30 protein-coding genes and 5 pseudogenes (1 of these 35 running past the window's edge) are annotated in these 57,671 nt (G+C 71.5%); 24 read left to right on the forward strand and 11 right to left on the reverse strand.

The genetic code is table 11. The annotated features are described in order from the left end of the window. Positions 1 to 957: 957 nt before the first annotated feature. The 9 genes from ACZ7GZ_RS29625 (at position 958) to ACZ7GZ_RS29665 (ending at position 26,990) form a co-directional block, all read left to right on the forward strand. On the forward strand, positions 958 to 2,685 hold the full coding sequence (locus ACZ7GZ_RS29625) for a fatty acyl-AMP ligase (RefSeq protein ID WP_471028840.1): 1,728 nt from the start codon (positions 958 to 960) through the stop codon (positions 2,683 to 2,685). A 167-nt stretch (positions 2,686 to 2,852) separates the two neighbouring features. After that, positions 2,853 to 16,742 (forward strand): SDR family NAD(P)-dependent oxidoreductase, encoded by a 13,890-nt coding sequence (locus ACZ7GZ_RS29630; protein ID WP_471028841.1) that lies wholly within the window; start codon positions 2,853 to 2,855, stop codon positions 16,740 to 16,742. Positions 16,743 to 16,853: 111 nt separating this feature from the next. After that, positions 16,854 to 19,469 (forward strand): thioester reductase domain-containing protein, encoded by a 2,616-nt coding sequence (locus ACZ7GZ_RS29635; RefSeq protein WP_471028843.1) that lies wholly within the window; start codon positions 16,854 to 16,856, stop codon positions 19,467 to 19,469. Beyond that, complete coding sequence (locus tag ACZ7GZ_RS29640; RefSeq protein ID WP_471028844.1) at positions 19,466 to 20,605, forward strand: alpha/beta hydrolase; 1,140 nt, start codon at positions 19,466 to 19,468, stop codon at positions 20,603 to 20,605. Before ACZ7GZ_RS29635 ends, ACZ7GZ_RS29640 begins: the two co-directional genes overlap by 4 nt. Before the next feature lie 1,191 nt (positions 20,606 to 21,796). Next, positions 21,797 to 22,528 (forward strand): DUF7873 family protein, encoded by a 732-nt coding sequence (locus ACZ7GZ_RS29645; RefSeq protein WP_471028845.1) that lies wholly within the window; start codon positions 21,797 to 21,799, stop codon positions 22,526 to 22,528. A gap of 571 nt (positions 22,529 to 23,099) precedes the next feature. Continuing rightward, a complete protein-coding gene (locus ACZ7GZ_RS29650; RefSeq protein ID WP_471028846.1) occupies positions 23,100 to 23,504 on the forward strand; it encodes a hypothetical protein in 405 nt (134 codons plus the stop codon). A 4-nt stretch (positions 23,505 to 23,508) separates the two neighbouring features. Next, positions 23,509 to 24,633: a hypothetical protein gene (locus tag ACZ7GZ_RS29655; protein WP_471028848.1), complete on the forward strand. Its 1,125-nt coding sequence runs from the start codon at positions 23,509 to 23,511 to the stop codon at positions 24,631 to 24,633. Between the two features lie 93 nt (positions 24,634 to 24,726). Beyond that, positions 24,727 to 25,251, forward strand: a complete 525-nt coding sequence (locus tag ACZ7GZ_RS29660) for a hypothetical protein (protein WP_471028850.1) — start codon at positions 24,727 to 24,729, stop codon at positions 25,249 to 25,251. A gap of 479 nt (positions 25,252 to 25,730) precedes the next feature. After that, positions 25,731 to 26,990 carry a protein kinase domain-containing protein gene (locus ACZ7GZ_RS29665; protein WP_471028852.1) on the forward strand — a complete coding sequence of 420 codons (1,260 nt, stop codon included), beginning with the start codon at positions 25,731 to 25,733 and terminating at the stop codon, positions 26,988 to 26,990. A 277-nt stretch (positions 26,991 to 27,267) separates the two neighbouring features. On the opposite strand, the gene ACZ7GZ_RS29670 is transcribed toward ACZ7GZ_RS29665, so the two are convergent. Together ACZ7GZ_RS29670 and ACZ7GZ_RS29675 are read right to left on the reverse strand one after the other, a co-directional pair. Continuing rightward, positions 27,268 to 27,882: a hypothetical protein gene (locus tag ACZ7GZ_RS29670; protein WP_471028948.1), complete on the reverse strand. Its 615-nt coding sequence runs from the start codon at positions 27,880 to 27,882 to the stop codon at positions 27,268 to 27,270. A 37-nt stretch (positions 27,883 to 27,919) separates the two neighbouring features. Beyond that, positions 27,920 to 28,051: pseudogene (locus tag ACZ7GZ_RS29675) on the reverse strand (IS630 family transposase); the annotation flags it as partial. Between the two features lie 18 nt (positions 28,052 to 28,069). Between ACZ7GZ_RS29675 and ACZ7GZ_RS29680 the strand changes: the two are divergent. Both ACZ7GZ_RS29680 and ACZ7GZ_RS29685 read left to right on the forward strand, forming a co-directional pair. Then, positions 28,070 to 28,633, forward strand: coding sequence for a dihydrofolate reductase family protein (locus tag ACZ7GZ_RS29680; protein ID WP_471028854.1), 564 nt, complete (start codon positions 28,070 to 28,072; stop codon positions 28,631 to 28,633). Between the two features lie 657 nt (positions 28,634 to 29,290). Next, complete coding sequence (locus ACZ7GZ_RS29685; RefSeq protein ID WP_471028855.1) at positions 29,291 to 30,940, forward strand: RICIN domain-containing protein; 1,650 nt, start codon at positions 29,291 to 29,293, stop codon at positions 30,938 to 30,940. 155 nt (positions 30,941 to 31,095) lie between these two features. Here the strand turns inward: ACZ7GZ_RS29685 and ACZ7GZ_RS29690 are convergent, their stop codons facing one another. The 4 genes and pseudogenes from ACZ7GZ_RS29690 to ACZ7GZ_RS29705 all read right to left on the reverse strand — a co-directional run bounded on the left by ACZ7GZ_RS29690 (position 31,096) and on the right by ACZ7GZ_RS29705 (position 36,437). Further along, complete coding sequence (locus ACZ7GZ_RS29690) at positions 31,096 to 32,514, reverse strand: aldehyde dehydrogenase family protein (protein WP_471028857.1); 1,419 nt, start codon at positions 32,512 to 32,514, stop codon at positions 31,096 to 31,098. A gap of 432 nt (positions 32,515 to 32,946) precedes the next feature. Continuing rightward, positions 32,947 to 33,205 (reverse strand): annotated as a pseudogene (locus tag ACZ7GZ_RS29695) (IS5/IS1182 family transposase); the annotation flags it as partial. Positions 33,206 to 33,351: 146 nt separating this feature from the next. Next, a complete protein-coding gene (locus tag ACZ7GZ_RS29700; RefSeq protein WP_471028858.1) occupies positions 33,352 to 34,638 on the reverse strand; it encodes an SAV_2336 N-terminal domain-related protein in 1,287 nt (428 codons plus the stop codon). A 179-nt stretch (positions 34,639 to 34,817) separates the two neighbouring features. Next, the gene (locus tag ACZ7GZ_RS29705; protein WP_471028859.1) at positions 34,818 to 36,437 is read right to left on the reverse strand and encodes a VMAP-C domain-containing protein; all 1,620 of its coding nucleotides are present in this window, start codon (positions 36,435 to 36,437) and stop codon (positions 34,818 to 34,820) included. On the opposite strand from ACZ7GZ_RS29705, the gene ACZ7GZ_RS29710 reads away from it, so the two are divergent. Then, a complete protein-coding gene (locus tag ACZ7GZ_RS29710) occupies positions 36,427 to 36,849 on the forward strand; it encodes a hypothetical protein (protein WP_471028860.1) in 423 nt (140 codons plus the stop codon). The two genes, ACZ7GZ_RS29705 and ACZ7GZ_RS29710, sit on opposite strands and share 11 nt — an antisense overlap. Positions 36,850 to 36,859: 10 nt before the next feature. On the opposite strand, the gene ACZ7GZ_RS29715 is transcribed toward ACZ7GZ_RS29710, so the two are convergent. Continuing rightward, positions 36,860 to 41,869, reverse strand: coding sequence for a hypothetical protein (locus ACZ7GZ_RS29715; protein ID WP_471028861.1), 5,010 nt, complete (start codon positions 41,867 to 41,869; stop codon positions 36,860 to 36,862). 312 nt (positions 41,870 to 42,181) lie between these two features. Between ACZ7GZ_RS29715 and ACZ7GZ_RS29720 the strand changes: the two are divergent. Beyond that, a pseudogene (locus ACZ7GZ_RS29720) lies at positions 42,182 to 42,382 on the forward strand (hypothetical protein); the annotation flags it as partial. Between the two features lie 34 nt (positions 42,383 to 42,416). Here the strand turns inward: ACZ7GZ_RS29720 and ACZ7GZ_RS29725 are convergent. Both ACZ7GZ_RS29725 and ACZ7GZ_RS29730 read right to left on the reverse strand, forming a co-directional pair. Beyond that, positions 42,417 to 43,625, reverse strand: coding sequence for a L,D-transpeptidase (locus ACZ7GZ_RS29725; protein WP_471028863.1), 1,209 nt, complete (start codon positions 43,623 to 43,625; stop codon positions 42,417 to 42,419). Between the two features lie 248 nt (positions 43,626 to 43,873). Then, positions 43,874 to 45,013, reverse strand: a complete 1,140-nt coding sequence (locus ACZ7GZ_RS29730; protein ID WP_471028865.1) for a site-2 protease family protein — start codon at positions 45,011 to 45,013, stop codon at positions 43,874 to 43,876. A 235-nt stretch (positions 45,014 to 45,248) separates the two neighbouring features. On the opposite strand from ACZ7GZ_RS29730, the gene ACZ7GZ_RS29735 reads away from it, so the two are divergent. The 5 genes and pseudogenes from ACZ7GZ_RS29735 to ACZ7GZ_RS29755 all read left to right on the forward strand — a co-directional run bounded on the left by ACZ7GZ_RS29735 (position 45,249) and on the right by ACZ7GZ_RS29755 (position 50,371). Then, a complete protein-coding gene (locus tag ACZ7GZ_RS29735) occupies positions 45,249 to 45,545 on the forward strand; it encodes an antibiotic biosynthesis monooxygenase (RefSeq protein ID WP_471028867.1) in 297 nt (98 codons plus the stop codon). Between the two features lie 722 nt (positions 45,546 to 46,267). Continuing rightward, positions 46,268 to 48,325 (forward strand): elongation factor G, encoded by a 2,058-nt coding sequence (gene fusA / locus ACZ7GZ_RS29740; protein WP_471028870.1) that lies wholly within the window; start codon positions 46,268 to 46,270, stop codon positions 48,323 to 48,325. A 152-nt stretch (positions 48,326 to 48,477) separates the two neighbouring features. Next, positions 48,478 to 48,860: pseudogene (locus tag ACZ7GZ_RS29745) on the forward strand (ABC transporter permease subunit); the annotation flags it as partial. Between the two features lie 145 nt (positions 48,861 to 49,005). Then, positions 49,006 to 49,614, forward strand: coding sequence for a hypothetical protein (locus ACZ7GZ_RS29750; protein ID WP_471028871.1), 609 nt, complete (start codon positions 49,006 to 49,008; stop codon positions 49,612 to 49,614). A 46-nt stretch (positions 49,615 to 49,660) separates the two neighbouring features. Then, positions 49,661 to 50,371, forward strand: a complete 711-nt coding sequence (locus ACZ7GZ_RS29755; protein ID WP_471028947.1) for a YcnI family protein — start codon at positions 49,661 to 49,663, stop codon at positions 50,369 to 50,371. A gap of 146 nt (positions 50,372 to 50,517) precedes the next feature. Here ACZ7GZ_RS29755 and ACZ7GZ_RS29760 read toward each other — a convergent pair whose 3' ends face one another. Further along, on the reverse strand, positions 50,518 to 51,279 hold the full coding sequence (locus tag ACZ7GZ_RS29760) for a CDP-alcohol phosphatidyltransferase family protein (protein WP_471028873.1): 762 nt from the start codon (positions 51,277 to 51,279) through the stop codon (positions 50,518 to 50,520). Positions 51,280 to 51,386: 107 nt separating this feature from the next. Here ACZ7GZ_RS29760 and ACZ7GZ_RS29765 point away from each other — a divergent pair, with 107 nt between their 5' ends. The 5 genes and pseudogenes from ACZ7GZ_RS29765 to ACZ7GZ_RS29785 all read left to right on the forward strand — a co-directional run. Next, a complete protein-coding gene (locus ACZ7GZ_RS29765) occupies positions 51,387 to 52,376 on the forward strand; it encodes a zinc-dependent alcohol dehydrogenase (protein ID WP_471028876.1) in 990 nt (329 codons plus the stop codon). A 112-nt stretch (positions 52,377 to 52,488) separates the two neighbouring features. Further along, positions 52,489 to 52,887, forward strand: a complete 399-nt coding sequence (locus ACZ7GZ_RS29770) for a 6-pyruvoyl trahydropterin synthase family protein (protein WP_471028878.1) — start codon at positions 52,489 to 52,491, stop codon at positions 52,885 to 52,887. Continuing rightward, positions 52,884 to 54,065, forward strand: coding sequence for a glycosyltransferase family 4 protein (locus tag ACZ7GZ_RS29775; protein WP_471028881.1), 1,182 nt, complete (start codon positions 52,884 to 52,886; stop codon positions 54,063 to 54,065). Before ACZ7GZ_RS29770 ends, ACZ7GZ_RS29775 begins: the two co-directional genes overlap by 4 nt. Beyond that, positions 54,062 to 55,306 carry a class I SAM-dependent methyltransferase gene (locus tag ACZ7GZ_RS29780; RefSeq protein WP_471028883.1) on the forward strand — a complete coding sequence of 415 codons (1,245 nt, stop codon included), beginning with the start codon at positions 54,062 to 54,064 and terminating at the stop codon, positions 55,304 to 55,306. Before ACZ7GZ_RS29775 ends, ACZ7GZ_RS29780 begins: the two co-directional genes overlap by 4 nt. Beyond that, positions 55,303 to 56,511 (forward strand): annotated as a pseudogene (locus ACZ7GZ_RS29785) (lysylphosphatidylglycerol synthase transmembrane domain-containing protein); the annotation flags it as partial. The gene ACZ7GZ_RS29780 and the pseudogene ACZ7GZ_RS29785, both read left to right, overlap by 4 nt. 170 nt (positions 56,512 to 56,681) lie before the next feature. On the opposite strand, the gene ACZ7GZ_RS29790 reads toward ACZ7GZ_RS29785, so the two are convergent. After that, positions 56,682 to 57,470, reverse strand: coding sequence for a creatininase family protein (locus tag ACZ7GZ_RS29790; protein WP_471028884.1), 789 nt, complete (start codon positions 57,468 to 57,470; stop codon positions 56,682 to 56,684). 38 nt (positions 57,471 to 57,508) lie between these two features. On the opposite strand from ACZ7GZ_RS29790, the gene ribA reads away from it, so the two are divergent. Then, a protein-coding gene (ribA, locus tag ACZ7GZ_RS29795) for a GTP cyclohydrolase II (RefSeq protein WP_471028885.1) crosses the window boundary here: on the forward strand, positions 57,509 to 57,671 show its start. It continues 509 nt past the right edge of the window; only the first 163 of its 672 coding nucleotides appear in the window; it begins with the start codon at positions 57,509 to 57,511; its stop codon lies beyond the right edge, outside the window.

Genomic DNA, 57,671 nt, shown 5'->3' on the forward strand with positions numbered 1-57,671 from the left:
CCCTCGAACTTGTCGGCGAACTCCCGCATGGCGTCCGCCATGTGACGGTAGTCGTCCTCGTCCACATTCGGAAAGTGGATACCGATGTAGTCCAGAACCTGGTCCAGCCAGCCCGGGATCGTGTAACCCATCCCCGTGCAACCCCCGTCAGTCCCACAGTAGTTCGTTCAGTGCAACGAACAAAGACGCGAACGATTGAACGTTAGTTCCCGGAGAGGGCAGGAGCGACGGGGAGGCGGTGAAAATCGGTCATGCGGCAGGGTGCCGGTCCTCGCAAGCCTATGGCGTCGGCGATCCAGCAGCGGCACCGTCGAAGCATGGCGACGGTGATCAGCAAGACGCGCTGCGGGGCTTCGCGCAATTCGGTGACGAGTGTGGCGATCTCCTTGCGCCGGTCGTCCCGCGCTTTGCGAGCCGTTGCACACCGCTGGCGGAATCCGTGGTCGGCGGGAGCCGCCTCGCGGGCGCGGCGCACCGGTTCCGCGAAGGTCGCGATCGTGCAAGGCCGAGCTGTACGGGGCGATCCGTCGGGACTGCGGACTGCCGTGCTGGGCCGTGATGCGCAAGCGCGGCGTGGTCCACGCCGAAGTGCAGGAAGCCTTGTGGCCGGCCTACGGCACGGCGGGCGTGCTCGGGCGGCTCCGACAGCCGGCCCGGCGCCGGGTGCGTGGACGGGGGAGCCGGCTCAGCGGAGCCGGCGGACGGCCAACTCCTTTTGGACACGCAGCGTTTACATACGTTCGACCCGTCGACCGGCGGGACTTGTTAAGGTGTTACTCATTGGTAGCAAGTTGAGTGGGGGGCAAGGGGAGACCTGTGGCCATCTCGCCGCCGGGCGAGTGGCGAGACGGATGACCTGGCAAGGGGGCCGGGTCAACGGCTTCTGCGCGTGGATATCACGCGGCCATCGAACTCCAGTTCCCTCACCCGCTGACCCGGACAGGTGGGACTCGACACATGGCTCGTTCCCTGGTCGAATTACTGACCGTACACGCGCAGCAACAGCCCGACCGTACCGCCTACCGGTACCTCCTCACCGGCGACTGCGACGGGGACACCCAGGAGATCTCCTACGGACAGCTGGCCCACCGCTCCCGGGCCGTCGCCGCCTGGCTCCAGGACCGCGGCCTGGCCGGCTCGCGCGCCCTGCTGCTCCATCCGCCCGGCCTGGAGTTCGTCTCCGCCTTTCTGGGCTGCCTCGCTGCCGGCGTGGTCGCCGTGCCGGGCGTGCCCCCGAGGGGACGGTCGCAGAACCACCGCGCTCTCATCCGGATGAAGCGTCTGATGGCCGACTCCGACACCAAGGTGATCCTCGGCGACCGCGACGTCATCCACGCCGTGCGCACATGGACCGAGCAGCTGCCCGAACTGGACACGGTCCCCCGCGTCGCCACCGAGGACATTCCCGACGACGCGGCCGGCTCCTGGCACGCCCCCGACCTCACCGCCGACTCGGTGGCCTTCCTCCAGTACACCTCCGGCTCCACCTCCGCCCCGCGCGGTGTGGCGGTCACCCACGGCAACCTGCTGGACAACGAGCGGATCATCACCGAGCGGATGGGGCACACCCCGGACGCCCTCGTGGAGCACGACCGGGAACTGATCCTCAGCTGGCTCCCCGTCTACCACGACATGGGCCTCATGGGACCGGTGCTGAACACGCTGTACCTGGGCGCCACCGCCACGCTCTTCTCGCCGCTGCACTTCCTGCAGAGCCCCGGTCGCTGGCTGACCGCGATCAGCCGTTACCGGCCGCACACCAGCGGCGGCCCCAACTTCGCCTACGAGCTGTGCCTGAAGCACGCCACCGCCGACCTGGTCGACAGCCTCGACCTGAGCGCGTGGAAGGTCGCCTTCAACGGCGCCGAACCGGTGCGCGCGGCCACGCTGCGACGGTTCACCGAGACCTTCCGCGCGGCCGGCTTCCGCCATGAGGCGTTCTACCCCTGCTACGGCCTGGCCGAGGCCACCTTGATGGTCACCGGCGGTGCGGTGGACGTCCCGCCCACCCTGCTGGAGGCCACCGGGACCGGCCCGCACGCCGGCGAGGCGGACGCGGCCGCCGTGGGCTGCGGCCGGCCCGGGACCGGGATCACCGTGGTGATCGCCGACCCTGAACGGCAGGAGGAACTGCCCGAGGGCGAGGTCGGCGAGATATGGGTCGCCGGCGCGAGCGTGGCCAAGGGCTACTGGCGCAACACCCTTGCCACCCGTGAGACGTTCCGCGCCACCGTGACCGGCCGCGAGGGCCGCTTCCTGCGCACGGGCGACCTCGGCTTCCTGCGGGACGGCGAACTGTTCGTCACCGGCCGCCTGAAGGACCTCGTCGTCATCGACGGGCGCAACCACTACCCGCAGGACCTGGAGCTGTCCGCGGAGTTGTCCCACCCGGCACTGCGGCCCGGCTGCACCGCGGCGTTCTCCGTGAACGCAGGCGGTGTGGAGGGCGAACAGGTCGTCGTGGTGGCCGAGGTGGCGCCCGAGGCGGCCGGCGAGGCCGAGAAAATCACCGACCTGGTGCGCGGCGCGATCGGCCAGGCCCACGGCCTGTCGGTGCGGGACGTGGTGCTGGTCCACCCCGGCACCATCCCGAAGACGTCCAGCGGGAAGATCCAGCGCCGCGCCTCCCGGGCGGCCTACCTCCACGGCACCCTCGCCCTGGTCGACGTGCCCGTCACGGGATGACCCCACCGCCACCGGCGCGCCCGCCCGCGCCGGTCGCACGTCCGACCCCCGCGGCCGTACGTCCGTCGACTTCGGCCGTACGTCACCCGATGTCAGCCGTACGCCGCTGCCGCATGCCGTCGTGCGGAATCCGCCCGCGTCACCAATGCTTGAGGACACCTGCCCAGATGCCTGTGAACGAGCCCCGGAAGCAGTCGACCATCACGCCCCTCACCACCGCCGAGGACGTACGGGCCTGGCTGGGGTCGGCCGTCGCCGAGGCCGCCGGGCTCGACCCGCTGGCCGTCGGCCCGGACCGGCCGATTGCGGAATTCGGGCTGGGATCACGCCAGTTGGTGACGCTGGCCGCCGAACTCTCCGCACGGACCGGCCGACCAGTGGAGCCATCGCTCGTCTTCGACCACCCCACGATCGCCGCGCTGGCCGACGCGGTCCTCGGCGATCCGCCCGCCCCGGCGGCCGGACCGGTACGCGCCGAGGCTCCGGCGCGGGCGGCGGACGACGACATCGCCATCGTCTCCATGGCCTGCCGCTTCCCCGGCGGCGCCGACGACCCCGAAGGGCTGTGGCGGCTGCTCGCCGCCGGCGAGGACGCCATCTCCGAGGTACCGTCGGGCCGTTGGGACACCCAGAACCTCTACGACCCCGACCCCGAGGCCACCGGCAAGGCGTACACGCTGCGTGGCGGCTTCCTCGACGGCATCGACCGCTTCGACGCCGCCTTCTTCGGAATCTCGCCCCGCGAGGCCGACGCCATGGACCCGCAGCAGCGGCTGCTGCTGCAGACCAGCTGGGAGGCGATCGAGCGGGCCGGGATCGTCCCCGAGACGCTGCACGGCAGCCTCACCGGCGTCTACATCGGCCTGTACGACAGCGGATACCTCGCCTCCGCCTCGCTGGCCCAGCTCGACGGGCACGTCGGCACGGGCTCGGCACCCAGCGTGGCCTCCGGGCGCATCGCCTACACCCTCGGTCTGCAGGGCCCGGCGGTCACGGTCGACACCGCCTGCTCCTCCTCCCTCGTCGCCCTGCACCTGGCGGCCCGCGCGCTGGCGGCAGGCGAGTGCGACCTCGCCCTCGCGGGCGGCGCGAGCCTGCTGGTGACCCCGCGGGCACACGTGGAGTTCAGCAGGCTGCGCGGGCTGTCGCCGTCCGGGCGGTGCAGCCCCTTCTCGGCCGACGCGGACGGCGTGGTGTGGGCCGAGGGCTGCGGGGTGGTGCTGCTCAAGCGGCTCGCCGACGCCCGCCGCGACCGCGACCGGGTGCTCGCCGTGGTCAAGGGCTCGGCCGTCAACCAGGACGGCCGCAGCCAGGGGCTAAGCGCCCCCAACGGCCCGGCGCAGGAACGGGTGCTGCGCGCCGCCCTCGACGCCGCCGGACTCGCACCGGACGACGTGGACCACGTCGAGGCGCACGGCACCGGCACCCGGCTCGGCGACCCCATCGAGGGTCGCGCACTGGCCGCCGTCTTCGGACCGGGCCGCCCCGCCGCCCGGCCCCTCGGCCTCGGCTCGCTGAAGTCCACCATCGGTCACACCCAGGCCGCCGCGGGCATCGGCGGCGTGATCAAAACGGTGCTCGCCCTCGGGCACGAGCTCATACCGCCGTCCCTGCACGCCGAGACCCTCACGGAGCACGTCGACTGGGCCGGCAGCGGCCTGGCCGTGCACGGCAGCGCCCGGGCGTGGCCGCGCGACGGCGACCGCGTGCGGCGGGCCGGGGTGAGCGCGTTCGGCATCAGCGGCACCAACGCGCACGTCGTGCTGGAGGAGGCACCACGGGACGTCCTGGAGGAGGCACCGCAGGGGGTCGTCGCACAGGCCGGGGCGGAGGCGGAGCCGCCCGGCCCGACGCTCTTCCCGCTCTCCGCCCGCACCCTCCCCGCACTCCGGGGACAAGCCGCCAGGCTGCACGCACATCTCGCCGCGCAGCCGGAGCTGCCGCTGCCCGCCGTGGCCGCGACGCTGGCCCACCACCGCACCCACTTCGAGTACCGTGCCGTGGTCCAGGCGGCCGGCCGGGACGAACTGCTGACCGCGCTGCGGGCCCTCGCGGAGGGCCGGCCCGATCCCGGCCCGACCGCCGGCCCTCGGCGGACGCTGCCCGCGGGCAAGGTGGCCTTCGTCTTCCCCGGCCAGGGTGCCCAGTGGTCCGGCATGGCACGTGACCTGCTCGAACGAGATCCCGTGTTCGCCGACGAACTCGACCGCTGCGACGCCGCCCTGCGACCGTTCACCGGCTGGTCCGCGGCGGCGGTCCTGCGCGGCGAGGCGGGAGCCCCGCCCCTGGACCGCGTCGACGTCGTCCAGCCGGTGCTCTTCGCGGTGATGGTGTCCCTGGCCGCGGTATGGCGGGCCCGTGGCGTCCGGCCGGACGCCGTGATCGGGCACAGCCAGGGCGAAGTGGCCGCGGCCTGCGTCGCCGGCGCGCTCAGCCTCAACGACGCGGCCGCGGTGGTCGCCCTGCGCAGCCGGGCCCTGAACGAGCTGTCCGGCACCGGCGCCATGGCCGTCGTCGCCCTGCCGCACACCGAGGTCGTCACCCGCCTCGACGGTCTCGGCGGCCGGGTCACGGTCGCCGCCGTGAACAGCGGCCGGTCGACCGTGATCGCCGGTGACGTGGAGCCGCTGGAGGGCCTGCTCGCCGACCTCGACCGGGAACAGGTCTTCGTCCGCCGGCTCGACGTCGACTACGCCTCCCACAGCGTCCGGGTCGAGCCGGTCCGCGCGACGATCCTCGACGAGCTCGACGGCGTGACCACGTACCCCACGTCGGTCGCCTGGTACTCCACCGTCACCGGTGAGCCGGTCACCGAGGAGCTGGAGGCCGAGTACTGGTACACCAACCTGCGCGAACCCGTCCGCTTCGCGCCCACCGTGGAGCGCATGGCGGCAGACGGCTACCGCCACTTCGTCGAAATCGGCCCGCATCCGTCCCTGCTCACCGCCCTGCACACGATCGGCGAGGACTCCGGCCACGAGCTGGTCGCCGTCGGTTCCCTGCGCCGGGACGAGGACGGACCCGCCTGCCTGGACCGCGCCGCCGCCGAACGGCACGTCCACGGAGGGCGGATGGACTGGCGGCGCCTGGTCGCCGACACCGTCCGGGCGGACCTGCCGACCTACGCCTGGGACACCCGGCGCCACTGGATCGCACCCGAGCCCGCTTCGGGCGGGCCCGGCCTGTTCGACCGAGCCGCGCACCCGTTGCTCGGCGTCCAGTTGCAGTCGGCCGACGAGACCCGCTGGACCTTCCGCAACGAGTGGTCCCCGGCCACCGCCGACTGGCTGTCCGACCACACCGTGTTCGGCCGGACCGTGGTGTCCGGCACGACCCTGCTGGAGCTGTGCCGGGCCGCCCTCGCCGTGGCCCGCCCGGACGACCCGGCCGACGTGACCGACCTGCTGCTGCTCGCACCCCTCGTGCTGCCGGCCTCCGGCACGGTGGAGGTGTCCGTCGAGGTGGTCACCGCCGGCCCGGCACCGGAGATCACCGTGCACAGCCGCCCGCGCGGCCAGGAGACCACCGGCTGGACCCTGCACGCCACCGCCTCGGCGGCCGGGGCGACCCCGGTGGCGGCGCGGTCGCCGGTGTGGCCTCAGGCGGCGGAGCCCGCCTGGAGCCCGGACACCTACGAGCGGCTGACCGGGCTCGGTCTCGGCTACGGTCCGGCCTTCCAGGGCGTACGGGAGGCGGTGGTGACCGGCGCCGGTGAGCTGCTGGCCCGGCTGTCGCTGCCGTCCGTGGCCCACGACCTGGCCGACCCCTACCCGGTCCACCCGGCGCTGCTGGACGCCGCGCTGCACGTGGCAGCGGCCCTCGAAGGGGGCGCCGCCTCCGACGGCCGGGTGCTCCTTCCGGTCTCCGTGGGCCGCGCCGCGCTGTCGCCGGGCCGCGCCGACGACCTCACCGCGTCCGTGCGCTGCACCGGTGCCGCCGGCACGGATCTCACCCTGGACGTGACGCTGTGGGACGCCGACGGCTTCCCCGCGGGTCGGCTGGAGGGGGTACGGCTGCGGGCCGCGAGCCCGGCGGACCTCGCAGGCGGTTCGGGCAACGGGCGGCACCTGTACGAGGTGGCCTGGACGGCCGCGCCCGAACCGCCCGCCGAGGCACCGGCCGGTGACTGGACCGTCGTCGGCGACCCGTCCGACCCCGACGTCGCCGCGGCCCTGCGCGGCCTCGAAGCGTTGGGGGGCCAGGTGCGCGACACGGGTGGCGAGGTCCTCGTACGTTTCCGGCCGCGGCCGGCGCCCGACGCCGGACCGGACGCCGGCGCAGGGGAGTTGGCGACAGGTGACCCGACCGCCGTGGATGACGCGTTCGCGGCGGACGTCGTTGCGGCCTCGCGCCGCTTCGAAGCGTTGGGGGGCCAGGTGCGCGACACGGGTGGCGAGGTCCTCGTACGTTTCTGGCCGCGGCCGGCGCCCGACGCCGAAACGCACGCCGCCGCACGGGAGGTGACTCAAGCCGCGCTGGCCGAGCTGCAGACACTCGCCGCACAGGAGGAGGCACCCGCCCGGACCGTCTGGGTGACCCGCGGCGCGGTCGCGGCCGACGACCGGGACACCGTGCCGGGCCTCGCCCAGTCGGCGCTGTGGGGCCTGGCCCGCAGCGCCCGTGCCGAGCATCCGGACCTCGGGCTGATACTGCTCGACCTCGAGGACACCGATCCCGCGGCTGCCCTGCTCGCCGCCGTCGCTCACCGGGACGAGCCCGAACTCGCCGGGCGCGCGGGCACCTTGCTCGTACCCCGGCTCGTGCGCGCCCGCGCCGCCGACACGGACCGTGCACGGACACCCGTCGACGGCACCGTACTGATCACCGGAGGCCTCGGCGCCGTCGGACGCCACATCGCCCGGCTCCTCGCCGAACAGGGCGTGCCCCGCCTGCTGCTGACGTCCCGGCGCGGAGCCGACGACCCGCGCACGGCCGGGGTCACCGCGGAACTGGCAGCGCTCGGCGCCGAGGTGGAGGTGACGGCGTGCGACGTCACCGACCCGGCGGCCCTGGCCGGCGTCATCGGTCCCGTCGCCGGCGAACTCCGCGGCGTCGTGCACTGCGCCGGTGTCCTGGACGACGGGGTGGTCGCCGAGCTGACCCCCGAACGCCTCGCGCGGGTGCTGCGCCCCAAGGCCGACGGCGCCGCCCACCTGCACCGGCTCACCGCGGACGCACAGCTCGACCTGTTCCTGCTGGTCTCCTCCGCCGCCGGTGTCGTCGGCAACGCGGGCCAGGCCAACTACGCCGCCGCCAACACCTTCCTCGACCAGCTCGCCCACCACCGGCGCGCCTTGGGGCTGCCCGCGGTGTCGGTCTCCTTCGGCGCCTGGGCGGGCGAGGGCCTCGCCGTCGAACACGCCGACCTGGAGCGGATGGCCCGCCTCGGCCACCGCGCCCTGACTCCGGAACAGGGCCGCGACCTCGTCGAACTCGCGCTGCGCCGGGACGCCCCGCACCTGGTCGCCTGGGCCCTTGACCTGCCCCGCCTGCGCGAGACCACGGCCGGCGCGGGCGGCGGTGCGGCCGCGCTGTGGCGCTCCCTGCTGCCCGCGCCCCGCACCGGGCAGGACGGCGCGGACGGCCTGGCGGACCGGCTGGCCCTGCTGCCGGAGGCGGAGCGCGCCGACCGCGTCCTGGCCCTGGTCCGCGAGGAGGCCTCCCGCGCCCTCGGTCTGCGCTCGGCGGAGTCCGTCCGCCCCGACCAGCCGCTGCGCGACCTCGGCATGGACTCGGTGACGGCGGTGGAGCTCCGTAACCGCATCGGCGCCCGCCTCGGCTCCCGGCTCCCGGCCACCCTGCTGTTCGACCACCCCACCCCGGCCCGCCTCGCCGAGCACCTGCTGGCCACCGTGATCGCGACGAGCGGCCCCACCGCCCGCCGTCCCGCGCCCGCCGCGCCGCACACCCGCAGCGCGGCGCACGACGAGCCGGTCGCCCTGGTGGCCATGGCCTGCCGCCTGCCGGGCGGCGTGGGCGACCCGGAGGAGCTGTGGCGGCTGGTCGCCGAGGGCCGTGACGCGGTCGGCCCGTTCCCGGCCGGGCGCTGGGACGTCGAGTCGCTGTACGACCCCGACCCGGAGGCGCCGGGCAAGTCGTACGCCCGGGAGGGCGGCTTCCTGGACGACATCGAGTCCTTCGACGCGGGTTTCTTCGGCATCACCCCGAAGGAGGCCGCCGCCATGGACCCGCAGCAGCGGCTGCTGCTGGAGACCGCGTGGGAGGCGCTGGAGCGCGCCGGGATCGTCCCCGCCGAACTGGCGGGCAGCGCCACCGGCGTGTACGTCGGCATGTTCGGCAGCGACTACCTGGCGGGCTCCCGGCTCGACCAGCTGGACGGGTACGTCGGCACCGGGTCGGCGCTCAGCGTGGCCTCGGGCCGGCTGGCGTACGCGCTGGGGCTGCACGGCCCGGCGCTGACGGTGGACACGGCGTGCTCGTCGTCGCTCGTCGCCGTGCACCTGGCGGCGCAGGCGCTGCGGTCGGGCGAGTGCGACCTGGCGCTGGCCGGCGGTGTGACGCTCATGGTGACCCCGCAGACCTTCGTGGAGTTCAGCCGGCTGCGGGGCCTGTCCGCGACCGGCCGCTGCCGCTCCTTCTCCGACGACGCCGACGGCGCCGTCTGGGCCGAGGGCGCCGGCATGCTCGTACTGAAGCGGCTGAGCGACGCGCGGCGGGACGGCGACGAGGTGCTCGCGGTGCTGCGCGGCACGGCCGTCAACCAGGACGGTCGCAGCCAGGGCCTGTCCGCGCCCAACGGCCCGGCGCAGGAACAGGTGGTCCGGCGGGCCCTGGAGCTGTCCGGCCTCGAACCCGCCGACATCGACTACGTGGAGGCGCACGGCACGGGCACGACGCTGGGCGACCCGATCGAGGCGAACGCGCTGGCGCAGGTCTTCGGTGACTCCCGTACCCGGCAGCGCCCGCTGTACCTGGGCTCGCTCAAGTCCAATCTCGGGCACACGCAGGCCGCCTCGGGCATCGCCGGGCTGATCAAGGTGGTGCAGTCGCTGCGCCACCGGATGCTGCCGGCCACCCTGCACGCCGGCACACCCAGCCGGCACGTCGAGTGGGACGGCAGCGGTCTGCACCTGCTGCAGGAAGCCGTGCCGTGGCCGGCGGCGGGGGAGCGCGTCCGGCGGGCCGGGGTCAGCGCTTTCGGGATCAGCGGGACCAACGCCCATGTGATCGTCGAGGAGGCCCCGCCGTCCGCGCCGGAGCCCGAGCCCTCAGAGGAACTCCCACCCGGCAAGCGGCTGTTCGTGCTGTCCGGGCGGAGCGAGGCCGCGCTGCGCGGGCAGGCCGCACGGCTGGCCCGGCACCTGACCGAGGACACCGCGCTGCCGGACGTCGCCCACACCCTGGCCCGGCACCGCAGCCACTTCCCCTGGCGGGCGGCGGTCACGGCGGGCGACGTGGACGAACTGCGCGCCGCCCTCGACGCGTTGGGCAGTGGACGGGCGCAGCCGGCCACGCCACGCGAGGAGGAGACGGGCAAGGTGGCCTTCGTCTTCTCCGGGCACGGCGGCCAATGGCCGGGCATGGGCCTGGAGTTGCTGGCCGGTTCCGGGGCGTTCCGCGAGGAGCTGACCCGGATCGACGAGGCGGTCCAGCGGCACCTCGGCTGGTCGGTGCTCAACGCGCTGCGGGCACCGGAGGAGTTCTCCCCGCTGCACCGGACCGAGTGCCTGCAACCGGTGCTGTTCGCGGTCAACGCGGCGCTGGCCGCCGCGTGGCGGGCCCTCGGCGTGGTCCCGGACGCCGTGGTCGGGCACAGCCTGGGCGAGATCGCCGCCGCGTACAGCGCGGGCGCCCTCGGCCTGGACGAAGCCGTGGCCGTGGTGACCGGGCGGGCCCGGGCCGTGGTCCCGCTGGTCGGGCAGGGCGGCATGGTCGCGGTGGAGCTGCCGCGGGCGCGGGTCGAGGAGCTGCTCGCCCCCTACGCGGACCGGTTGTTCGTCGCCGCGGTCAACAGCGCGGGCTCCACGGCCGTCTCCGGCGCCGCCGACGCGCTGGCCGGGCTGCGCCGACACCTCGAGGAGCGGGGGATCACCGTACGACCGCTGTCGACGCCGTTCGCCTCGCACACCCCGCTGATGGAGCCCGTGCGCACGGAGTTGCTCGACCGCTTCTCCGGCATCCGGGGCGCACAGGCGCCGACGCCGCTGTACTCGACGGTGCTGGCCGAACCCGTCTCCGGTGACCGGCTGGACGCCGACTACTGGTACGCCAACCTCAGCCGGCCCGTCCGTTTCGCCGACACCGTCCGACGGATGCTGGACGACGGCTACCGCTACTTCGTCGAGCTCAGCCCGCACCCGTCGCTGCTGTCGTCCATCGAGGCGGTGGCGGCCGAAGCCGGGATCGACGTGGCCGGCATCGGCTCGCTGCGCCGTCAGCAGGACGGACCCGACGTCCTGCTGCGCAGGGTCGGCGAGTTGTACGTCGCGGGGCACACGCCCGACTGGCCGGCGCTGTTCCCGCAAGGCCGTCGCGTCGATCTGCCGACGTACGCCTTCGCCCGCGAACGCCACTGGCTCACGCCCGCCCCGGTCACCGCCACGGGCTGCTCACCGCTGCTCGGCACGCACGTCGAGTCCAGTGACGAGCCCGACCGGCATCTCTTCCAGGGCGACATCGACCTGCGCGACAGCCGCTTCGCCTATCTCGGCGACCACCGGGTGGACGGCGAGGTCTGGCTGCCCGGCGCGGCCTTCCTCGCCATGGTGCTGGAGGCCGCCACCGCGGTGCAGGACGGTCGCCAAGTCCACCTGAGTGAGATCGGGTTCGTGCAGCCGTTGCGGATGGATCCCGAACGGCCCGTACGGGTGCAGCTGGTGCTGCGGCCCACCCGGGACGGCTTCCGGTCCTTCACCGTCGCCTCCGCGGCCGCCGGTGAGCGGCGCCCGCGGTGGGAGCGGCACGTCAGCGGACGCGTCGCGGTGACCGGCGAGCAGCCGCCGGCCGACGTGCGGCTCACCGCCGTGCGTGAGCAGTGCACGCAGGACGTGGACCTGCCGGCGGTGTACGCCGGGCTGACCGCCCTCGGCATCGACTACGGCCCCGCCTTCCGGGGCCTGGAGCAGGGCCGCCGCGGCCACTCGGCGGCCCTGGGCCGACTGGCCGCCAGGCCCGCCGCGGGCCATCTGCTGCATCCCGCGGTCCTCGACGCCGCGTTCCACACGGCCGCCCTGCCCCAGGGCGCGCCCGAGGGCCGGGCGTTCGTGCCCGCCGGGGTGGGACGGCTGCGGTTCACCGGCCTGCGCACCGCGCCTGCCTGGGCCGGCTGCGAACTGCGCTCCGTGTCCGGCGACACCGCCACCGTGGACCTCACGATCTGGGACGAGGACGGTCAACTCGTCCTGGAGATGGAGGGGTTCCGGCTGGCCGCGCTCTCGCCGCTGGACGGCGCCCTCTTCGAGACCCGCTGGCACCCGCGCCCGGTGGCGCAGGAGCCGCCGGTGAAGGGCAGCTGGCTGATCCTGGCCGACGACACCGGGGTGGCGGACGCGCTCGGCGAGCGGTTCGGCTCCTCGGTGCCGCATGTCGTCGCCCGCAGGGGCAACGCCTTCGCCGTCGAGGGACCGGGACGCTACGTCCTCGATCCGGCCGACCCCGATCACCTGGCCCGGCTGATGGAGGAGGCCTTCGCGGGCGGACAGCCCGAGCAGGTGGTGCAGCTGACCGCCCTCGACGCCCCGGCGATCGGCGACACCGGATCGGCCGAGGAGGCGGCGCGGCTGTGCTGCCTGAGCACCCTGCACCTGGTGCGCGCCCTCTCCGGCCGTCCGCAGGGCCGGGCTCCGCGCCTGTTCGTGGTCGTACGCGGCAGCCAGGCCGCCGGTGACAGCACCGGCGTGACCAACCCGCAGCAGGCGCTCGCCTGGGGCTTCGGGCTCGCGGTGGCGCAGGAGTACCCGGAGCTGTCGACCACGCTGATCGACCTGCCGCCCACCGACGGCGTCGACGCCCTGTGGGCCCAGCTCAGGCACGCCGACGACGAACGGCTCGTCGCGCTGCGCGGCACCGGCCGCCTGGTGCCGCGCCTGGCCCACACCCGCCCGGACGACGGCGGTCACTGCGAGACCTTCGTGGACGGTGTGCACCTGATCACCGGCGGTCTGGGCGGCCTCGGCCGTGTCGTCGCCGAGCGGCTGGTCCGCCGTGGGGCCCGCCGACTGGCTCTCATGAGCCGGGGCACGCCCGACGCGGAGGCCAGGAACTGGATCACGGGTCTGGAGGAGCGAGGCGTCACCGTGCACCTGGCCCGCGCCGACGTCGCCGACCGGGAGAGTCTCACGGCCGCCCTGGACGCCGTACGGCACGCCTGCGGACCGGTCGCCACGGTCGTGCACACCGCCGGTGTGCTCGACGACGCCACGGTGGCGAACCTGACCGACGAACGCGTCCTGCGCGTCCTCGCCCCGAAGGTCCTGGGCACCGCTCTGCTCACCGAGCTGATCCCGGAGGCCCGGAACCTGGTCCTGTTCGCCTCCGCGGCAGGACTCCTCGGGTCGGCCGGGCAGAGCCCGTACTCGGCGGCGAACGCCTTCCTCGACGCCTGGGCACACCACCTTTCCCGCACCGACCGCCGGGCGCTGAGCCTGGACTGGGGTGCCTGGGCCGGTGTCGGCATGGTCGCCGGGTCCGGCACCCGGGCCGCCGAGACCAGCCGCTCGGGCCTGGTGGCCTTCTCGCCGCAGGAGGGCGGCGAGCTGTTCGAGCGGGTCCTGGCCACCGCCCGCCGCCAGCTCGCGCCGATCGTCCTGGACCGGGAGATGCTGGCGCTCGTCCCCGACGTCGTGCGCACCCGCCCGATCCTGGGCGACCTGGTCAACGTCCCGACGGGCACGGCCGCCTCGGACGGCTTCGTCAAGAAGGTGTTCGCGGCGACGACCGACCAGGACCGCGCCACCTGGCTCGAGGCGTACGTCCGGGCCCGGGTCGGCGAGGTCTCCGGAGGAGCGGTCGACGTGTCGGCGACCACGGCCCTGAAGGAACTGGGCCTGGACTCCCTCATGCTGGTGCGGTTGCGCAACGCCTTCGTCCGCGAACTGGGCGTGGAGCTGCCGGCCGCGGACGTGTTCGCGGCGTCCGACATCCGCGGCCTCGCCCAGGCCCTGGCCGAGGGCCTTCCGGAGCGGGGCGCCGTGGCGCGGCAGCCCTCCGGCGACCTCGTCGGGGAGGTCCCGGAGACCGAACGGCGGCCCGCGACGCGCGACGTCGTACGACTGCTGCGCAGCGCCCGGCCGGGCATGCCGGACGCGGCGCACGGCATCGGCCTCGCCGTACGGCTGACCGCGCCGACCACCCCGGAGACGCTCACCGGCATCCTCACCCGACTCGTCGCGCGCCACGCGGCCCTGCGCACCGCCATCGTCACCGGGGAGGAAGGCGTCCGGCAGCTGCGCGTGGACCGGGAGCCGGCGGAGCCGGTGCTGCGCTGCACGGTCGTCGAAGGCCCACTCGACGCCGCCGAGCACCTGCGCACCCTGCTGGAGCCGCCGTTCGACCTGGCGACGACACCACTGTGGCGGTTCGAGCTGCTGGACGGCGGTGCACAGGGCCGGATTCTGGTGTTCGGCGCCCACCACGCGGTCAGCGACCTGCAGTCGCTGCTGCTCGTGGCCGGGGAGATCGACGCGGAACTGTCCGGCACCCCCCTCGACACCGCCGTCACCAACCGCGACATCGCCCTCCTCGTCGAGGCCCAGCAGGGCGGTGAGGGGGCGGGTGCCGAATGGCGCGAGCACTTCCACGGCAGCGAACGGCTCGACCTGGAGCTGGCCCGGCCGCGCCCGGCGACCCGGTCCTACCGGGCCGGCAGCGTGACCGTGACGATTCCCGACGGGCTGATGGAACGGGTTGCGGCGGCCGCGAGCAGGCTGGCCGTCACTCCCGCCGCCTTCTGCCTCGGCACCCTGACGGTGCTGCTGGCAAGAAAGCGGCAACGGGAGCGGTTCGTGCTCGCCGTGCCCGTGGACACCCGCATCCACGCCGACGCGTACGACGCGGTGGGCTTCTTCGGCGTGCCGGTGCCGTTCCCGGCCGAGGCCCGCGCGGGCGAACAGGTGGCCGAGGTGCTGCGCCGCACCGACGCGCGCCTGCAGCGGGTCCTGGCCAAGGGAGCCGTGTTCTCCGATGTCCTGGCCACCCTGGCCCGGCAGGGCCTGCACCGGGAGAACGCACCGCTCGTCGAGGTCTACTTCAACTACGTACGGTCCTCCCGCCACCTCACCCGGCTGGAGGTGCTGCCGGTCGGCACCGGCTACTCCGACCTCGACCTGATGATCACCATGACCCCGGACGCGGCACGCGTCCGGCTCGACCACAACCTGGACATCCTGGACGCCGCGACCACCGCCGAGCTGGGAGAGGAGTTGCTGCGGTTGCTCGCGGAGACGGCTGAGGACCCGGCGGTGCCGGCACGCGCCGGCATCCGGGCTCCCGCCGGTACGGGGCCCGCACCTCGCCGGTCCCTGGCCCTCGCCGCCAGCTTCGCCCTCGGCAACCTCCCGCTGATGTGCGAGGCGGCCGTCGCGAACGGGGCCGAGGACGGTGGACCGGCGATCACCGAGGCGCCGTACCACCACGTGCTCGCCAGTCTCCAGGACCCCTCGGGTGTCTTCGCCGACCCCGCGACCGCGGTGGGGGCGGTGCTGCTGCGGGCGGTGGACCTGGAGCGCTTCGGCCCGGTCGACGACGCACTGCTCGCCGAGCTGCGCACCGCCTACCCGGCCGCGCTGAAGGCCCTGTCGGAACGCACCCGCAAGCCGCTGATCGTCGGCTTCCTGCCCGCCGCCCGTCAGGAGGACCGACTGACGCAGTGGGAGCGCGGGGTCGCCGCCGACCTGGCCGGCCTGCCCGGCATCGCGGTGCTCGGCACCGACGACTGGACCCGGCACCACCCGGGCGGCGAACGCTTCGACGAGCGGACCGAGCGGCTGGCCCACCTGCCCTTCACCCCGCCCTTCCAGGCGGCCGTGGCACTGCGCCTCGCCGACGTCGTACGGGCGGTGCTGCGCCCCACGCCCAAGGTGATCGCGGTGGACGGCGACGAGACCCTGTGGGGCGGGGTCGCCGGCGAGATCGGCCCCGAGGCCGTCGACCTGACCGGTCCGCGCGCCCTGCTCGCGCGAAGGCTGCTGCAGTGGCGCGAGGCGGGCGCGTTGCTGGCGCTCGTCAGCAACAACGACGAGGCCACGGTCCGCGCCGTCCTGGACCGCCCGGACAGCCTGCTGAAGGCGGAGCACCTCAGCGTGCTGTCGGCCGCCTGGGGACCGAAGCCGGGCCGCCTGGCCGAGGCCGCACGCACGCTCGGCCTCGGCCTGGACAGCTTCCTGTTCCTGGACGACAACCCCGCCGAGATCGCCAAGGTGCGCTCCGCGCTGCCGCAGGTGCTGTCGGTGACCTGCCCGCCCGCGGACGAACTTGAGGAGTTCCTGGGCCGGTTGTGGCCGCTGGTCCCCGCGGCGGTGACCGCCGAGGACGCGCTGCGGGCCCGGTTCTATGCGCAGGAACGGGAGCGGGAGACCGTCCGCGCAGCCGCCGGGTTCGAGGAGTTCCTCGCCCAGCTGCAGCTGGAGGTCGACATCCGGACGCTGTCCGAGGCCGACGTGCAGCGGGCTGAGCAACTCGTCCGCCGCACCAACCAGTTCACGCTCCACCCTCGGTCGGCCGACGGCGGCGACGTCGCCCGGTGGCGGGAGCGGGGCGAGGTGTGGACGGCGGCGGCCCGGGACCGGTTCGGTGACTACGGGCAGATCGCGCTGCTCGCGCTCTGTGCCGAAGGCGATCAACTGGATGTCCTGGGCTGGCTGATGAGCTGCCGGGCGCTCGGCCGAGGGGTCGAGGAACACCTGTTGCGGTGGCTGGCCGGCCGTGCCGAGGAACTGGGCTGCACGAAGGTCCGGCTGACGGCGGAGCGCACGGAGCGCAACGTACCGGCGCGGCGACTGGTGGCCGCGCTCGGCGGCGGTGACCAGGACGACGAGCGCCTGGAGGCCGTGGTCACACCGGAGCACCTGAGGGCGTTCCGGTCCTGGGAGCAGCGGTGAGGACGTCCGCAGCAGCAGGTGAGGACTTCATCGCAAGCAAGGACCTGGTCGCAAAGCAAGGGCCTTGCCGGAAGGCAACGGAAAGGACGGGCACATCGTGGAAGGGCTTTCATGCGTGACGTGACGGAGGACTCCGGGCAGCGGGCGACCGCCGAGGCGATCGAGCGTGGTGGCGGCGGGCTCGGCGTGGACGACCTGCTGGCCAGGGTGATGCAGGCCGCCGCCGGTGCGGATTCCGGCGCCGCCCCCGCCCCGCCCCGGGACGTGGACGGCGTGGCCGCCGCCATCGCCGCCGCGGCGGGCCGCTACCTGCCCGCCGGACACCTGTCGCCCGACGCCGACTTCTTCGACGCGGGGGGCACGTCCGTGCACGCCGTGGAACTCGTCGCGGAGCTGGAGGGCGAGCTGGGCATCGAGTTCGGTCTGGACGAGGTGTTCGCCGACGCCCGTCCGATCAGTCTCGCCCGGCGCTGGCTGCAGGCGACCGGGGCAGAGGCGTCGAGCGAGGCCGCCCCGCCGGCCGTGCACGCGGGGACCCCGGCGCCCACGGCCCGGGGCACTGTGCAGGGCCCGGCCGCGGGAACGCTGTCGGCCTCCGGCGCGGAGGCTGCTGCGGTTCCGGCCCCCGGCACGCTGCCGCCTTCCCATGCGCGCACTGCTCCGGCCTCGGCCCCGGGCACCCCGCTCTGCGATGCGGGTGCGGTACGGGTGCCGGCCGCCGGCACGCTGCCGGTTTCCGGCGCGGGCGCTGTCGCGGTTCCGGCTCCCGGCACACTGCCGCTCTCCGCAGCGGGCGCTGTTCCGGACCTCGCCCCGCGCACCCTTCCGATCCCGACTCCGCGCACCCCACCGGCGCTCCGCCCCCGTGCCGGCAGTGGCGACGACCGGTATGCCAGGGCCCGCCGCGAGGACCTCGACCAGATCCTCGCCGATCTGGCCCTCGCCGACCGCCTGCCGTTCGCCGACGTGCCCGAGCCGCTGCCGCCCCGCCGGATCCTGCTGACCGGCGCCACCGGCTTTCTCGGCAGTCATATGCTGCTCGACCTGCTCCGGCACAGCGACGCGCATGTCTATTGCCTGGTGCGCGCGGCCGACGACGAGGCAGCCGTCGCCCGGCTCGGAGAGGCGCTGAAGAGCCACCGGCTGCCCTGGTCGTCGGAGGTGCGGCGCCGGGTGACCGTGCTGCCCGGCGACATCCGGCGGCCGCGGCTCGGCCTGTCCGACGAACTGTGGCACACGCTCGCCCGCGAACTGGACGGCGTCGTGGGCGTGGCCGCGGCCGTGGACTTCCTGCGCGGCTACCAGTCGCTGCGGGCGAGCAACGTCCTCGGCGCGCTCACCCTCGCCGAACTCGCGGCCACCGGGCGGCCCAAGCCGCTGCACCACATCTCCTCGATCGCCGTGTTCAACGAGGTCGGCATCACCTCCATGGGCGAGGACGACCCCCTCGCGCACGTCGACCGGCTCGTCTCGGGCTACGACCAGTCGAAGTGGGCCGCCGAGGTGGCCCTGCGCCGTGCCCGCGACCACGGCCTGGTCGTCACCGCGCTGCGCCCCGGCGGCATCGGCGGCCACACGAAGACCGGCGCCTACAACCCGCAGGACCTCAGCAGCGGCCTCGTCTCGGCCTTCGGCCGCTTCCGCACCGTACCCGCCTTCAACTACCTGAACGCGGCACCGGTGGACTGGGTGAGCCGGGTCGCCGTCGCCGCGATCTGCGAGCCCGACGCCTGGGGCTACGACTACAACCTCACCGGCGTGCCCAACACACTCGACGACGTCGTCCGTGACATGGCGCTCGGCGGCATGCACGTGCGCGTCCAGGACTGGGACGAGTGGCGCACCGACGCCCTGGCCCGCCTGGCGGCCGAACCGGTCCCCGAACTCGCCTTCCTGACCAGGGTGTTGCAGAGCCCCACCGCCCTCAGGCTGTGCGAGGCGACCCTGAAGGGCCCGGCGGCCACAGGCGCGCGCACCGCCGCGCTGGTCGCGGCTCTCGGGCTGCCGCCCGCGGCCCGCTACGACGCGCAGGCCCAGCTGAGGACCTTCGAGCGGCTCGCCGAGGACGGCCTCGCCCGGCTGCCGCACAAGGACGATCAGCCCTATCTGTGGTTCTCGGAGACGACGGAGGGCAGTGTGGGACCGGTCGGCGCCCCCGCCGACAGCCCCTGCTCCATGGCGCTCACCCTCTCCATCGCGAGCATGTACCAGCTGGTGAAGGAGCGCCGGGTGGACGTGACCGGCGAGGTCGTCTGTACTGCCATACATCCCGAGCCGCTGGCCGTCGAGCGCGGCGACATCTGGATCCGCCCCGAGGAGGGGATCCCGCAGCAGCACGGGCTCAGCCACCAACTGCTGCGCTGCCGGCTGCGGTTGCGCGCTGCCGACGGCGGCCACTGGTGGCTGGAGGGCCACAAGTACGCCCGGGCGCGCCGCGACCTGTGGCGGCAGACCCGTGCGCTGACCGTGCGGATCGGCCGCGAGGGCGAACCGGCGAGCCTGCAGGGCGAGGTCGTGGTGCCCGCGGACTCCTACGTCCGCGACCAGATCGACGGCATCAAGGTCGACCCGCGTCTGTCCGGCCAGGAGAAGCGGGCCGCCAAGCTGACCTGGCTCACCTGGTTCGGCCTGGAGATGGGCCGCGGCCTGCTCGGCCCCTTCGCCCGCGCCGCCGCGGACCTGCTCGACCTGCGCCGCACCCCGACCCTCACGGAGCACCACCGATGATCTTCAGGACGACCGCCTCCCGCGTCGGCGGGCCGGCGCTGCGCCGAGTCAGGACCACCGCGGCCCTGCGCCCGCTCCAACACCGCCTCGACCCGGCCCGCGTCGAGGAGATCCCCTTCCGGGCCGACGACGGCGTCCGCCTCGGCCTGACCCGCATCGACACCGGCGCCGCGGACCGCCCCGCCGTGCTGCTCCTGCACGGACACACCGCGTCCGCCGACATGTTCCTGCTGCCGGAGACCCGCAATCTGGTCGACGTCCTCCTCGACGACGGCTACGAGCCCTGGCTGCTGGACTGGCGGGGCAGCTGCCGGCTGCCGTACAACGAGACCGGCCAGAGGTACACGTACGACGACGTGGCCCTGTACGACATCCCCGCGGCCGTCGAACACGTTCGCGAGCGCACAGGCGACCGCCCGCTGTTCGTGGTCGCCCACTGCATCGGCTCGCTCACGCTGTCCCTGAGCATGGCGGCGGGACTGGTGCCGGGCCTCGCCGGCGTGGTGTCCCAGGGTGTGTTCCTGACGCCGAAGCTCGCCGGCCGGACATCGCTGCGGATGTCGCTGGCGGGGGAGCTGCTGAAGACGCGGATCGACCACATCCCGGTCGACTTCCGCAAGGTGGGCCTGTGGTCGAAGTACACCCCGCTGTTCGCACTGGCGTCACGAGGGGCGAGCTGCCCGGACCCGGCCTGCCAGATCCTGCACAACTCCGCCTGGGGCACGGGTGCCTCGCTCTTCGTGCACGAGAACCTGTCCGAGGCCACCCACGACCGCCTCGCCGACCTCCTCGGCCCCGCGCCGCTGTGGATCCTGCCCCACCTGCGCCGCATCGAGCTGGCCCGCAGCGTGGTCCGCTGGCACGACACCGACCACCGCTACCGTGCCCTGCCGCCCAATGCGCTGGACGCGGCCGGCCGTATCGACACCCCCGTGCTGCTGCTCGCCGGCAGCGACAACGGGCTGTGGCTGGACTCCCAGCGGCTCTGCCACGACGTACTCGCCCACCGCCAACCCCAGTTGGACGTGTCCTACACCGAGATCCCCGGTTACGGCCACCTGGACACATTCCTCGGCCGGGGCGCCGCCCTGGACGTCTTCGGTCACATCCTCGACTTCCTCGGCGGACGGCGGTGACGGACGGCTGGCCGGCCGGCCACCGAACCCGCCGGTGACCGAACCACGCTCCAGGAAGCACCGCATACCGCAGCTCGCCGCCGACGGAGCGGAACGCCGTACGACGTGGCCCCGGGCTCCATCCCGGTATTACGGCCCGAGTCACATGCGGACAACCAGGCCACCATGTTCAGCCTTCAACGAGAACCGCTCGATCTCCGTCGCGACGGGTTGGTTGAGATGCTCTGGCCGGCGGCAGAGCGCACACGGCGGATTCGCGGCTCCGGGGTGGGCTCAGCGCTTTCTGGAAGGGCGGCAAGGGCTGGGCCTCGCCGCCGTGTCGCTCGCCGGGCTGCTGCTGCCGTTCGCGGTACTCGCCTTCGGCGTGCTGGGCCGTCGGGGTTGCGGGCGGCGTCGTGGGCGGAGGGCAGGGGATGCCGTCATGGGTGAGTCGGAGGGCGATGGCCTCGTCGCTCATGCCGTCGACGTAGTCGGCACCGGCAGGGTTCGTCGGCCCCCGACGCGTTGCCTGACGTCACGAACCCTCTTCACCCTCCCGATCACGGGCAGAACGCCCCCGTACGGTAGCCGGTCCGCTACGGCGCGAGACACCGGTTCGGCGATCCGTGCCCGCTCGTTTCCGCAGTTTGGCCACCAGCGGGCGGCACGCGTCGATGAAATCGCTGAGCTGCCGAACGAGACCTTGGAGTACGAAGAGGAGTACTGACAGTACGCCACCCCATGCCAGCAACCAGAGGACGGCCTGAGAGTCCACTTGCCCGGTTCCCTTCTGTGAGGGTGGCCGAACTGAGCAAGCATGTGGCAGGTCTCAGATCGACCACCACACCCTGTCGAGTGTCCAAGTGATCAACTGAGGCCCTGCCGACGTCCAGGCCGCGTATTCGGTTAGTGCCTTGACGCCGCCCTCGGCGCCCGAGCGGGACGTCGGGCCCGCAATCCCCCCAGATACGATTTCGACCGCAACACGTTCACCGGACGGGTCGGTACCGCGGATCTTCCCCGCTGGACCCTGAGACCCCGAACTGCGTTGCGGCGGGAAGTCGCTGGCAAGTGCGCCTTCCGCAAGGGAGGTTAATGCGCCACCCGCTGTGATCACAACGGCCATGCGAAGGCACTACGGGGGGCGATAAAGGGAGTGCGTGCGTTCGAGCCGCTGAGGTACGTTCCTACCTGTTCGAAGGGGGACCCGAAGTGGCGAAACTGAACCAGATCATCGCTGTCGAGAAGGGTGTCAAGAGCAAGTCGCTCCAGGACATCACCGCCGCGCACCACAAGGTGCAGAAGCCGGCCCTGCTGGCCGGTATCTCGCGCACGTACCAGCCGAAGGACGAGGAGGGCGAGCAGCTGCCGCCCGAGTCCACGCGGGTGCAGGTGCAGGCCGAGGACGTGCTGCGGGGGATGTCCGCGTCGCTCACCCGGCTCTTCGACGTGACCGCCACCAAGGACTGGGCGAACTGCACGGCCCGCGCGGACGTCACGGTCGACGGCCGCACGATCGTCGCCGACGTCCCGGTCAGCTACCTCCTGTTCCTGGAGAAGCAGCTCACCGACCTGCACACGTTCATCAGGAAACTCCCCACCCTCGACGCCGCCGAGTCCTGGTCCCACGACCCGTCGACGGACTGGTGGAAGACGGACCCGGTGCGCACGATCCGTACGAAGAAGGTCCCGCGCAACCACGTCAAGGCGGAGGCGACCGAGAAGCACCCGGCCCAGGTCGAGGTGTACTACGAGGACGTGCCCATCGGGTACTGGACGACCGTGAAGTTCTCCGGAGCGCTTCCGGCGCGGCGGGTGAACGAGCTGGTGGAGCGGGTCGAGAAGCTCCAGCAGGCGGTGAAGTTCGCCCGTGAGGAGGCCAACGGCGCCGAGGTCACCGACCAGCGGGTTGGCGACGCGGTGTTCGGCTACCTGTTCGGCTGACACCGGCCACGGGTAGCATCCACGATCGCCCCCGCGTGCGAGCGCGGGGGTGCGCGACAGGCGCGGACCGGATTGAGGACCGGTTGGCGCAAGGAGCGCAAGCTGACACTGAAGTTCAGCCTGAAACACGCGGTGACAGTGAAGGTTCGAGTCCTTCCCCCGGCACAGCACCACCAACGGGCCGGGGTAGCCCAACACGGCAGAGGCAGCCGCGGTCAATCTCAGACTCTCGCTCCAGTCTCAGCATCGCCGCCGATCGCCGGATCGACCGGGGCCGGACGAACGCCGTCGGATGCGAGTTCGACTCTCGCCTGCACCTCTCACGTGGTGCGGTAGTTCAAAGGAAGAACACGACGGCATGATGACTGATCCGTCCTCTTAAACGCCGCCGGCGTGCGCAATTGGGTGGCATCCCCAGGGGCCCGGGAGCTGGATACGACTCCCGGGCCCCGCCACGTTGCCGCGGGAGTATCCCGTGTGCCTCGCAAGGAAGTTGGGATAACCTTGCCAGCCGTGTGCGGTCGCGGGGGCCGACTCCGCCGCATCCCATCCACGGACGAGGGGGAAGCACGTGGACCCGAACGCCCTGGCGGTCGCCGGAACCGCCGGTACGGCTGTCGTGACGCTGATGGCGACTGACGCCTGGGGCCAGACCAAGCGCGGTGTCGTGTCCCTGTGGCGGCGCTTCCGCCCGGAAGAGGCCGAGGAGATCGACGGTCTCCTGTCCGGGTCCCGGGAGGCTCTGCTCGCAGGCGGGGCACCCGGCGATCTCGAGAGTGAATGGCAACTGCGTCTCGCTACCCTGCTGGCCCGGCATCCCGAGGCCGTGGCCGCCCTGGAGTCGCTCCTGAAGGACCTGAGCACTGACCGCGACGGCCAGGAGATCAGGGGAAACGTGCACCTCGAGGCACGCGCGGAGGGCCAGGCCCAGGTGTACCAGTCCGCACGCGACCAGACCGTCAACCACTACCGCTGACCGCATGGACGAGCCAGAAGCCAGAACCGGCGCCATCCGTCTGTGGGGCAGCGCCTCGGACCACGGCGGTGTGTATCAGGCGGGCCGCGACCAGACCGTGACCCACGTCAACGTGCACCTGGGCCCGGCACAGACGGGTCCGGCCGGCTCCGCCGCCCTCAGCCCCCGGGTCACGCCGGAGACCGCGCGCCTGCACGCGCAGCACGTCATCGACGCGCTCACCCTGGCGTTGACGCACTACAGGGAACGATGCGCCGCCCTTGAGGACGAGGCCCGTCGCGCACGGGCGGAGGGCCGTCGCGAGGCGCTCCGCGAGGTGGAGGAGAGGCTGCGGGACGCTGAGTGGCGGGTCATGCGGGCCCAGGCGAAGAAGGAAGAGGCCGAACGCGAACGTGCGCGCCTCGAGGAGCTGATGGCCCGCGCCCGTTACCGCGCGACGGCGGAGAGCCGTCCCCGGGCAGCGAACTGGCGGCCGTCGGACGACCAGCAGGCCTTCGACAGCGTGCTGGCCGCGGCCGACGACGAACTGCGTGCGATCCGCGCGGAACTGCGCGCCCTGACCGACGATCTCCAGCGGGACGAGGGGCTGCCCGGCTCGGCGAAGGTCGTACGGGGCGAGTCCGCACCGGCGTCACCGACCGAACCGGAGCCCGCAACCGACGAGGTGGCCGGCGCGGCGCCGACGGGCATCCTCGCCTCTCCGGCGTCACGCACCAGCCCTGCGGCGTCCACCGTGAAGCGGAGGAACGTCAGACGCGCCGCCGACCTGGGACGGGGCCGACGGTACGTGGGCCGGCTGTTCTTCACCGTCTCGTTCGCTCCCATGCCCGTCGCCGGAGCGGCCGTCAGGGCGACGTTCTCCCGCGACCCGGGAGTGGCGGTCGTCTGGGACATCCTCTTCCCGGTCGCGGCCGTGCTCCTGGCCACCGCCGCGGTCGCCCTGCTCCTCGTCCCCGCCAGGCTGGCGTACGCCTGGGGTCAGGACGAGGGCGTGCACTCCCTCAGCTGCGCCTTCCACGCGGTCGTCGGCGTGGTCACCTTCGTCGTCGGCTGTTCGCTGGCCCCGGGAACGCTGCCCGTCCTGACGAGCGCGGGCCGCCTGCTGGCCACCTACGGCGGACCACTGTGACCACGTCGAGTGGGTCCGCGTTCCGTGCCGTCCATCCGTGTCCCGAGTAACCTGGGAGCCGTAACCACTGTCAGTGACGGGGCAGTTGCCGCGATGTCCGACAGTCGGGGGAGCGCGGAGGAGACAGGCGGCGGCGAGCCGTCCGTGAACATGCGGGCCTTTGCACACGGCCAGGCGACTTCCCACCAGGCGGGCAACAACCAGTACGTCGACTACCACTACTACGCCGGAGCCCCGGACCGGGCGAACCCCGCTTCCGGCACCACCGGGCCCCGGGCGAGCGGCTCCGGAGGCCCGGACGGGGGCCCGGTACGGCAGGGGCGCCCCGGATCCCGGCGGAGGGAGTGGATCGGGTACTCCGGGTTGCTCGTCGGGGTGGCGGTCGCGGGGGCCGTGATCAGCTACGCCGTCGCGCCGCACGGCAAGGACCACGCGGGCGGAGGCTTGCCCTCCGGGCCGTCGCCCGGCCCGACCTTCTCCGCTCCGTCGGCCACCGGGCCCGTTCCCGGCGCCGCCGTCACCGGGGAGAGCCCGCGTGCGAGCGGGCATAACCGAGCGACACCGTCCACGCACGCCCCCGGGGTCCTGTGGCAGGGCACGTTGGTCCTCGACGGATGACAAGCCGCTCCTGAGGGAGCGGCTTGTCATCCTGGGTTCCAGCCGGAACCGACACATCACCTGTGGATCACCGACAGTCGTGTCGAGACACCGACATCCCGCCGATGTGCGGTGCGGATCTGCCACAGAAGCCAGGTGCAGCCGCTGAGTGCCGAAGTGGCCAAGTGAAGGGCCGATGTGGCCAACCGGCCTACCAAAGGCTGCCGTAGGAGTCACGGCAGTCTCAACTGACCTGCCTGGCAAACCTGTTGGCCAAGCATGCGCGGTGGAGGACGGGGTCCTGACGGTGACGTTCAACAAGAAGGTCGTCGGCTGGATGCACTCCACCGTCACCCAGTGGGCTGCGCGCAGGCACGTGGTGGTCGAACCGTCGCCGCACCCCAGGCTCCGAGCAGGCACGGCTCGGAGCGGATCACAAAGATCCCACAAGAACCGCCCCTACGGTGCCTCCGCGGAAGTCGGCAACGAGGGGGAGCACCGTGGATCGTTCACGTCGTCTGGGCGGGCGCTACCGTCTGGAACAGGTCCTGGGGCACGGGGGGATGGCCGAAGTATGGCTGGCGTACGATCTGCTGCTGTTCCGCCCGGTCGCAGTGAAGGCGCTCCGGCCGGAACTGGCGGCCGATGCCGAACACTGGGCGCGTTTCCGTCGTGAGGTCGTCTCGACGGCCCTGTTGGGCCACCCGTCCGTCGTCGCCGTCTACGACGCGGGCGAGGACACGATCGACGGCCACCTCGTGCCGTACCTCGTGATGGAGTACGTCAACGGCACCACGCTGCTCCAACTCGTGCGCGAGGCACGGATCGCCGGGCCCGAGCACGCCCTGGAACTCACCGCCGGGGTGCTGGAGGCGCTCGATCACGCCCACCGCCACGGCATCGTCCACCGGGACATCAAACCGGCGAACGTCATGCTCTCCTGCGAGGGCACGGTGAAGGTGGCGGATTTCGGCATCGCCCGCTCGGTGGATCGGGCGGGTACGACCCTCACCCGCACCTCGGTGGTGGTGGGTACGGTCGAGTACCTCTCGCCGGAACAGGCCCGGGGTGAGCAGGTGGACGTCCGCACCGACCTGTACTCGACCGGCTGCCTGCTGTACGAGCTGCTCACCCGCCGCCCCCCGTTCACCGGTGACACCCCGCTGGCCGTGGCCATGAAGCACCTCTCGGAACCACCGGTGCCTCCCTCTGCCCACGCCCCGCAGCTGCCTGCCGCCTATGACACCCTGGTGCTGCGCGCGCTGGCCAAGGACCGTGCGGACCGGTACCAGACCGCCGAGGAGATGCGCGACGCCATCGGGAAGGTACTGGCGGGCCGTGCCAAGTCGGTCACCTCGCCGCTGCCGGATCCACCTGCGACGGATCGGCACACCCGGCTACCGCCGCCCCGGGACCCGCTGGAAGAACGCCCCGTGCGCCGACGGCGCATCCGTCGGCCACTCCAGGCGATGGCGGTGCTGCTGGCGGCCGCCGTGGGCACCTACGTGATCACCGGATCCCATGCCCTTAGTCGTCCCCGGGTCGCGGCACCCTCGCTGATCGGCGAGACGATGAATGAAGCCCGATCGAGCGCCCAGGCAGTCGGCGTACGCGTCCAGCCCATCCGACACCGAGAGTGCCCTCAGCCGGGCACGCCCGTCGGCCGAGTATGTGAGCAGACACCCTCGCCCGGCAGCGAGGTGCCACGTCACGCCATCCTGCGGGTCACTCTGTCTGCCGACACAGCTCATCAGAGGTAGAGCTCCCCCTGCGCCACCACCACCGCATCGTCAGCCGTCAACTCGCCCCAAGGCGGCGGGGTACGCGTCGAGCTTCTTCTGCGCCGCGTCCTTGTCCCGCTGGGCCTCGTTGATCCGTGAAAGAGGTACAGAAGGGCGGCAGCGGCGGACTCGGTCACCTCGGGCGGCTCGTCGAGGAGCGACACGTGGATCTTCTGGGGGGCTGTCCGGACCTGAGAACGCCTCGGACGCGGGCTGGGGCATGCGCTGCTGGGCGTCGGGGCCAGATGACTCCTTCTCAGGGCGAGCCGTTCGTCAGCAGCAGGTGAAAGGTACGGTCCCGGCAAATGAACGTGGCGGTGTCGGAACCGCTGCCATCGAAGTACACCGGCGGCTGCGGCTCCTCGCCGCTGTAGTAGCCGGTGGAGCGCAGGAAATCGGGGCTGACAGCGGCGAAGGACCATGCCGGGCCGTCTGCGCCGAGCAGTTCCCTGGCGAAGCCGCGCACCAGCCGCTCGGCGTCCGCCGTCGGGTAGTGGTGGCCGTAGGGGCTGAACGCCTCGCAGAGCATCCAGCGCAGCCGTGCCAGGAAGCCTGCATGGTCGAGTGGGCTGACCGTGGCTCGGAAGCCCTCACGCAGGAGCGGATGCTCGAAGGACTCACTGTCGTACTCGTCCGGCAGGTTGTACCAGTTGCGGTCCACGTCGGCGGCACGCATCAGCCGCTCGAACAGGGCACTGTGCAGGAAAGCGTGCAGGACATCCTGACGGTTCCCGGCTGCGACGGTTACATCGCACTGTGCTGTGAGCAACAAGGTGTTGCTGTTCATCGCGTGGTCTACGGCGGAGAGGAAGGCGTCGACGGCGGGGGGTTCGGGATCGGGCGGTGGCGCGGTGAAGTTCGGGGAACCCATGGTGGCAGCCTTGCGGACGGCCGGTCGCTGCTTCAAGAAGGGCGCGCACCAGGTGGTCGGGTTCGTTGAAAGCGGTGTTGGCCTGGCTGGTGCGCCGCAGCAGTGACCAGATGCCCTCGACGGGTTTGAGGTCGGGCGCATAGGCCGGCAGGAAGTAGCAGGTGATCCAGACCGAGGAGGACTTCTGATGCGTAGCGTGACCTATTCGATGGGCGTCTCGCTTGACGGCTACATCGTGGGGCCGGACGGCGGCTTCGACTGGACGGCGCCCGACGAGGAGGTCTTTCGCTTCGCCACCGACGAGGTGCGAGAGGTCGGCGTCCATCTGTTGGGGCGACGGCTCTACGAGACGATGCTGTATTGGGAGACCGCCGACCAGAATCCATCGCTCGACTTCTCGACGCTCGAGTTTGCCGCGATCTGGAAGTCGCTGCCCAAGGTGGTGTTCTCCACTACGCTTTCGGCGGTGCAGGGCAATGCCCGCCTGGCCTCCGGCGACCTGGCGGAGGAGATCGAGCGGCTGCGAGCCGAGCCGGGGGAGCGCGACATCGCGATCGGCGGCGCGACTCTCGCCGCCGAGGCGGCCGCGCTGGGTCTGATCGACGAGTACCGGGCCAGGGTCTACCCGGTGCTGGTCGGAGGTGGCGTTCCCTTCTTCCCCCAGCACGAGCGCCGGGTGGATCTCGAACTCCTCCAGACCCGCACCTTCAGCTCGAGAGTCGTCTACCTCCGCTACCGCGTGGCGCGCTAGCCGAAGAGTGGCGAGTTCGCCGTGCACCCTGCGGCAGCCCGGTGACGGGCCTTCCGCGGCCCCGGGGGGCGCTGCGGAGGGTGGTCACGGGATCGGTCCTTCATGTCCGGCGATTGGAGTGTTGTCCCCGCCCGTGAATCACCGTGGTGGGCGTGTGTGGGTCGCTGACGATGAAGAAGCGGGCGGGTGCGTGGTCGATCGCGAGCCCGAGGCGCCAGGCGGTGAGGACCTGGGCGCTGCACTCGAACAGGTCCCGGGGCAGGGCGTCCATAGGTCACCAGCGCCAGTCGCCGGAGCCGTACCGTCGGGGCGTGGAGCGAACGGCAGGGCGCTCGGCCAGCCGGACGCCCGTGCCGGCCCTGACGGCGACCAGAGCCGGATCGGGCAGAATGCGGCCGAACGCGAACGGGGTACATGTCCGTTCCTTCGGCAACATCGCAGGCGAGAAGCGCCACCAAAACAGCTGGTGCGGGTCCCAGCCGCCTCACGAGCACTCACGGGTGCTCATGCCGTCTGTCGTGCGACACGCGGTGGTCCTGCTTGTGGTCATGAACAGGAAAAGTAACGTTGCCTCATGTGACAACACATGCGACAAAGAGGATCGGAAGGCCGGCTCGGATACGTGCGCTTCTGGCCGCACTGCTCTCCGCCGCCGTGATGGCGCTCACCCTTACCGCGGCGCCTCCCGCGGCGGCCGAACCCGACACCATGGCGGGCCCGCTGACGCCCACGCCGAAGAGTGAGTACGGTCAGTACAAGCTCAACATCAACCGCGAACTCGACTACGACAACTACGGTGACTCGATCCGCGCCGTCGAGAAGAGCGGTGCCGTCACCAAGGTCGGACCGCTCGACGTGGCCCTGTCGGGCCAGCACACCGGACGTCCGCTGTGCCACACCACGGGTCTCAACGGCACGTTCCTGTACAACGGCTTCTGCTGGGACAAGCGTGACGACTCGTCCGCCGGCGGCTGGACTCCGCAGGGTCTCACCGCGTCCCACGACGCCGATCCCAGCGGGACCGTCGGCGGACACCATCTGTACGTGGCGTCCTGGCACTACGACAACAACGACTTCGCCCGGATCTCCCTCGTCAACTCGACCGGTCAGCAGTGGACTTACGGCCACGTCCTGCTGGTGCAGCCGACCGGCGACGGAGCCAACGCGGGCTTCGCGGCCATGAACCAGACGCATGCCGACGGTGCGGTCTGGTACGGCAACAAGCTGTTCATCGCCAACGGCAACCAGCTCCAGGTCTACGACTTCCAGCACATCTGGAAGATGAAGCAGGTCTCCGAGCGGGTCGGCATCGACAACGGCGTCTCGTCGGCCAGGTACCACCAATGGGCGCTGCCCATGGTGGGCTTGTACACCATCGCCCAGGCCGACAAGCCGGGAGCCTGCCCCGCTCCGCACCAGGCGGGCCGGGCCTGCCTGAGCTCGCTCAGCCTCGACCGCAGCAACGGGGTCGACCACCTCGTGTCCGGCGAGTACTACCAGGACAAGCACGGCCCGGTGGCCCACCTGGCGCGCTGGCCGCTGAACTCGTCCACCGCCCTGCCGAAGGCGGACAACGGCGACACCGTGGGCACCTCCACCGCCGACGGCGGCTTCAAGGCGCCCGTTCAGCAGTTGCAGGGCGTGGCCACCGACGGGACCTCCTACTACCTGGCCGCCGAGTGCCCCAAGGGGTACATGGGAGAGAACGACCCCGCCAACAGCTACTCGTGCATCTACCGGGCCGAACCAGGGAAGGTCGGAACGGTCCTGACCAGGTCGCCGAAGTACACGCAGAACCTGTCGTACTCCCCCCAGTCCGGTCGTCTCTGGGGCCTCAACGAGGTCTCCGGCGACCGCTCCGTGTTCTCCCTCGTGCCCACGGCCGCCGACCACAGCGTCTACCTGCGCAATACCTACAGCGTCCTGTGCGCAGGCGGCGGCAGCAAGACCGAAAACGCCGCGCCCGTCATCCAGTGGGGCTGCACCAACGCGCGGGACGAGCGGTGGGTGTTCGAAAGGACCACGGACGCGGACGGCGAGACCGCCTATCGCGTGCGCAACGAGTACTCGGGCAAGTGCATGGGCGTCGCCTCGCAGCTCGGCGATGGCGCGGGCGTCATCCAGTACACGTGCGGCGACAGCGCCGTCGATGAGAAGTGGTGGTACGACGCTTCCGCGAAGACGCTGCGGAACGTCTACTCGGGCAAGTGCCTCGGGCTCGGCGCCACCGCGACGAAGGGCACCCAGCTGATCCAGTACCGGTGCGACGGCAAGCCTGACGAGGGCTGGGAGCAGATCCCCCGCTGATCCCGTGGCCCGCATCGCGTCCAGGTCCTTCACCGCGGGCGACACGTTCGGCGGTGTGGCCCTGACGGCCCGGGTTCCAGGGAACCGCCTGCCCCCCACCACCGTGCTGGGCATCGTGGCCGGCGTGCAAGGCAGGCGGCCTTGACTGAAGGAGGTCAGAGCTGGAGCGACTTGGTCTGCAAGAATTCCATGAGGCCGTGTTCGCCGAGTTCTCGGCCGACGCCTGACTGCTTGTAGCCTCCGAAGGGCGCAAGGGGGTTGTAAGCGCCGCCGTTAACCGTCACTTGGCCACACGCCATCGAGCGCGCGAAAGTGACTGCCTGCTTCTCATCGGCCCCCCAGACGGATCCTGCGAGGCCGTAGTCGGAGTCATTGGCGATGCGCAGGGCATCCTCCTCGTCCTCGTACCTCATGAACGAGAGCACGGGGCCGAAGATCTCCTCGCGGGCAATGCTCATCTCGGCGGTGACGTCAGCGAAGACCGTGGGACGGATGTAGTAGCCCTTGTCGTGTCCGTCGGGGACCTCAGGGCCGCCCGCGACAAGACGGGCGCCCTCGGCCAGGCCCCGACGGATGTGGTCGCGGACCTTCTCCCGCTGGGCGCTGCTCACCACCGGGCCCAGGCGGCAGCCGGGATCGGCCGGGTCACCGGGAACAAAGGCAGCAATCTCCTCGACGGCGATCCGGACCGCGTCTTCGTAGTCGCCGGTGTGGACCAGCGTACGCGTCAGAGCGTTGCATGACTGCCCTGCGTTGCGCATGACGTCGGCGACATTGGCACGGACAGCCTGCGCGAGGTCCGCTCCCGGCAGGACGACGTTGGCGGACTTGCCGCCGAGCTCGAGGGCGACACGCTTCAGAGCACCGCCGGCAACAGAACCGATGCGTTTGCCGACAGCCGTAGAACCCGTGAACGAGATCATGTCCACGCCGGGGTGGCGTACCAGCGCTTCCCCAGCTTCGGTTCCCCTGCCGGTGACGAGGTTGAATACTCCCGCGGGGAGACCTGCGGCTGATACGCACTTCGCAAACAATCGGGCCGACAGCGGGGTCAGCTCGGCAGGTTTGAGGACCACCGTGCAGCCTGCGGCAAGGGCGGGAACAACCTTGCAGACGATTTGGTGCAGCGGGTAATTCCACGGAGTGATCGCGCCAACGACTCCGACGGGCTCGAGCAGGACGAGCGAGTTACCGACCCGCTCTTCGAAGGCGAAGTCGGCCAGGAGCTTGGCATGCAGGCGTGTCGTGGTGACCGGCAGTCCCGCCTGTACTCTGCGAGAGAAACCGATCGGGGTGCCTACCTCGGCTGTGATGAGTGAAGCCATCTCGTCCTGGCAGACGGCGAGTTCGTCAGACAGTGCAGTCAGTAGCTCGGCACGGCGGGTGGGTGCGGTGGCCGCCCATCCCGGCAGCGCTGAACGAGCCGCGTTGACTGCGGCATCAACGTCCGCGGCGGAGCCAGCCGGAACGGTCCCGATAACCTGCTCGTCGGCTGGGTTGACGACATCAATGGCATCCGTCCCGACCGCAGGTTGCCAGTGCCCTCCGATGAACACCTCGTTGCGGGCCATCACAAGCGTGCTCCTTCATATGTCATGGGCAGTGGGGGAAAATTAGCCGTGAAACTGGAGGGATGCCAGGTAGAACGTAGAAATCCAGCCTCCAGTGGCCGGCGAGCTTGCAGCGGCTAACGCAATGAGACGGATCGCTCCGGTAGTCGTTCACAGCGCGCTGAACTCAGCGCGGCCTCGGCACCTGGACCGGTCCCGCTGGGCGGTTCGACAGCTCGGCGCTCGGTTCAGCCTTCAGCCGCAGATTCGAGTGCCCGGGAACGGTAGTGGCTCTCGTTCGAACTCGGGCGAAGACCCGGCCGGCCCACGCAACTCCGCGTCGGCGGCAAGGACTACGACAACGCGCAACTGCCGGACGAGCAAGCCGACGTTTCGCTCCCGAAACCACCACGGCCTGGCATGGCCGTGTCTACGGCACGACCGACAAGGGTGCGCTCGCCCACGACGCCCGCACCGGCAAGGACTTGCCCGTCTGGCAGTGGCAGTAGCGGGGTGACGTCGTTGCGGTTTCCGCCGGTCAGCAGTACCGCGAGCGGGGTGTCGTGGACCGTCGGTGACCAAGTGGTGCTTCGAGCCGGCCTGGCCCCGGTCGACCGGCCCGTGTGCCGCCTCCTTCCAGGGCTCTTCCGTGCGAGGAGTAGACCACGCAACGGGGCCGGTCCGGTCGTGAGACGGCGTCGAGTTCCACCGGCAGGTCATGCCCGACCCGAAGCCCGGCTGCTTCGGCGGGTACTCCCACTGAATCCTGGTGTGCAGCACGTTGTGACGGGTTCGGTTCGGCGGAGGCCGTCACAGGTCCCGGGACGTCTCCCGGCTGGTCCGGTCTTCTGAGGTGGGCTGTCAGTACGGAGGGTGAGCAGCCTCGTACGAACGGATCCGGTCGCTGAGATTGTCGGAGGCCCGGCGGTGTGGTGAGTCGGGTGTCATGCCGAACGTGGCCAGGACATCTCGTTCAATGCGCAGGTAAGGCAACGTCTGCTTGTCGATCCCCGGAAAGCGCGCGGCCGTTGGGTTCTGGAGGCGTTCGGTGATGCCTCTGACTGCGTCAACATGAGGCCCGAGACATTTGTCGAGGAGGCGGATCACGGCGCGTGTCTGGCTCACATCCCCTTGCGCAAGCAGTATCTGTCTCACGCCGGGGCTGAAGTCGAAGACCATTTCGTCGAACCGGTCGCGGTGAATGAGGTGGGTACCGCGATTGACGAGCAAGCCGCTGGTGAAGATGGCCGAGAGATCATGCGGGGTGGACCACGGGAGAATCTCGGCGGCGACGGCTTGTATGAGGTGCCGGTTCAGTGGTGCAGCGGCGAGGGCCACGGCCAGCTCGAAGGCATTGGGCACTGCAGACGTGCGGAAGTTCGCCACCTTCTGCGTCGCGGCGTCATCGCCGGCGAGGGCGGGGGCAGGCAGGTGAGGCTGCTGTGCGGCGGACGGACGCGACGGCTGAAGCACGTGCTGTTGCACCGGGATCGCGGATGTCATGAGGTGGACCCACTTACCCAGCCATTCCCTGTGCAGTTCCAGGACGGGGACGGGCCGGGAAGAACAAGAGGCGGTGCCCGACGTCGCATTGGCCGCTTCACAGGTGCGCCCGCCGACAACAAGGTCTGGTGCGGGTACCTCGACCAGGTCGGTGTTGGCGCACACCGGCTTCGTCGCCTTGAGCTGGCATGCGCGCGTCGACAGTGCCGAACGCCGCCAGTTCTCGTGCGGGAGTACGTTGAGTACGGCGACGGTGTGATGCTGGGACCAGGACTGGATGTCGTGCCAGAGCATGTTGCGGCGCCACAGTGGGCCCACTCCGTCGGTGACGATGAAAACGATCTTGCGATGCTGTGGCGGAGTGGAGATCTCGAGGCCCAGGCCCTGCCAGGTCTTCGGGTCCAGACCTGGGGCGTCTGGGGCAGGAGGCGCTATTTCCCGGATGCGTACGTCGGTGAACGACTCGAGTGCAAGCGCGCAGGCCCTGAGGCGGTCGATGGTGGGGTACCAGACCGACATCGAACCGCCTGTTTCGACGAGGAGGATCAGCTCCTGCGCCGCTGTATCGCCGTTCGCGTGGGGCGGTGGCCAGTTGGGCTCGCTCGGTAAGTCGAAACTGTTGTGCGCTGGTACGCGGTCGGCCACAGTGCGAGGGCGCAGACGTCGCAGAGCGTCGGCGCACGCCTCGGCTCCGTAGGCCGGCAGCCAGGGCCAGGAGGCGGGCGGCAGATTGAACGCCGGCTTGTGGCCGCTCGGAAGTGGGTCGGCAGCGGGTACTTCGGTCGGGGCGGCCGTGATGTGCCAGGACCGGTCAAGGGAGTGAGTCACGGTGACGCGGCCTCATCGGGCGTCACCAGGGGAGTGAGGGCGGGCAGGGAGTGGTCCGGGCTCTCCCAGAGCAGGATGACCTGATCCTCACGTCGCGCCCCTGCCTCCCGCTGCAGTTTCCCGATACGCAAGGGCAGTTCCTCATGCGAACAGGCGGCAACGACATCCTGTACTCTGCTCCGGATGTCCGGGGAGCAGCCGAAGCGGTGCCAGACGATCGCTGGAATTCCACCGTCAAAGGCGTCCATGAGCTCTCGTTTACCTTGCCGGTAATCGGGCGGCTCGCTGAGGACCACACAATGGAATCCTGCAGCTTTCCGTGTGACAGAAAGTTCCTTGTCTGACGCTTTCGTGCCGGAAGTGGTGCCCCAGTGGCGGTGCAGTGACGTCGTCCATTCAGGGGACTGCGAACGGTCGAGACTGCGTACCACCAGGGTGAAGTCGTCACCGGCCGACTCGGGTGATGACTGGCCGGAGCGGCACCAGTCCCACACCGGCTCGTTGATCAGGGCCAAGGGCAGCCACAACTCCACGTTCAGCTTCGGGCGGCGGCTCTTGGCCGTGTGCAGCGCTGCGGCGAGGCGCTCACCCACATGCCGGCCGATCTCGTCCTTGCGTAGCCGCACCCCGCTCTCACGCTGGGCCGGGCGATGGCTGGGGCTGTCTGTGCGCCAAAGCACCAGAATATAGAAATCGTCTTCCAGGCCATCGGGCATCAGCACGAACATCAGACGCCGCTCGCCTTCTGCTGCCGTCCGTCCCAGCGCTGCCCCTGCTCGGCGGCGGCACTCCTCCAGTTGCGGGATGCGGCTACTCTTCCGTGCGAGCTCCTGATTCCAGTTCCGGATTGCGCTGGCCTCGGCGTCAGGGGCAACGGCGGCGAAGTATTCCAGGAACGACATGAACGGAGGAAGGCCACGGAGAGGAATGTTGCGACGGAGTAAATGGAGAAGGATGCTCCAGGCGTCAGTGCAATGGGCCGGCAAGGGGGAGGGCAGCGGATCCATGGACGCCGTCGCAAGCTCCTGGACGTCCTCGACGTCCACCCTTTCGACCAGGCAACGCAGACGATTGAAATCTGCTTCCGGGAAGCGCGTCTGAGCCAGATGCTGGTCACACAGCATGCGCAACTGCCGGACCGGCAGGGTGTCCCCCTCGAGCGAGGAGAGCACCTCGATCAGGGCCTCAGCGTTCTCAGGACAGTCTGCGCACAAGTTGATCAGCTCGGCGACGAATTGATCACGCGGCAGACTTGCGATGGGACCCGAGTGCCGCAGCACCGCGGGCAGGAAGGCGTCCACCATCTGCCGTGACGTCGTGGTCGCCAGTGACGGCGCGGCGTACAGAAGGTTGTACAGATCGCGCTGCCACGAGGGGGGCGCAGCTCTGCCTGCGAGTGTCTCCGGATGCGCATCAGACGATGTCATTGTCACAACCCCCCGATAGCTGACCGTTGACGCCGCACGTCGCCGGGTCCTGCTGCCAAGACTGTCCACCCGGACAGGGGGGCAGGCCAAGACGAAAATGAGCTGAACTTTTGCGCGATGGGTGCAAAACCGGCTTAAAGCGACGGCGCATGCATGACGCCTGAGGCACGATGTGACCGTGGGGGACATCAGTGCATACGCGGCCTGGTTCGCTGCGGTGACCAGTCTGGCGACTTTGGTTGTGACCACCGTCGTCAGCGAGCGTCGGGAGCACCGGAGATGGGCGAGGGACGCTCTTACGGAGGCGTTCGTCGGCTTCCTGGAGGCCAGCTGGTCCTACTCCGACGCTGTACGAGACTGGCCGGCTGACCAGGCACTCGAGGGGCAGGCGTTGAGCCGTGTCTACGCCACTATGCGCACGCAACTCACACGGCTGCGCTTGTTGGGATCGGACGACGTGCTGAAGGCGGGTGAGCAACTGATGCGCTGCCACAAGGAGCTCTCGCGGGCCGATGTGGACCAACGGCAGCAAGCTCTGGAGAGAACGTCGGCGGCTCGGCGGCAACTCGTCGTGGTGGCCAAACGGGAGATGGGCCTTTGACCCCGGGCGGTCAGTGCACATAACGCCTCAGTTTGTTCCCGGTCGCGTCCCTCAACCCGACCAGCACGGCCCTACGGGACGGTGAGAGATTCAGGTCCTCAAGCGACTCGCCGATCCAACGGGCAATCTCAGTGAACACGGCTTCCGCCGAACTTTCTCGCGGGCCAGGCAGCCAGTGGCTGACGATGTTGTGAGCAGCTTTTACCAGCACGGGGTCGTCAGTCAATGTGAGTGTCAAAAGCAGGGGACGCCATTCACCCCAGTAGGCCAGTCCCACGTTGCAGGCCCTTTGTACACTGACATGACGTGGCTCGGTGTCCGTGACCATGCGACGCAGCTCTGGGAGATACTGCCCTTGAAAACCGTGCGACTCGGGGTCTTCCGCAGCCAGGCGTTCGAGGTAGCCGATGGCGGTGAGAGCATGGGCCGCCATGGAAACCTCCACCAACCCATGAGTCCCATGCGAATGAGTGATCACCTTGCTGAGGTTGGCCTGGCTGGTTGCCACCGCGTGAACAAAGGGCAGCGCCTCAACCAGGCCGGCACTCGCAGCCAGAAGTACGAATTCGTGCGCATGCATACCGTCGCAACGATCCGGTTGTAAGGCCGCGAGTTGCCCGCGCATACTCTGGCTGAGGTAGATCCGGGGCGTCTTCGGGGCGTCGAGGAGGACGTCAGCGCTTCCCAGCAGGGAAACGAGCATCTCGACCTCGTCGCTGTCCTCAAGAAACGCGCCGATCTCGGCTCGCACGGGCAAGCTGCGCCGCCATATGGTGCACCACGGCCAATGCAACGCTTCCTCCCGCAGGTCACCAGCAACAAGGGCGCGGTGAACCTGCAACGCCAATCGCCGTCCCTGTCGCTGGTCCAAGGACAGGGCTGCCGAGACCAGGCAGGCCAGAGGCTCGACCTTGTCGCCGGTCAGCTCCGGGAGATGAGGAGCCAGGACAGAGCTCAGACCGTCGGCGGAAGGCAGGTAGTGCGCGAGGGCTGCGATGATCGACAGCCGTTCCGCGTCCGCTTCTCCGCTCATCTGCACCAACACGGGCAAGTCGACGCTGTCGTCGTTGGACATGAGGTGGTGGGCCGCGACAGCAGCCCAGGTCTTTTCCGGATCCGCGAGCCGCTGACGCCAGTAGCTCGGCTCCCCGGCATCGAGCAAGGCGGACGCCAGCAGATCGGGCTCGTCTTGCTTCCGGCGCGCTTCCGCGGCGACCTGCATCAGCTGCTGCCATTCATGGTGTTGCGCCAGGCCGGCCTTGAACCGATGCGTCAGCTGCGTCTCGATGTCGCCCTGTGACGCCAGGAACCGCAGCAGGTCCAAGCGCTCTTCATTGAGGGACATGGCTGCGTCGGTTGCCGACGCCACCGACAACTCCTGTGCGATCTGCGTCAAACGATCCCGGCAAGCCTCTCCGTACAGGGCCATGGCTGAGCGGGTGGGCGCCACCTTGAGATCAGCGAGGGTCTGCCATGCCTGCGACGTGACGGGCCATGTACCGCCGCACAGATGGGCAACGACATAGGCGCTCAGCTCCGTCAGCTCCGCGCTGCGCACGCAGCGCAGAGCTCTCACCGTGATCGAGGCGCACATGGTCGTCTTGCCCGCCGGCTCGAGGAGCTCCTGCAGGACGGACGTGAGTTTCTGCGTGGCCCCGGGCACGAACCACCGGTGCATCATGACGAGCCCGTCCAGGGCTGCCTCGACGGCTTCCGTAGGACTCTGCACCGACAGGGCCACCCCGGCCAACAGGTTCAGGGCCTCGGGTGACCCGAACCGCGCCAGAGCATAGGCGGACTGACGCCAGGCAGGCCGACCGCTGCTGGCCGACATGAGGACACGTTGCTGTTCCTCGAGGAAGTCCTGCCGGATGGTCATGAGCTGCTCGGGCAGGGGGTCGGGGACTGCTTGCAACATCAAAGCGGCGTACCATGCGTTGACCTCGCTGGCCCGTCTCAACAGGGCCGTCAGGACATCGCCGTCGGCGCCCGGGTCGGCTGCCAGCAGCACCGCGCCTTCGCGCCAGTCGAAGGTGACGATACGGTTCAAGACTCCGTCCAGATCGGTTCTGGCGTCGTCAGCAAGCACCAGCGCGGCGCAGAACGTCTGAACCAGTGGGTTACAGAACGTGATGGTGCCGGACTCTTCCAGCACTGCGCTGGTGTTGAGCAGACTGCGCAGCAGCGCCGTGGGATCCGAGCAGTTGAGTGCCGCAAACACTTCCAGAACTTCATGGCGGCTCAGCCCGCTCAGGCTGCCGCTTCGCCGGACGATGGCTTTCAACAGGTCGACAGGGTCGAAGTCCCCGAAAGAGCGGTCCTCTCGAGGCCCGCTGAACAGGCGCGTCAGGTACTTGTGCACCAGGAAGCCGGGATTACGGGGAACCTCTCGCTGCTCGCGGTAATGACGCACGAGCATGCTCAGGAACAGGGGCTTGCCCGCCAAATCCCTTAGCGCCACCGCCTCGGGGTCCTTGAACAGCCGATCCTCGATGATCTTGAAATGGGCCTGCCAGTCTGTGCCCAGGTGCCGGCGGAGCTCCTCCTCGATGAAGACGCGGGCCGGCTGGGCCCGGACCTTGTGGATGACGACCGCTGGCCATCCCCACTGCTCGGGCTGGTAGTCGAGGCTGCGCTGGCAGACGATCAGGCCCAGGCGCGGCTCGGCCTTGTGGAGTTTTTTGAGCCAGAGCATCACGCTCGCCCGGTGACCTGCCTCGACCTTGTGCAGATCATCCACGGTCAGGTGGACCGCGCCCATATGCATGAGCTGGCTGAACCGCTCCTCGGATATCTCCTCAGGTAACCCGGACAACTCACGCAGAATCGTCCCGGCGGACTCTCCCGGCGCCGAGCGGAGACGGTGGCTCAGCTGTAGCGCACTGACAGCCAGCGGCATCTGCCTGCGTCCGGATCTGCCGGGCCCGGACGCCGAACCGCCCCTGAGCAAAGACCGAAACAGCCGAAGTCGGAACTCCCGCATCACGAGCGACTTGCCCGAACCGGAGTCCGCCAGCAGCACTGCGACGTCCTGTTCGCCCAGCAACTGCAGCACATCACGCTGGGCCAGACTCAGGGCGCCTTCTCCCTGGAGGACCAGCCGTTCACCGGACGCCAGGGTCCGGCCTTCCAGACTGATGTAGGACGAGCCTCCCAGACCCTGGGAGCCGGCCGGCCGCTGGTCCTTGCATTCACGCTCCAGCGACTCGATGACGCCCCGCAGAGGGCCGGCGAACAGCAAGTTCGCCAGTTGATGCTCAGGGCTGCCGGACGTGGCCGACAGCCCACGCGCAGCAGCGCTGAGGAGAAGGTCGATGTCGTCCCAGCTTCTCAGTTCCTTCTGGCATGCGAAGAGTTCGCACGCCAGTCGTGCCTGTTCCGGTTCCCACTGCTCAAGAGCTCCCCGCTGACCAGGGGAGAGGCACTCCGAGGCAGTCCCCGCAGCAATCGCTGATGCCGCCACCGCGGCGGTTGCGTTTTCCTCGGTCCACTTGAAGGTGCGGCACGCGGCCAGAGTGAGCTCTTGCAGGTACTGCTGGGCCCAACCGGCCCCTAACTGCTCTTGAGTGATCTTCCATGCTCCGAAGCGGATCTGCCACAGCAGCGCCAGACTGTTCCCGGCTTGCTTGGAGGGCATAGCGGTGGCAATCCGCGTGGCGGCTTCGCAGACCTCTTCATGCGGCCATATCTCCAGCAGCCGAGAGAGGAGGTGCAAAGAGCGCGCGACCCTTGCCAGATCGACCCAGTCCAAAACCGGACCGCAGACGTCGCGGAGCAGACACACCTCGAGCCAGGCGATGTCGGCAAGAGTGCGTCCCTCGGACCGGTACGATGCATAGTCGATCAAATACGGGTTGGCCTCGCAGAACAGGATGTTGCGCGGGTTGAGATCCCCGTGCACGTGCGAGCTGGCGCGCTCCATGGCATCCCCATTGAGCACCTCGCGCAGAGACCGGGCTGGATGATGCACCCGCACCCCCTGGCAGGAAACGTGGCCTGCCTCTTCGGTGAAGTCCTCGTACTTGCGCCCAAGGCGGTCACGCATCAGTACGGACCAGGCCTCCGGACGTTTCACCTTCACCCGGCCGAACACCTCAACGTCGGCGCTCGCCTCCAAGTTTCGCCGCAGCGGTGAAGGGTCCTCGGCGGCCTCCCCGGTCAGCTCCACCTTCACGGCCGTCGATCCCTGCCGCCCGGCAAGAGTCACGCCGTCGAATGCGCACTGGGTGAGCCACACACGTGCCCGGCCCCCAGCGCGGAGGGTCTCAGAGGCTTGAGAGGGAACAGCCGAAGCATCGAGCACCGTCTTCTGGAAGGCCTTGTGCTTTTCCAGATCATTGCGGCTGGGACGGCCGTACAGCAGCTTCAGGTTCCCCGCTGCCTGCTCGATCCCATCCACCTCGAGGGTCAGATCGACCCCCAAGCGCAGGTTTTCCTCACCCAGGCCGTGCGCACTTGTCAGGCCGACCTCGCCATACAGCTGATGCGCCAACGTGTCCATCATGTCGGCGACCAGATCCTCCCCGTCCCCCCGGGGTACGTCGCCGGCCACCATGGCGGCAGCGATGTCCTCGAAGGAGCGCAACTGTCCTCGGCGCCGGGGGTCCCGCTCTCTGACGTGCTGGTAGATGACAGCATGCAGAGGGAACCCCGCGTCCCCGCCGTCCAGTATGTAGCGGCTGACTGCCTCGATCCGCACATACAACGCGTACCGGTCCTGGTCGTCCTCCACGGCCTTGAGATACGACGACCACTCGTCGAAGGCCTCACCGAAGCGCATCATCTTCGCGACCAGCAATGTCGGTTTGTTGCCCGCGACCGCTTCGATCTCCAGAACCTGCGACCCGCTCCGGCCCCCGCCGAGGCACTTCAGCACATTCACCGTGTGTATGTCGCACGACCAGCGACCGGGTATTGCACCTTTGTTCGAGTTCACTGCGACGTCGGATAACGCTTGCCCAATGACATCCTGCTGTTCAGCGGTGATGCCGCACGCCTCGGTGAAATGGACTTTGAGCATGGAACCCCCCAGGGAGCCACCTGCCACTTCCCCTCGGGTGGCATCGCAACCCCGCCTTGCCGGGGGTGAGTGTAGCGCCAGAAACGAACGGCATCAGCTCGTTGTACGGTCTCGGTTTCAGCACCTTAAAAGATCACTGAATGCCTGGCCCTCACCTGTTCAAGATTCCTCAGCCGAGACTCCCCGGACAGAACACCTAGGGTTCGACATAACCGATCGAGACCCTGGTCTTGATCGGGTTGGCTGGGTGGCATGCCAGAGCGGGTGGTGGGCGCTCGAAACACGGGAGACCGGTGAGTTCATCGGCCGTGCCTTCGTTCCCAGGCAGTGATGCGCCGGATCGGCATGACCCGGGATCCGTCCGGCGACTTCGGGGATCCGAGCGTGTCCGAGGGACCGCTTCGCCAGTGTGTGCCGTACCGGATACCCCGCACAGATGCTGACGGCCTACGCCACGCGGCGGGGACACCACCCGTGACGGATGGGGTGGGCCGCGCCATGCCGGGACGGTGAGGGTCGCGCGCGTGGCGAGAGGCGTGGCGTGGCGTCAGCCGGTCGCGCCGCCCGAGACCCACTCGGCCCACGGCATGTTCCAGTCGCTGAGGCCGTTGTCCGGGGCCAGCCTGGTCTTGTCCGCGGAGTTCTTGACGATCACGACGTCACCGATCATCGAGTTGTCGAAGAACCACGCGGCGGGCTGCCTGACGTCGCCGCCGCCCCTGACGTCCTTCAGGCCCACGCAGCCGTGGCTGGTGTTGACCCTGCCGAAGACCTGGTCGGCACCCCAGTAGTTGCCGTGGATGAACGTGCCCGACGCGGTCAGGCGCATGGCGTGCGGCACGTTCTCGATGTCGTACGCGGGCTTGCCGTCCTTCTGCGTGAGGCCGACGCTCGCGCCGTTCATGTGGATCTGCCGGAACTTCTCGGAGATGACCATCTGGCCGTTGTACGTCGGGTGCTCGGGGCTGCCGGACGAGACCGGGATGGTCCTGATCGTCTTGCCGTCCCGTACGACGGTCATCTGCTTCGTCCTGGCGTCGACGGTGCTGATCTGGCTCCGGCCGATCTTGAACGTGACCGTCTTCTCGACGCCGTGGAGGGTGAGCCTGACGGTGACGGTGGAGCCGGGCTTCCAGTAGTTCTCGGGGCGGAAGTCCAGGCGGTTGTCGTCGAGCCAGTGACCGGCGACCCGCTGGCCGCTGCTGGAGGTGACCTGGATCCTCGACTCCACGGCGGCCTTGTCGCCGATCGCCTTGTCGAAGTCGACCGTCACCGGCATGCCCACGCCGACGGTCGAGCCGTCCTCGGGGGACAGGTGCCCGATGAAGTCGTTGGCCGGGGAGACCGTGGTGATCGTGGCGTTCGCGGTGACGGAGCGGCCCCTGGCGTCCGCGGCCTCTGCGGCGACCTGATACCTGGTGGCCCGCTCCAGCCGGCCGTCCGGCCTCCAAGACGTGCCGTCCGCGGACAGGGTGCCCGGAATCTCGGCACCGGTCGCGACGGCGGTCATGGTCACCTTGGTGAGCTTGCCGTCGCTGACGGTGACCTTGACGGGGCCGTTGATCCCGACGTTGTAGGCGCCTTGCCCGGGCGTGATCTTTATTCGGGCGTCGGAAGCGTCCTGGGCGCCCGTTTGCTGTACCTGTGCCGGCGGTTTCGGGTGATCCCCGGTGTCGTTGCCGCCGGTGGCAGCGTTGCTGGTACCGGCGAGGGTGGTGACGGTGAAGACACCGCCCAGTACGCCGACTGTAGCCATCAGCCCGGTGCGTCGCTTACCTGCCGTGATCAAACGCTTCTCCCATGCTACTGATCGTTGAATCCCTGGAGCTGGTTACCGGAGGAGTGCAACCGGCTTAAAGAACTACTTTTACGCATCCATCCCTCCCGAAGGGAGTAAATTGTGGCGAACTCCACGTGTAGTGAGAGCTCGCCGAGGTCCGCATGGTGGGGCTCAGGGCCGACGACGACCGGCCATGGAACCGCCGAAGCCGTCGCCTCGGTGCCTTACGTCGGCGCGCGTCCGTCCGGTGCGTGCGGGGCGGTGCGGCGGGACCGGTCGATGTCGTGCGCGGTGATGATTCCGAGCAGTCGGCCGCCGTCCATGACCAGGACGGGCAGGAGGCTGCCCTCGGTGCCGAGCCGCTCCAGGACGGAGATCAGCAGCTCGTCCGGTGTGGCGAGTGCGCATCGGGACAGCGGGGTCGCCAGGTCCCGTGCCCGCAGCGACGCACGCTGCCCGGACGGCACGGCGGCCAGCCGGCTCACCCGTACGACGCCACTGAGCCGGCCCTCGAAGTCCAGCAGCGGCAGCGCCGTGTGCCGTGCCGGGCCCGCCACCTCGGCGAGGAAGCGGTCGACGGTCAGCCAGTCCGGACCGGTGACCACCGGTGCGGTCATCGCCTGCCCGACCCGCAGGCCCCGCAGGGCCGTGACCAGCTCGGCCCACCGGCGTTCGGCCGCGGCGACGCCCGCGACGAAGACGCCGACGAGGATCAGCCACAAGCCACCCGACAGGCCCCGGGCGAACGCGAACCAGCCCAGGACGGCCAGTACCATCCCGACGGCCTGACCGCTGCGCCCCGCCGCCCGCTGGGCCCGCTCACGATCCCCGGTACGCCACCACAGCGCGGCCTGCAGCAGCCGGCCTCCGTCCAGGGGCGCGGCAGGCAGGAGGTTGAACACGCCCAGCACCAGGTTCGTGCCACCGAGCCAGCCCAGTACGGCGACAACGATCCGCGAGCCCGGCGCCGCCTGGGCCGCGGCCGCCGCGCCGAGCCCGATCCCGCCGAGCAACAGACTGGCGAGCGGCCCGCTGACCGCTACCACGAAGGTCGCCCGCGCGGTCGCAGGCCGGTCCATCCGGGTGAATCCGCCCAGCGCCCACAGTGTCACGTCCCGCACGCCGATCCCCGCTCGGCGAGCCGTCAGCGCATGCGCCGCCTCATGCACCACCAGGCTCGCCAGCAACAGCGCGGCTCCGGCCACTCCGGCCACCGCGTACACCACGGGGGCCAGGCCGGGTGCGTACCCGGGCAGGGTGCGGGCAGCCAGACCGTACGCGAAGAACAGCATGATCAACGGCACGCTCCAGTGGGCCCGCAGCACCACTCCTCGCACACTCCCGAGCCGGATCGAACCCCTCATCGTCCTCACCGCCGACGACTCGTGCCCTGTGACCGCACGCGTCCTGCTTCCATGGTCCACCGTCGGCCGGAGACGGGGAATGCCCATCTCCGACAGCGAACGCCCATGTCACAGGGGTCATCACACGGATGGGCGACGCCGGGCCCGCCACGCAGGCGCAGGCGGCGGCCCGCGCCTACGGTGGGCGCAGAGAACCCGGCGAGCCGACCGGACCGGCGTTGCGCAGGAGGCCGCGATGGAAGAGCACTACATCTGGGTGACCACACGCCGCATCCGGCCGGACACCCTGGAGGACTTCGAGCAGGCGTGGCGCCCCGCCCCCGCCCCGCAGGGCCTTCGCCGTGCCTACGCCTACTGGTCCGAGGACGGGCAGGAGGTCACCGGGGTGTCGTTCTGGGACTCCCGGGAGGCCTGCGACGCCTGGAGGTCCTCCGAGCACGAGGCGCAACGGCGCGCCGCCATGGCCCCGTTCGTCGTCGAGGAGCGGGAAGGGTTCTACCGCGGTCGTGAACTGGCCATCCCCCAGCGGTAGCCCGGAACAGCCGGTGCCGGCCTGATCGAGGTGATCCGCTGACCCACGCCCCCGCCCTGTCCCGGGCAGCTGCTTCCGAACCCCGTTCGCACGGCGGGCCCGGGGTCGTCCTCGGCGCGGAGACCGCTGTGGCCGCGCACCGACGGCCGGGACCCGGGCCGGGCACAGCGCGAGGACCTGTACGACGGTGTCCTCCTCGCGAGACGCGCAACACCCGGCTCCCCCTGCGGCCGCCACCGCCGCGGAAGGTCTTCCGGCGGGCGGCCCAGCCCGGCGGCCCCGGCGCCCTCGGTCCGGCGGCGGCGCTGTGGTGGGACGCGGACCGGACCGCGTTCCAGGAGCGGTACCCGGCCGTCCGGGGAGCGGCGGACGAACGGCGCGGCCCCCGGGTGACGTACCGGCAGCACCGCCGGCTGGACGGCGTACCGGAAAATCACGTGCCCCGGCCGCGCCCCTCTCGTACCGTCATGCCGTACCGAGCGCCGCGACGACCGTACGGCGGCGCCTGTCGACCGACACAGAGGGGAGCCCGGCCGTGCGCGCACGCACCGCTGTCGTCGCTCCCCGTTCCCGGTACGAGGTGATCCTCGTGTCCCGGTCCGGCCGGTGCCCGCTGCGCGGCCGGCACCGGACGCCCGTGACGCCCCGCTGACCCGGACGCACGGGTAATCGCGCTGCCCTTTTCCCTGATCTTTCCCTGATCGTCAGAAAGGCCCCGGGCCGTGCGCACCAACCTCAGCACCCTCGCCGCCGTCCGCAACCTCGGCATACTCGCCCACGTCGACGCCGGCAAGACCACCGTCACCGAGCGGATCCTGTATGCGACGGGCACCACCCACAAGCGGGGCGAGGTGCACGACGGCACCACCGTCACCGACTTCGACCCGCAGGAACGCGACCGCGGCATCACCATCTTCGCCGCCGCCGTCAGCTGCGCCTGGGACGGTCACCGCGTCAACCTCATCGACACCCCCGGGCACGTCGACTTCGCCGACGAGGTCGAGCGCTCCCTTCGGGTCCTCGACGGGGCGGTCGCGGTGTTCGACGCCGTCGCCGGGGTCGAGCCGCAGAGCGAGTCGGTGTGGCGGCAGGCCGACCGGCACGGTGTGCCGAGGATCGCGTTCGTCAACAAGATGGACCGCGCGGGCGCCGACCTCGACCGGGCCGTCGAGTCCATTCGGCAGCGGCTGCATGCCGCGCCGCTCGTCGTCCAGATGCCCATCGGCGCCGAGGACGCGTTCACCGGAGTGGTCGACCTGGTGCGGATGCGTTCGCTGGTCTGGGCCGACGGTGCGGGCACGGCGGTGGCGGGGCCCGTCCCCGAGCCGCTGCGGCAGGAGGCGCTACGGCGGCGCCGGGCACTGGAGGAGACCGTGGCGGAGCTGCACCCGGCCGCCCTGGAGGAGTTCTGCGACCGGGAGACGCTCGACGCCGGCACCCTCGCCGCCGCTCTGCGCGACCTCACCCGCACCGGGGACGGCGTGGTCGTGCTGTGCGGCTCCGCGTACCGCAACCGCGGTGTCGAACCGCTGCTGGACGCGGTCGTGGCCTACCTGCCCTCGCCGCTGGACGTCCCCGCCGTACGCGGTGTCCACGAGGGCACCGAGCAGCGGCGGGCCGCCGACCCCGAAGCGCCGTTCGCGGGGCTGGTGTTCAAGGTGAGCGCGAGCGCCACCGGCCGGCTGGCCTGCGTGCGCGTCTACGCCGGCACCATCGAGAAGGGAGACACCGTGTGGGACCCGGGCACCGGCCGCACCGAACGCGTCGCGCGCATCCTGCGGGTCATGGCGGACCGGCACGTCCAGCTCGACCGGGCGGTCGCCGGTGACATCGTCGCGCTCGCCGGCGTGAAGTCGGCGCGAGCCGGCTCCACCCTGTGCGACCCCGGCGCACCACTGCTGCTCGAGCCGCCCGTGGCGGCCGAACCCGTGGTGTCCGTGGCGGTCGAGGCCCGGCGCGCCACGGACACCGGACGGCTGGCGGCGGCGCTGGCACGGCTGGCCGAGGAGGACCCCTCGCTGGTGGTGCGCACCGACGCCGAGACCGGACAGACCGTGCTGTCCGGGATGGGCGAACTGCACCTGGAGGTCGCGGTGGAGAAGATCCGCCGCGACGGCGGACCGGACCTCGGCGTGGGCCGGCCGCGGGTCGCCCGCCGCGAGACGGTCCTGGAAGGGGTGACCGGGTTCGTGTACCGGCACGTCAAACAGGACGGCGGGGCGGGGCAGTTCGCCCATGTCGTGCTCGACGTGGAACCGCTGGGACCCGAAGTCGGCGTCACCGGCTTCGTGTTCCGCCCGGCCGTGGCCGGCGGGCGGGTGCCGCAGGAGTACGTGCGCGCGGTGGAGGCCGGCTGCCGGGACGCGCTCGCCGAGGGACCGCTCGACGGGCACCCGGTGACCGGGCTGCGGGTCACGCTCACCGACGGCTCCACCCATGTGAAGGACTCGTCCGACACGGCCTTCCGCACCGCCGGCCGGCTCGGGCTCCGCCAGGCCCTGCGTGCCTGCACGCTCGCCCTGCTGGAACCGGTCGCCGAGGTCACGGTGACCGTTCCGGAGGACGCCGTGGGCTCGGTCCTCGGCGACCTGGCCGCCCGGCGCGGGCGGGTCGGCGGCTCGCAGACCCGCGGCGGAGCGGCCGTGGTGACGGCGACCGTGCCGCTGGCCGAACTGTTCGGCTACGCCACCCGGTTGCGCAGCCGCACCCAGGGCCGGGGCACCTTCACGACCCGGCCCGCCGGCTACGCCCCGGCACCGCGACCGGTGCCGGTCCGGTAGCGAGGAGGGGGCCCGCACCAACGGACCGACGCGGTGCGTGGTGCGGCCCCCGGACTCCGGCACGGTGCGTGGAGCCCTCGGGCACCTTCGCCATGGCGGCCAGTGAGTTCGCGGTCGCCGGCCTGATGCCGCAGATGGCCGGCGGCCTGCACGCCACCGTGTGGGCCCCGCTCGCCGCCCCACACCTGCGCCCTGCCGCGGCGGGAACGCGCCGCCCTCCACCTCACCGCCACCCGCGCACTCGGTGCCGGCCGCTGGTATCCGCTGCGGTACGAACTCCTGCCCGCCATCGTGGGGCCCGTCGCCCGGCACGCCCTGCTGCGGCTGCCCGGTACCGCACTCGCCCTCGCCTCGCTCGGCTCCCCGGCCTCGGCGCCCAGCCGCCGTCCCCCCGATGGGGCCACCTCCTCGCCGAGAACCAGCCCTGCGCCGAGCGTGCCCCCTGGACGGTCCTCGCCCCGCCGCGGTACTCGCCGCCCTGGGCGCGCTCGCCGTGCCGGCGGCGGGGACGATGCGATGTCGGGCCGGTGGCTGAGCACGGGTTTCGCCCACCCGAGCCGGGCAGGCACGGACCTGCGCCCGGCGACGGTGATCAGCCCCTCACTTCCCCCGGCCGCTGAACAGAGCGTCCGCGCCCCACGTATCACCCGGCCATGGGAGGATCGCCCACCATGAGCACCATGAGCGCGTCCCCGGCGGTGAGAGGGCTGCGCGCCGCGGTGTTCGCGGCGGTGTGCGTGCTGCTCGCCGCCGCCGGGCACGGCCTTGCCATGGGAGCCCTGCCGCCGCGGTGGGCGGACGCGGCCGGCTTCCTCGCCGTGTTCGCGCTCGGCTGGATCCTCGGCGGCCGGGAGCGGTCACTGCCCGGCATCGGCGCGGCCATGCTGCTCACCCAGGCCGGACTGCACCTCGGCTTCGACGCCGCCCGCCCCGGCTCCGGCACTGCGCCCATGGCCGCCATGCCGGGTCACACCATGGCCGCGATGCACCCGCACGTCCAGGTGACGGCGTACCCGCACCTCAGCGGCCACGCCACCGCCGCCCACCTCCTGGCCGCGCTCGCCGCCTCCTGGTGGCTGCGGCGGGGGGAGTCCGCCCTGTGGTCGCTGCTGGGCCGGGCCGCCACGCTCGTACCGGGCCTCTTCGCCTGGTGGCGGGACACGCCGCTGCCCGCCCGTGCCGGTGACGCCGCGCGCGTCCCGGCCGCCCCCCAACCGCCCCGCCCGGCCCTGCTGCGGCACGCGGTCAGCCGGCGCGGACCCCCGGCCCCGGTCCCGTACTCGCTCTGACCCCGGACGACACATCACCCGTACGGAGATCGACTCACCCATGGCCATGTCCGCTCCACGTCTTCGCGCCCGCCGCGCCGGCACCGTCACCGCCGTCACCGCCGCCACGGTCCTGCTCGCCGCCGGTGCCGCCTCCGCGCACGTCACCGTCCACCCCGAGAGCTACGCCAAGGGAGCCACCGACGGCGTACTGACCTTCCGCGTCCCGAACGAGGAGGACAGCGCCTCCACCACCAAGGTCCAGGTCTTCCTGCCCACCGACCACCCCGTCCTCGGTGTGCTCGTCCACCCGCAGGACGGCTGGACCGCCAAGGTCACCACCACCAAGCTCAAGACCCCGGTCAAGACCGACGACGGCACCATCACCGAGGCCGCCTCCGCGATCACCTTCAGCGGCGGGAAGATCGGCGCCGGGCAGTACGAGGACTTCGACGTCGCCTTCGGCCAACTGCCCGACGACACCGGCCGGCTGGTGTTCAAGACCCTGCAGACCTACTCCGACGGCAAGGTCGTGCGGTGGATCGAGGAGCCGGCCGGCGGACAGGAGCCGGAGAACCCGGCCCCGGTGCTGAAGCTGACGGCCGGTGACGCGACCGCCGCGCCGGCGCCCGCCAGGACCGCCGCCACCACCGCCGAGGCGGCCGGCACGAGCGACTCCACGGCCCGCGGGCTCGGCATCGCCGGCCTGGTCGTCGGCGTCCTCGGCCTCGCGGCCGCCGCGTTCGCGCTCGTCCGCAGCCGGGCCGCACGGCCGTAACCCGCACGGCCCACGACGCACGGCCCACGACGCACGGCCCACGCCGCGCGGGCCGCCCCGCGCGGTCCACGCCGTCGAAGAACCACGGGGCAGGGCCCGGACCGCCAACCGGTCCGGGCCCTGCCGCGTACTCTCCTCACACCCGCTCAGCGCGCCGCCAGTTCCCGTACCTTCACGCCGGCCGCCGGCTCCACGGGCATCCGGGAGGTGCGCCACAGCCACCGCACGTCCCGGCCGAAGGACCACACCAGCGAGCCCAGCGCCAGCAGGACGATCGCGAGGTCCGCCAGGTGGGGGAGCAGTCCGGCGCCGGCCAGGAGCAGGCATATCCCCTGGACCGCGGCGACGGTCTTGCGGGCGAAGGACGGCGGCAGCGGGGCGTTCAGCCAGGGGGCCAGCCGGGCGGCGGCGACGAAGGCGTACCGCATGCCGCCGATCAGCAGCACCCATGGGCCGAGTTGTGTGGACACGTACACGCTCAGGACCAGGATCAGGAACGCGTCGACCTCCATGTCGAAGCGCGCGCCGAGCGCGGTCGACGTCCCGGTGCGGCGGGCCACCTTGCCGTCGACGCCGTCCAGGAGCAGGGCGACCGCGGTCAGGCCGACCAGCAAGGTCACCGGCGGCGCGCTCTCGAAGGAGTCCGCGACCAGCGCGGTCACCCCGCCCACCAGGGTCGCCCGGCCGAGCGTGACCCGGTTCGCGGGGCCGAAGGTACGCAGCCGCGAACGGTGCAGCGCCCGGGCCAGCACCGCCCAAGTGGCGAACGCGAACGCCAGCCCCGTCAGCCAGCCGGCCGGCCCCATGCCGATCGCCGTACCGAGCAGGGCGAGCAGCAGCAGCTGGATGCCCGCTCCCACAGCGGTCTCCTGCTGGAGCCTCGCGTCATACGTGTTGTTCAGGGCCACCGCACACCCTCCGGCCGAGTGACAGAGTCGATCAACGCCGCGTACTCTGCGCGGCCTGTGCACTTCTCGGTACGTGAACAACTTCCCTATCGTTCAGGAGGATGCCGATGAACCGCTCGGCCCGCGCGTTCTGGCTGCGCTCACCCGGCCACGGCGAGCTGCGCGACGTCACCCTCGCGGAGCCCGCCGAGGACGAGGTCCTGGTGCGCACCCTGTACTCCGGGGTGAGCCGGGGCACGGAGACACTCGTCTTCCGCGGCGGGGTCCCGGAGAGCCAGCACGCCGTGATGCGGGCGCCGTTCCAGGAGGGCGACTTCCCCGGTCCGGTGAAGTACGGCTACCTCAGCGTCGGCGAGGTGGAGCAGGGCCCGGCCGAACTGATCGGCCGTACGGTCTTCTGCCTGTATCCGCATCAGAGCCGCTACGTCGTGCCGGTGAGCGCCGTGACCGTCGTGCCCGAACGGGTGCCCGCCGCGCGGGCCGTGCTCGCCGGGACCGTGGAGACCGCCGTGAACGCCCTGTGGGACGCGGCACCGCTGATCGGCGACCGGATCGCGGTGGTCGGCGGCGGCATGGTCGGCTGCTCGGTGACCGCGCTGCTCGCCCGCTTCCCCGGCGTACGGCTCCAACTCGTCGACGCCGACCCGGCCCGCGCCAAGACCGCCGAGGCGCTCGGCGCGGACTTCGCCACGCCCGACGGCGCCCTCGGCGACTGCGACCTCGTCGTGCACGCCAGCGCCACCGAGGCCGGCCTCACCCGCGCCCTGCAACTCCTCGCCCCCGAGGGCACGGTGGTGGAACTGAGCTGGTACGGCGACCGGCGCGTCGCCCTGCCGCTCGGCGAGGCCTTCCACTCCCGGCGGCTCACCGTGCGCAGCAGCCAGGTCGGCACCGTCTCCCCGGCCGCCCGCCCCGGCCGCGGCTACGCCGACCGGATGGCGCTCGCCCTCGACCTGCTCGCCGACCCGGCACTGGACGCGCTCATCACCGGGGAGAGCGCTTTCGAGGAACTCCCGGACGTCCTGCCGAAGCTCGCCTCGGGCGAGATCCCCGCCCTGTGCCACCGGATCCGGTACGCCGGGACCGGCCTGACCTGAGAAAAGAAGTGAGACAGGGCTGAACGCGGGGAAGCGGGGAGCCGTACTATCCGGCATCCCCCTACGGGTAAGGACGGGGGGACCAGACGCGCCGTACCTGGAGGGTCGTCCGTTGTTCAGCATCACCGTCCGCGATCACATCATGGTCGCTCACAGCTTCCGCGGCGAGGTGTTCGGGCCCGCCCAGCGCCTGCACGGCGCCACGTTCCTGGTGGACGCCACCTTCCGCCGCGAACAGCTGGACGAGGACAACATCGTGGTCGACATCGGTCTGGCCACGCAGGAACTGGGCGCCATCACCGCGGAGCTGAACTACCGCAACCTCGACGACGAACCCGGGTTCGCCGGCATCAACACCTCCACCGAGTTCCTCGCCAAGGTCATCGCCGACCGGCTCGCCGAACGCGTCCACAAGGGCGCCCTCGGCGAGGGCGCCCAGGGCCTCGCGGGCATCACCGTCACCCTCCACGAGTCCCATGTCGCCTGGGCGAGTTACGAGCGTGGCCTGTGACCGAGACGACCGCCGCGCCGACGCGCCTGGCCTATGTGCCGGCGCAGCCCGGCGCCGCCGAGAAGGCCGGAAACACCCCCATGTCCCTGCGCACCGTCCACTTCGTCCTGCCGGGCGGCGTCGACGACCCGGCCGCGCCCAGCGGCGGCAACGCCTACGACCGCCGGGTCAGCCTGGACCTGCCCGGCTTCGGCTGGCAGGTCACCCCGCACACCGCCCCCGGTCCCTGGCCGCTCCCGGACCGCACCGCCCGCGACAGCCTCGCCCGCACCCTGCGGGACCTGCCGGACGACGCGGCCGTCCTGCTGGACGGGCTCGTCGCCTGCGCCGTCCCGGAGATCATCACCGCGCAGACCGGCCGACTCCGCCTGGCGGTACTCGTCCACCTCCCGCTCGGCGACGAGACCGGTCTCGACCCGGCCGTCGCCGCCGACCTCGACGCCCGCGAACGCGCCGTGCTGCGCGCCGTGCCCGCGGTGATCGCGACCAGCGACTGGGCCGTGCGCCGGCTCGTCTCCCATCACGGCCTCGCCCCCGAACGCGTGCACGTCGCCGCGCCCGGCGCCGACATCGCGCCGCTCGCGCCCGGCACCGACGGCGTCTCGCGGCTGCTGTGCGTGGCGGCGCTCACCCCGCGCAAGGGCCAGCACCGGCTCGTGGAGGCGCTCGCGGCGGTGCGGGACCTGCCGTGGACCTGCGAGCTGGTCGGCGGACTCGCCCACGACCCCGCGTACGTGGACCGGTTGCGGGAGCTGATCGCCCGGTACGGCCTCGCCGACCGGCTGCACCTGACCGGCCCGCGCTCCGGCGCGGACCTCGACGCCACGTACGCCGCCGCCGACCTGATGGTCCTCACCTCCTACGCCGAGACCTACGGCATGGCGGTCACCGAGGCCCTGGCCCGCGGCATCCCGGTCCTCGCCACCGACGTCGGCGGCCTGCCCGAGGCGGTCGGCCGCGCCCCCGACGGCGGCGTGCCCGGCATCCTCGTCCCGCCCGAGGACCCCGCCGCGCTCGCCGCCGAACTGCGCGGCTGGTTCGGCGAGCCCGACGTACGCCGCCGGCTCAAGGCCGCGGCCCGCGGCCGCCGCGCCGCGCTCGACGGCTGGGCCACCACCGCCCGCAGCCTGGCCGGGGTCCTCTCCCGGCTCCCCGAACCCCCGAGGAGTGCGGCATGACCGGCCCGCAGACCACGACGAACGGCACACCGTCCATCCCGGCCCAGCCCGGGCCGAGGGAGGTGAGCGCGGGACGTGGCGCCCAGGGCGAGGCGGAGCCGGTGCTCGGTGCCGGTCGTGAACAGGCCCGTACTCCGGCCGCCGTGGCGCGTGCGCAGGCGTCCGGCGCGGGGGGCACCGGCGGTGCCCGCGAAGCGGCGGAGGGCACGCGGGACCTGAGCGACGAGGCGGTCACCGGGGGCGGGGAGACTGGCGTGGACCACGGGGCGGCGGAGGGTGCCGGGGACCTCGGCGGGGCTGCCGGTGATGCGGGAGGCGGTGACGAGGCCGCGGTCGTCGCCGGGGCCGGGCCCGTGACGCGTCCCGGCGAGCGGGCCACCGTGCGGCTGCGCGGGAGCGAGCCCGAGGAACCGCCCCGGTACGCGCCCGAATGGCTGCGGCTCAGGGAAGGGGCCGACGCGACCGCCCGCGCAGCGGAGCTGCTGGACCCGTTGCGGACCCGGCTGGCGAACCAGCCCGGCCGTACCGGCGCGGTGACCGTGCACGACCTGGGCTGCGGCACCGGCTCGATGGGCCGCTGGCTCGCGCCCCGCCTGGACGGCTCCCAGCACTGGGTCCTGCACGACCGCGACCCCTACCTGCTGCACTTCGCCGCCGTCGGCTCCCCGCGCTCCGCCGCCGACGGCAGCGGCGTCACCGTCGAGACCCGGCGCGGCGACGTGGCCCGGCTCACCCCGGACGCGCTGACCGGCGCCTCCCTGGTCACCGCCTCCGCGCTGCTCGACGTCCTCACCCGCGAGGAGGTCGACACCCTCGCCGGCGCCTGCGTGGGGGCCGGCTGCCCCGCGCTGTTCACGCTGTCGGTCGCCGGCCGTGTCGAACTCACCCCGGCCGACCCGCTGGACGCGGAGATCGCCGAGGCGTTCAACGCCCACCAGCGGCGCGCCGGTCTGCTCGGCCCGGACGCGGTCACGGCGGCCTGCGAGGCGTTCGAAGAGCGCGGGGCCGTCGTACGGGTGCATCCGAGCCCGTGGCGGCTCGGCCCCGAGGAGTCGGCGCTGACGGCGCAGTGGCTGCGCGGCTGGGTCGGCGCCGCCGTGGAACAGCGGCCCGAACTGCGCGACCGTGCCGAGCGCTATCTGCGGGACCGGCTCGCCGCCTGCGCCGCCGGCGAGTTGCGGGTCGTGGTCCAGCACAGCGACCTGCTGGCCCTGCCCCGGCCGGCCGGCGGGGCGTCATGACCCCGCGGTCGGCTGCGGCGGAGGCGGAGCCCCGGGTCACCGGGGCCGGCCCCCACGCGCGCGTGACCCCCGCCGGCCCGGCGCACGTGCGCGCGCGGAGCGCGGAATCGACACCCGTGCGTGTGCAGGGCACCGAAACGGCACGTGAGCGCGCGCGTGTGCACAGTGCGGGCACCGACGCGACACCCGCACCCGTACCTGCCCCCGCCCGGCACGCAGCCGGCGCGCCGCACGCGGTCCGCGTGGTGGGCACCCGGCTTCCGGCACCGTCCTCGCCCCCGCTCACGGAGCCGCCGTCCTCCGAGACCCCGGCAGCGTCCGAGACCCCGGCGGCATCGGAGACCCCGGCGGCATCCGAGGCCGCGCGGGCCTCCAGCCCCCGCCGTAGCGGACCCCACGCGCTGCGTACGCACTTCGGGAGCGTCGCCGGCGTCGTCCTCCTCGGCTTCCTGCTGTGGCGGCTGGGCACGGGTGCGCTCCTCGACGGGCTGCGGCGGATCGACACGGTCACGGTGCTGGCCGCGCTGGGCATCGGCGTGGTCACCACCGTCCTCAGCGCCTGGCGCTGGCAGTTGGTGGCCCGCGGCCTGCGCATCCGGCTGCCGCTGGGCCCCGCCGTCGCCGACTACTACCGGGCGCTGTTCCTGAACGCGGCGCTGCCCGGCGGGATCCTGGGCGATGTGCACCGGGCGGTCCGGCACGGGCAGAGCGCCGGTGACCTGCGGCGCGGGGTGAAGGCCGTCGTACTGGAGCGCGTCGCCGGGCAGATCACGCTGGCCGTGTTCGCCGCGGCGGTGCTGCCGGCCCTGCCGTCCCCGGTCCGCGCCGAGGCCCGCGACTTCGCCCCGCTGGTGGCCCTCGCGGCGGCCGGCGCGCTCGCCGTCGGCCTCGCCGTCCGTATGAACCGCACGCCCTCGCGCCGGGCCGGGGCGCTGCGCACCGCCCTCGGCGAGGCACGCCGAGGCCTGCTCTCCCGCCGGGGCGGGCCGGGCATCGCCGTGTCCTCGGCCGCCGTCCTGGCCGGGCACCTGGCGACGTTCGTCGTGGCGGCCCGCGTCGCCGGGTGTGCCGCCCCCGTCACGGTGCTGGTCCCGCTCGCGGTCCTCGCCCTGGTCGCCATGGGCGTGCCGCTGAACGTCGGCGGCTTCGGCCCCCGCGAGGGCGTGACGGCCTGGGCGTTCGGCGCCGCCGGACTCGGCGCGAGCACCGGTGTCGCGGTCGCCGTCGTGTACGGCGTGCTGAGCTTCGTGGCGAGCCTGCCCGGCGCCGTCGTCCTCGCCGCGCGCTGGTACGCCGGCCTGCGCTCCGCAGGCGCGGCGGCGGGCCCCGGCCCGGCCGCCGCAACAGCCGGGCCGGATCCCGCCGCCGCGCAGGACTACCCGCGCCCCTCCGCCGGGGTGAGCAACGCGAAATACGGTGCGAAGGATTCCGCCAGGCTCGCCAGCAGTTCCTTCCCCTTTTCCGCCGACCCCAGGGAAGGACGGCCGATGACGCCCGATTCGGTATAGGCGGACATTCCCACGGTGAGCAGATGACGGCGGTCGTCTGCGGTGAAATCGGCGGACTCGTAACCAGGGCGGACGAATTCGGGGTGAGCGTGCAGCAGAATCGAGGTCTCGATTTCTCCCGCGTGCATGTCGGTGAGCAGCGAGGTGTACACCCCCGCCCGCTCCCGTGCCGTCTCCCAGTCCTCGGCGGCCGGGAACAGCGCCATCCGCTCCCCGCGCGCGCAGGCCTCCTGGACGACGTTGCCCAGCACGTAGTTGCCGCCGTGCCCGTTGACCACGACCAGCGCGTCCACGCCCGAGCGGCGCAGCGACGCCGCGATGTCCCGGACCACCGCATGGAGGGTCACGGAGGAGATGCTGACGGTCCCCGGCCAGTCCGCGTGCTCGTGCGAACAGGAGACCGTCACCGGAGGAAGGAGGTGCACCGGGTACGCGGCGGCGATCTCCCGTGCCACGGCACAGGCGACGAGCGTGTCGGTCGCCAGCGGAAGGAACGGACCGTGCTGTTCGAAGCTCCCGACGGGAAGGACGGCGACCTGTGCTGAAACGCCCGCCCCCCGGGTCCGTACGTCTTCGGTGGTGTCCGTCGGCACCACACCGCTCGCCACGTCGTGTGTCCTCCCGCCCGCCGCCGCACGCGCGCCCGAACCACTCATCTTTTCACGGCCTTTCGTCTCTGCTTAGGAATCAGATCATGACAGAAAACACCGGCGCCAACCTCGGCGTACTCGGCAAGAAGTCCTCGCGGCGGTCGGGCGTGGAACGCGTCGTGAATGCACCGCTGCCCACCGTGTACGGGAATTTCCAGGCGATCGGCTACCTGGACCACGACCGCGGTGACGAGCAAGTGGCCCTGG

The organism is Streptomyces sp. NPDC037288, from assembly GCF_055603265.1.

Excerpts from the sequence above, each read along its gene's own strand:
- ACZ7GZ_RS29625 (WP_471028840.1), top strand. The coding sequence starts at position 958 with ATGGCTCGTTCCCTGGTCGAATTACTGACCGTACACGCGCAGCAACAG.
- ACZ7GZ_RS29630 (WP_471028841.1), top strand. The coding sequence starts at position 2,853 with ATGCCTGTGAACGAGCCCCGGAAGCAGTCGACCATCACGCCCCTCACC.
- ACZ7GZ_RS29635 (WP_471028843.1), top strand. The coding sequence starts at position 16,854 with ATGCGTGACGTGACGGAGGACTCCGGGCAGCGGGCGACCGCCGAGGCG.
- ACZ7GZ_RS29640 (WP_471028844.1), top strand. The coding sequence starts at position 19,466 with ATGATCTTCAGGACGACCGCCTCCCGCGTCGGCGGGCCGGCGCTGCGC.
- ACZ7GZ_RS29655 (WP_471028848.1), top strand. The coding sequence starts at position 23,509 with ATGGACGAGCCAGAAGCCAGAACCGGCGCCATCCGTCTGTGGGGCAGC.
- ACZ7GZ_RS29660 (WP_471028850.1), top strand. The coding sequence starts at position 24,727 with ATGTCCGACAGTCGGGGGAGCGCGGAGGAGACAGGCGGCGGCGAGCCG.
- ACZ7GZ_RS29670 (WP_471028948.1), bottom strand. The coding sequence starts at position 27,882 with ATGGGTTCCCCGAACTTCACCGCGCCACCGCCCGATCCCGAACCCCCC.
- ACZ7GZ_RS29680 (WP_471028854.1), top strand. The coding sequence starts at position 28,070 with ATGCGTAGCGTGACCTATTCGATGGGCGTCTCGCTTGACGGCTACATC.
- ACZ7GZ_RS29685 (WP_471028855.1), top strand. The coding sequence starts at position 29,291 with ATGGCGCTCACCCTTACCGCGGCGCCTCCCGCGGCGGCCGAACCCGAC.
- ACZ7GZ_RS29705 (WP_471028859.1), bottom strand. The coding sequence starts at position 36,437 with ATGTCCCCCACGGTCACATCGTGCCTCAGGCGTCATGCATGCGCCGTC.
- ACZ7GZ_RS29715 (WP_471028861.1), bottom strand. The coding sequence starts at position 41,869 with ATGCTCAAAGTCCATTTCACCGAGGCGTGCGGCATCACCGCTGAACAG.
- ACZ7GZ_RS29725 (WP_471028863.1), bottom strand. The coding sequence starts at position 43,625 with ATGGCTACAGTCGGCGTACTGGGCGGTGTCTTCACCGTCACCACCCTC.
- ACZ7GZ_RS29730 (WP_471028865.1), bottom strand. The coding sequence starts at position 45,013 with ATGAGGGGTTCGATCCGGCTCGGGAGTGTGCGAGGAGTGGTGCTGCGG.
- ACZ7GZ_RS29735 (WP_471028867.1), top strand. The coding sequence starts at position 45,249 with ATGGAAGAGCACTACATCTGGGTGACCACACGCCGCATCCGGCCGGAC.
- ACZ7GZ_RS29750 (WP_471028871.1), top strand. The coding sequence starts at position 49,006 with ATGAGCGCGTCCCCGGCGGTGAGAGGGCTGCGCGCCGCGGTGTTCGCG.
- ACZ7GZ_RS29755 (WP_471028947.1), top strand. The coding sequence starts at position 49,661 with ATGTCCGCTCCACGTCTTCGCGCCCGCCGCGCCGGCACCGTCACCGCC.
- ACZ7GZ_RS29765 (WP_471028876.1), top strand. The coding sequence starts at position 51,387 with ATGAACCGCTCGGCCCGCGCGTTCTGGCTGCGCTCACCCGGCCACGGC.
- ACZ7GZ_RS29780 (WP_471028883.1), top strand. The coding sequence starts at position 54,062 with ATGACCGGCCCGCAGACCACGACGAACGGCACACCGTCCATCCCGGCC.
- ACZ7GZ_RS29790 (WP_471028884.1), bottom strand. The coding sequence starts at position 57,470 with ATGAGTGGTTCGGGCGCGCGTGCGGCGGCGGGCGGGAGGACACACGAC.